Origin of the sequence: Streptomyces humi (genome assembly GCF_001005085.2) — a bacterium.
Lineage (GTDB): Bacteria > Actinomycetota > Actinomycetes > Streptomycetales > Streptomycetaceae > Streptomyces > Streptomyces humi.
On record NZ_LBMU02000037.1, the window covers coordinates 1 to 56381 of the forward strand.

Below are 56381 nucleotides of genomic sequence, written 5' to 3' on the forward strand. Positions count from 1 at the left end.
TGAGAGGCGCTTGACGGGTGCCTGGACTCGCGTGGGCCGGGGTGAAAGGCGCTCTCGGACCGCGTGGGCTCGCGGCGGGTGGGGTGGAGAGTGCTCGGGGGGTCGTTGGGCTCATGCTGGGCGGTGGCCGTGGTTGGAGCGGCCTTTTTTGGTGCGCCACTTTCGTTTCCGGGTTTTCTTCGACATGTCTTCCGTACTTAACCCAGGACGGCGGCCGCGTCGAGGGGTCACGCACGTCCGATCGGCGCCAGGATCGCGCCGGTGAGCGCGGCCAGGGACGCCGGGGCGAGTTCGACCTCCAGGCCGCGCCGGCCGGCCGAGACGCAGATCGTGGCGTGGGACGACGCCGACGCGTCCAGCACAGTCGTGAGCCTCCTGCGCTGGCCTAGCGGCGAGATACCGCCCCGGACATACCCCGTCGTGCGTTCGGCCAGCGCCGGGTCCGCCATCGCCGCGCGCTTCCCGCCCACCGCCGAGGCCAGGGCCTTGAGGTCCAGGGTGCCCGCCACCGGGACCACCGCCACCGTGAGCGTGCCGTCCACGTCCGCGACCAGCGTCTTGAAGACCCGGTCCGGGGACACCCCCATCGCCTCCGCCGCCTCCTCGCCGTAGGACGGGTGGGAGGGGTCGTGGTCGTAGGCGTGGACGGTGAAGTCCACGCCCGCCGCGGTCAGCGCCACCGTCGCCGGGGTGCCGCCCGCGGACTGCTGCTTCTTGTTCGGCTTCTTCGGCATGTCGCGGGTCCCCGGCTCAGTTCAGGCTCGTCGGCGTCCGCGTCAGCTCCGCCGCGGGCAGTGACGGCAGGTTACGGATGATCGCCGTCTCGGAGCGAAGGAGTTTCAGCTCGTCACGGAGGCGGGACGCGGTGTCGGGGGCCTGGAGGAGACGCTGCTTGGTCGGCGTGTCGTGCATCAGCGCCGCCGCCACCAGGTAGGAGACGACGGACGGTTCGTCCGGAAGCTCGATCCCCGCGGTCAGTGAGCGCTCGCGCGCCCCGGCCAGCCGCTTCTGGTACTGGCGGAAGGCCCGCAGCACCCCCTCGGCCAGCGCGCCCGCCTCGTCGCCCGGGTCCTCCGTCAGCTGCTCCAGCTCCGCCGTCAGGAACGGCCCCGAGGTGTCCACCGACAGCAACCGCACCCGGTTCGTCCCCGTCGCCAGCACCTCGAACGTGCCGTTCGCCCGCTCCCGGATCGTCGCCGCGTCGGCCACACAGCCCACCCGGTGGAAGGACTTGAGGGGGTCGGGGCCGAAGCCCGCCGCCGGGCCCCGGTCGGGCTGGGCCGTCGGGTCGGGCATGCCGGGTGCGCTGGGCGCCACCTCGTGGCCGTCGCGGATCGCCACGACGGCGAACCGGCGCGGTTCTTCCTCGGGTGTCTTCAGCAGGTCGCGCATCATGGCGCGATAGCGCTCCTCGAAGACGTTCAGCGGCAGCACGAGCCCCGGGAACAGCACCGAGTTCAGCGGGAAGAGGGGGAGACGGACGGTGGTCACGGCGCCACAGCCTAGTGGTCATCGGCGGTGACATGTCCGCCGTGCTCGGTCCGTGGGCGGCCGGTGCTCCTCGGGGAGGGGACCGATCCGGCCTCGGGGAGCGGTTCCGTCCCGGCCAGCAGGTCCGCGCGGAGCCGTACGAAGTGGCCCAGCGGGTCGTCGGACAGCCGGTCCCACGGGAAGGACGTGACGTACGGGCCGATCAGGTGCAGCTGGGTGCGGGCGGCCTCCCAGCGCTCCAGTCGGACCAGCAGGTACATCAGTTTGTTGCGGACCTCGGCCGGCCACAGGTCGGCCGCCGGGAACCGGGCGGAGAGGGCGATCGCCCGGTCGGCCGCCGCGTCCAGCCGGGTCCGGGGCACCTCGGGACCGCAGCCGTCGGTGAGGTAGGCGAAGGCCGCGCGGGCCGGCAGGGCCTGGACGAGCGAGTCGGCCGGGGCGTCCTGGGCGGCGAGGTCGGCGAAGTCGAAGCACTCGTGGTGCGAGCCGTGCCAGTAGGTGGCCAGGTAGCGCAGGGCCGCCACATGGCAGCCGTAGTGGTGCGGGGCGCGCCGGACCGCCGCCTCCCACAGCTCCTCGAAGTACCGGTGACCGGCGTTCGACCCCCTGGCGTGGTCCAGCGCGATCCGCCACGGCACCGGGTCCCGGTCATCGCCCCTGGCGGCGGCCGTGATCACGGGATTCACCGCGCGTAGCATCTCTGTTCGGGCGGGGGAGTCCCAGGCGTGGTCCACCGCCAGCTGGGCCCGCAGCACGAGCAGGTCGGGATCGTGCGGAGCGGCCGCGTGCCAGTCGTCCAGCCACTCCACGCGGGACCGGGCGAAGAGGGCCAGCCGGTGGACGTACCGGTCCCGGGCCTCCCAGTCGGCGGCCGCCCGGGTGGCGGCGAGCAGCGCCGCGGCCGGGCCGTACGCACCCTGACCGGCCGCGACCAGAGCCGGAGCGAGCCGGTCGTCGGGCGCGTCGAGGAGTACCTCGTCCTCGGCCGGGATCGGGCCGTGGGCGGGGCGCGGAGTGGGTCTTGCCGTCCGAGCGGAGCGGAACAGCGCGCGCAGCGAAGCCATGGTTCCGCCATTGAAAGTCCGCAGGTCCGGCCCGCGCCAGACCGTCACGGCAACTCCACGAAAGTTGTACGTTTCAAAGTCAAGGACGAGTAAAAGGTGACTGCTGCTCATCTGTGGGGTCGCTGTCCGTCACCGGCACGGCGTACCCGGAGCCCCGCCGCGGTGGGCGCGGCTACCCCCGGCGCAGCAGCCGCGTCGCCCCCGCCGCCACCGTCGTCGCCAGCACCCAGCCCAGCAGGATCATCGCGGCCGCCGCCCACTGCCAGCCGCCGCTGAGCCGCCACTGGCCCGCCTGCCCCAGGTCGATGACCGGCAGCAGCAGGTCGAGGACGAACAGCGCGGGGTCCCACACCGGGTGGCCGCCGGCACTCATCGGCGGATGCGGGGCGTGCGCGAAGGCGAGCGTGCCGGCCGCCCACAGCACGGCCATCCACACCGCGGCCCGGCCCGGCCGGTAGCCGTAGGCCACCGTCAGGTCCTGGGCGTACCCCCACAGCTTGGCGGCCAGCGGCAGCGTCTCGCGGCGCCTCCGCTGCTTGGCGAGCAGCACCTCGCGGGCGTCCTCGTCCTCGCCGGCCGCCCGCAGCACGGCCGCGAGCCGCTCGTAGGGCTCCGGGTTGTACTCGGCGGTCGCCGCCGCCACCCAGCCGAGCCGCCGGGTCAGCGGGAACGGCCCCTGCGGCACCAGGTTCTCGTAGGCGAACCCGCCCATGTGCAGCCGCCCCGGCCCCGGCCAGCTGGCCGCCCGGTCCACCAGGTTGACCACCCGGGCGCCGGACAGCAGCACCCCGCCGCGCTGCGGCTCCTCACCGAGGAACCGCAGCTCCGGCGCCTGCACCCGGCGCAGCGACAGCTGCTGGTCGTCCGTGAAGGCGAACCGGGCCCGCTCCAGGTCGACGGCGTCCCCGAACCGCCCGTCGTCCAGCCGGATCCCGCCCCGGCACTCGAACCGCTGGATGCGGGTCCCGCGCGCCGGGGTGGTCCCGCTCTGCCAGGGGCCGCCCACCCCGGCCGGGGTCAGGTACAGGGTGCGGCCGACGGTCAGCTGGGGCGCGTTGAGGGCGAACCGCCCGCCGGGGTTGAGCAGCCGGGCGCCCCGCAGGCTCAGCGAGACGCCCACCTTGGCGCTGCGCAGGCTCAGCTCGCCGTGCGACTCCAGCAGATCCGCCTGGAGGTCCTGGCCCACGGTCATGCCGTCCGCCGCGATCGACCGGCCGCTGCGGTCCCGGTACACCACCGCCTGGTTGAGCAGCAGATCGGTGCCGATGTGGGCGTCGGTCAGCCGGACCCCGCCGAGGAAGCGGCAGCGCGGCAGGTGCAGGTCACCCTCCGTGCGCACGCGGGCGGCCTCCAGGCGCGGTGCCGCGCAGTCCACGAACCGCGCGGTCGTGAAGTGCGCCTCCGGCAACAGCACCTCGTCGTCGAACCGGCAGCCGCGCAGCTCGACGTACGGCAGGACCGTGCCGCCCGCCAGGTCCAGCGTGCCGCTGATCCGCACACCGGTCAGCTTCAGCGCGGACACCCGGCCCGCGAGGGCCGGCGGCCCGTCGAGCAGCAGCCAGCAGACGATCCGGGCCCGCACGGTCCGCTCGGGGCCCCACGGGTGGCCGCCGTGCGGATCGTCCACCCGTGCGTCCCCGCTGCTCAGGTCGTACACGCTGCCGTTGCGGAACGCCTGCCACATACCGGCCTCGGCCGCGGTCAGATCGTCCGGCAGTTCCCCGTCCCGGACGCCGTCCCCCTCGGTCACGGCTCTTCCTTCTTCCTCAACTACTCGTGAGTCATGTGGTCGCCCAGCGGTGATGCCCGGTCCGTCACGCTTCGAACACAGGAAGTGAAGGTGATCTTCCGGGTTCAGGCCAGGCTATGTACCAGCCGTTGGCCCGCGTTCTGTATCAGCCATTGATACGCGCGCACCGTCTGTCACACCGGTCTGCGAGAATTGGTTCCGTGATCTCCCGAATCGATCTGCGCGGCGACGCCCTTCCCGAGGGACCCGCCCTGCGCGACCTGCTGCCCCGAGCCGACTTCGACGTCTCGGCCGCCCTGGAGAAGGTGCGTCCGATCTGCGAGGCCGTGCATCATCGGGGCGACGCGGCGCTGATCGACTTCGCCGAGAAGTTCGACGGGGTCACGCTGGAGCAGGTGCGGGTGCCCGCCGAGGCGCTGGAGAAGGCCCTGGCCGAGCTCGACCCGGCGGTGCGCGCGGCCCTGGAGGAGTCCATCCGGCGCGCCCGTCTCGTCCACCGCGAACAGCGTCGTACGACCCACACGACCCAGGTCGTGCCCGGCGGCTCGGTCACCGAGAAGTGGGTGCCGGTCGACCGGGTCGGGCTGTACGCGCCCGGCGGCCGCTCGGTCTACCCGTCCTCCGTGATCATGAACGCGGTGCCCGCGCAGGAGGCCGGCGTCGAGTCCATCGCGCTCGCCTCGCCGCCGCAGGCCGACTTCGGGGGCCTGCCGCACCCCACGATCCTCGCCGCCTGCGCCCTGCTCGGGGTCGACGAGGTGTACGCGGCCGGCGGCGCCACGGCCGTCGCGATGTTCGCCCACGGCACCGAGTCGTGCCCGCCCGCCAACATGGTCACCGGCCCCGGCAACATCTGGGTGGCCGCCGCCAAGCGCTACTTCACCGGAAAGATCGGCATCGACGCCGAGGCCGGACCGACCGAGATCGCCGTCCTCGCGGACTCCACCGCGGACCCGGTGCACATCGCCGCCGACCTGATCAGCCAGGCCGAGCACGACCCGCTGGCCGCGGCCGTCCTGGTCACCGACTCGGTGGAGCTCGCCGACGCGGTCGAGCGCGAGCTGACGCCCCAGGTCGCCGCGACCCGGCACGTCGACGACCGGATCGTGCCGGCCCTGAAGGGCAGGCAGTCCGCGATCGTCCTGGTCGACGGCATCGAGGAGGGCCTGCGGGTCGTCGACGCGTACGGCGCCGAGCACCTGGAGATCCAGACCGCCGACGCCGCCGCGGTCGCCGACCGGGTCAGGAACGCGGGCGCGGTCTTCATCGGCCCCTGGGCGCCGGTCTCCCTCGGGGACTACGCGGCGGGCTCCAACCACGTGCTGCCCACCGGCGGCTGCGCCTGCCACTCCTCGGGCCTGTCCGTCCAGTCCTTCCTGCGCGGCATCCACATCGTCGACTACACGAAGGACGCGCTGGCCGAGGTCGCGCACCACGTGGTCACGCTGGCGGAGGCGGAGGACCTGCCCGCGCACGGCGCGGCGATCAAGGCAAGGTTCGGGTGGAAGGTACCGGCGAGCAAGTGAACTTCGGAATCGACGATCTCCCCGTACGGGACGAGCTGCGCGGCAAGTCCCCCTACGGCGCGCCCCAGCTGGACGTCCCGGTCCGGCTGAACACGAACGAGAACCCGTACCCGCTGCCCGAGCCCCTGGTCGAGCGGATCACGGAGCGGGTCCGCGAGGCCGCCCGCGGCCTGAACCGCTACCCCGACCGGGACGCGGTGCAGCTCCGCACCGAGCTGGCCAGGTACCTGACGAAGACCGGCAACCACCCGCTCTCCCTCGAGAACGTCTGGGCGGCCAACGGCTCCAACGAGGTCATCCAGCAGCTGCTTCAGACCTTCGGCGGCCCAGGCCGCTCGGCGATCGGCTTCGAGCCGTCGTACTCGATGCACGGGCTCATCGCGCGCGGCACCGGCACGCGCTGGCTCTCCGGTCCCCGCGACGCCGACTTCACCATCGACACCGAGGCCGCCACGCGCGCGATCGCCGAGCACCGGCCCGACGTCGTGTTCATCACGACCCCCAACAACCCCACCGGCAACGCGGTACCGCCCGAGACGGTCCTCGCGCTCTACGAGGCGGCCCAGGCGGCCAGGCCGTCGATGGTCGTCGTCGACGAGGCGTACATCGAGTTCAGCCACGGCGACTCGCTGCTGCCCCTGCTCGAAGGTCGGCCGAATCTCGTCGTCTCCCGCACCATGTCGAAGGCCTTCGGCGCGGCCGGCCTGCGCCTCGGCTACCTCGCCGCGCACCCCGCGGTGGTGGACGCGGTCCAGCTCGTACGACTGCCGTACCACCTGTCGGCGATCACCCAGGCGACCGCCCTGGCCGCCCTGGAGCACACCGACACGCTGCTGAAGTACGTGGAGCAGCTGAAGGCCGAGCGCGACCGGCTGGTGACGGAGATGCGGGCGCTGGGCCTGGAGGTCACCGAGTCCGACGCCAACTTCGTGCAGTTCGGGCGGTTCGCGGACCCGCACGGCGTGTGGCAGAAGATCCTCGACCGGGGGGTCCTGGTCCGGGACAACGGTGTGCCCGGCTTCCTGCGCGTGTCCGCCGGAACCCCCGAAGAGAACGACGCGTTCCTCGACGCGGTACGTGAAGTCAAGAAGGAGCTGGACGCATGACCCGCGTAGGGCGCGTGGAGCGCACCACCAAGGAGACCTCGGTCCTGGTCGAGATCGACCTCGACGGCACCGGGAAGACCGACATCAAGACCGGCGTCGGCTTCTACGACCACATGCTCGACCAGCTCGGCCGGCACGGTCTGTTCGACCTCACCGTCAAGACCGACGGCGACCTGCACATCGACTCGCACCACACCATCGAGGACACCGCGCTCGCCCTCGGCGCCGCCTTCAAGCAGGCCCTCGGCGACAAGGTCGGCATCTACCGGTTCGGCAACTGCACGGTCCCGCTGGACGAGTCCCTCGCCCAGGTCACCGTCGACCTGTCCGGCCGCCCGTACCTCGTGCACACCGAGCCGGAGAACATGGCTCCGATGATCGGCGAGTACGACACCACGATGACCCGGCACATCCTGGAGTCCTTCGTCGCCCAGGCGCAGATCGCCCTGCACGTGCACGTGCCCTACGGGCGCAACGCCCACCACATCGTGGAGTGCCAGTTCAAGGCGCTGGCCAGGGCCCTGCGCTACGCCTCCGAGCGCGACCCGCGCGCGGCCGGCATCCTCCCCTCCACGAAGGGCGCGCTGTGAACGGCCTCTCGACCGTCCTGATCGTCGTCGGCCTGTTCCTGGTCGGCGGCATCATCTCCTTCGTCAAGCAGAAGATGCCCACCAGCCTGATCGTGCTGCTCTCGATAGGCGCCGCGATGTGCCTGGTGGCGGGTGTCATGAGGCTGGAGGTGTGGAATTGACCGCTCCCAAGAGCGTGGTGGTCTTCGACTACGGCTTCGGCAACGTCCGGTCCGCGGAGCGGGCCCTCGCCCGTACCGGGGCCGACGTCGAGATCACCCGTGACTACGACAGGGCGATGAACGCGGACGGCCTGCTGGTGCCGGGCGTCGGCGCCTTCGCCGCCTGCATGAAGGGCCTCAAGGAGGCCCGCGGGGACTGGATCATCGGCCGCCGGCTGTCCGGCGGACGGCCCGTGATGGGCATCTGCGTCGGCATGCAGGTCCTGTTCGCGCGCGGCATCGAGCACGGCGTGGAGACCGAGGGCCTCGACGAGTGGCCCGGCTCGGTCGAGCCGCTCCAGGCCGAGATCGTGCCCCACATGGGCTGGAACACCGTGGACGCACCGGCCGGCTCCGAGCTGTTCGCCGGTCTGGACGCGGACGCGCGGTTCTACTTCGTGCACTCCTACGCCGTCCACGACTGGTCGCTGGAGGTGCACAACCCGACGCTGCACGCGCCCAGGGTGACCTGGTCGACGCACGGCAAGCCGTTCGTCGCGGCCGTCGAGAACGGCGCCCTGTGGGCCACCCAGTTCCACCCCGAGAAGTCCGGCGACGCCGGCGCCCAGCTCCTCACCAACTGGATCGGAACACTGTGAGCACGCTCGAACTCCTCCCCGCCGTCGACGTCCGCGACGGCCAGGCCGTCCGCCTCGTGCACGGCGAGTCGGGCACCGAGACCTCCTACGGCTCCCCGCTGGAGGCCGCCCTCTCGTGGCAGCGGTCGGGCGCCGAGTGGCTGCACCTGGTCGACCTGGACGCCGCGTTCGGCACGGGCGACAACCGCGCCCTGGTCGCCGAGGTCACCAGGGCGATGGACATCAGGGTCGAGCTGTCCGGCGGCATCCGGGACGACGCCACGCTGGCCGCCGCGCTCGCCACCGGCTGCACCCGGGTCAACCTCGGGACGGCCGCCCTGGAGACCCCCGAGTGGGTCGCCAAGGTCATCGCCGAGCACGGCGACAAGATCGCGGTCGGTCTGGACGTACGCGGTACGACCCTCAGGGGCCGTGGCTGGACCCGCGACGGCGGCGACCTCTACGAGACGCTGGCCCGCCTCGACAAGGAGGGCTGCGCCCGGTACGTCGTCACCGACATCGCCAAGGACGGCACCCTCCAGGGCCCCAACCTGGAGCTGTTGAAGAACGTGTGCGCGGCGACGGACCGGCCGGTCGTGGCCTCCGGCGGCGTGTCGTCGCTGGACGACCTCCGCGCGCTGGCCGAACTGGTACCCCTCGGTGTCGAGGGCGCCATCGTCGGCAAGGCCCTGTACGCCAAGGCGTTCACCTTGGAAGAAGCTCTGGAGGCAGTGTCACGATGACGTCCGATGCCGTGCGGCGGGTGCAGAGCGGAAGTCCCTGGGAAGAGTCCTTCGGTTTCGCCCGCGCCGTGGCGGCGGGCGACCGTGTGCTGGTGGGCGGCACGACGTCCTTCAAGGGCACGGTGCTGTACGGCGAGGGCGACCCGTACGAACAGGCCAAGGTGGCCTTCACGAGTGCCGTCGAGGCGATCGGCGAGTTCGGGCTCGACGTCGGGTCCGTGATCCGGACCCGGATGTACCTGACCCACGTACGGGACGTGGACGCGGTGGGCCGGGCCCACAAGGAGATCTTCGACGCGGTGCGCCCGGTGTCCACCCTGCTGGTGGTGGAGGGCTTCGTCGACCCGCGCATCCTGGTCGAGGTAGAGCTAGAGGCATACAGAGGAGCCGTGGATTCATGACCCTGGCGGTCCGAGTCATCCCCTGCCTGGACGTGGACAACGGCCGGGTCGTCAAGGGCGTCAACTTCCAGAACCTGCGCGACGCGGGCGATCCGGTCGAGATGGCCAAGGTGTACGACGCGGAGGGCGCCGACGAGCTGACCTTCCTGGACATCACCGCGTCCTCCGGCAACCGCGAGACCACCTACGACGTGGTGCGCCGCACCGCCGAGCAGGTGTTCATCCCGCTGACGGTCGGCGGTGGCGTCCGTACCGCCGAGGACGTCGACAGGCTCCTGCGCGCCGGTGCCGACAAGGTGGGCGTCAACACGGCGGCCATCGCGCGCCCCGAGCTGATCCGGGAGATCGCCGAACGCTTCGGCCGCCAGGTCCTGGTGCTGTCGGTCGACGCCCGCCGCACGGAGTCGGGGTCCTTCGAGGTGACGACGCACGGCGGCCGCCGCGGCACCGGCATCGACGCGGTCGAGTGGGCGCACCGGGCGGCCGAGCTGGGCGCGGGGGAGATCCTGCTCAACTCGATGGACGCGGACGGCACCAAGGACGGCTACGACCTGGAGATGATCAGCGCGGTCCGCAAGCACGTCACGGTCCCGGTCATCGCCTCCGGCGGCGCCGGCGCCCTCGCCCACTTCCCCCCGGCCGTCTCGGCGGGCGCGGACGCGGTCCTCGCGGCCTCGGTCTTCCACTTCGGCGACCTCAGGATCGGCGAGGTCAAGCAGACGCTGCGGGAGGCGGGCCACCCCGTGCGGTGACGCGCTGCCGAACGAAGGCCCCGGCGTCGGTGCCGGGGCTTTTCACCGGGCAGATGCGAAAGGAAAGTTGCGCAAAATCCATTGCGCAACTTTTCTTTCGCATCTACGGTCGGTGACATGACGGGCAAGGAGAGAGACCTCCGCATCACCGACACCGGCACGCTCAAGGCACTGGCCCACCCGCTGCGTATGAAGCTCTACCGAGCGCTGTACGTGGCGGGCAGCGCGACCGCCTCGCAACTCGCCGACCAGGTGGACGAAGCCGTCTCGCTGGTCAGCTACCACCTGCGCAAGCTCGCCGAGCACGGCCTGATCGAGGAGGCGGAGCCGCGGAGCGCCGACGGCCGGGAGCGCTGGTGGCAGCCCGCCTCGGACGGCGTCACCATCCGGGACCGGGACTTCCGGGACGCGCCCGAGAAGGCGGCCGCTCACCTCGCCGCCACCCGGCTCTTCCACGAGCAACGGGCCGACATGTACCGCCGCTACCTCGACGAGCGCGCCACCTGGAGCGCCGAGTGGAACGCCGCCGCACCCGACAACGAGTCCCTGCTCCGCCTGACGGCCGCCGAACTGGCCGAACTGGGAGCGGAGTTGACCGCGCTGGCGCGGAAGTACGGCGACAGGGGGCGGTCCGCCGAAGCGCGGGGTGACACCGAAGGCCGCGAGAACGTCGCGCTGCACGTGTACGGCTTCCCGTTCCGGCTCTGAGGAGGGCTCGTCACCGTGACCGCGACCGGCCTGCCCACCGCACCCACGGCTCACCGCCCCGCCCATCGTGATCCAAACGTCCTGCGCTGGCTCGCCGCCTACGCCTCCTCCATGGTCGGCGACAGCGTCTACTACCTCGCCCTGTCCTGGGCCGCCGTCCAGGCCGGCTCGCCCGTGCGGGCCGGGATCGTGATGTCCGTCAGCGCGCTGCCGAGAGCGGTCCTGATGCTGTTCGGCGGGGTGGTCGCGGACCGGCTGGGGCCGCGCCGGGTCGTCATCGGCAGCGACGCGGTGCGCTGCGCGGCCGTGCTCGCCGTGGCCGCGCTGCTGTTCCTGGGCAGCCCCGGCCTGTGGCCGCTGACCCTGCTCGCCCTGGTCTTCGGCACCGTCGACGCCGTGTTCATGCCCGCCGTGGGCGCCCTCCCCGCGCGCGTGACGTCCCATGACCAGCTCGCCCGCGTCCAGGGCATGCGCGGACTCGTCATCCGCCTCTCCTACGTCGTCGGCGCTCCCCTGGGCGGCCTCGGAGTGGCCGTCGGGGGCGCGGCGGCCGCCTTCGGCCTCGCCGGACTGCTCATCGCCGTGTCCGTGCCCCTGCTGGTGTCCGTACGGGTACGGGAGCTGCCCGGCGAGGACCGCCGCGCCGCCCCCACCCCCTGGGAGGATCTGCGGGCCGGCCTCACCTACACCCGCCGCCACCGTGTCCTGGCGCCGCTGATGCTGGCCGTCGCACTCGGCGACCTCGGTTTCGTCGGGCCCCTCAACGTCGGGCTCACCCTGCTCGCCGACCGGCGCGGCTGGGGTGCCGCCGGCCTGGGCTGGGTGCTCGCCGGATGCGGGGTCGGGGCCGGGTGCGCCGCACTGCTGCTGACCGTCCGAGGCCGGCTGCCGCGCGCCGGGCTGGTCGCCGCGTGCACGATCCTCGCCGGGTCGGTCGCGATCGGTGCCCTCGCCCTGGTGCCCGGTCTCGTCGGCGCCGTGCTGGTGGCCCTGCTGGTCGGCCTGCTCGCCGGGCTGAGCGGTGCGCTGTGCCAGGCGCTGCTCCAGACCGAGACCGAGCCGGGCTACCTGGGACGCGTCAGCGCCGTCTCCGGGCTGGTCAGCCTGGGGCTCGCGCCGTTGAGCATGCCCGTGTCGGCCGCCGCCGTCGGCGCCTACGGAACCACCCCGGTGTACGTCGTCAGCGCCGCCGTCTGCGGGCTCGGCGGGGTCGTCGCCCTGGCCGCGCCGGGGGTGCGCCGGGCCGAACTGCCCCGCTGAGGCCGGTCAGCCCCTCGGCTGGGTCAGTTGGACGAGGTTGCCGACCGTGTCGTCCAGGACGGCCGCGATCACCGGACCCTGTTCCTGCGGCTCGTGCGTGAAACGGACACCGAGGGCGCGCAGCCGGTCGTACTCCGCGCGGATGTCGTCCACCGAGAAGACGATGGCCGGGAGCCCCGCCTCGTACACGGCCTTGCGGTACGGCTCCGCGACGGGGCCCCCGCCGGGCTCCAGGAGCAGCTGGAGGTCCGGCTGGGCGCCCTCGGGCGCGCCGACGGTGACGAACAGGGTGCCGCCGCCCAGGTCGAGGTGGGTGCGGGTCTCGAAGCCGAGGATGCCCGTGTAGAAGGCGTGCGCCTGCGGCACGTCGTCCACGTAGACGTTCGTCATCGCGACCTTGATCATCACGCTCTCCTCAGATGCCCAGCTGTCTGGACTCGTGCAGCTCGGCGACCGCGTTCTCGTCGCCGTCCACCGCCACCCGCGCCGCGCTCTGCCGGCCGAAGGCGAACATCAGCAGCTCGGAGGGCTCGCCGGTGACCGTGACCACGGGGGCGCCGCGATGGGCGACGGCCGTCTGCCCGTCGGGGCGGCGCAGCACGAGCCCGGTCGGCACCCCCCGGCCCAGCAGCCGGGCGGTGCGCTCCAGGCGGGACCACAGGGCGTCCTGGAAGACGGGGTCCAGAGCGCGCGGCGACCAGTCCGGCTGGGCCCGGCGGACGTCCTCCGTGTGGATGTAGAACTCCACCGTGTTGGCGGCCTCGTCGACCTGCTTGAGCTGGAAGGGTGAGAAGCGCGGCGGGCCGGTCCTGATCAGCTGGATCAGTTCCTCGTACGGCTTCGCGGCGAACTCGGCCGTGGTCTTCTCCAGCCGCGGCGCCAGCGCCTTGATCACCGTGCCCCCGGCCGCGTCCGGCCGGCGCTCGCGCACCACCACGTGCGCGGCCAGATCCCGGGTCAGCCAGCCCTCGCAGAGGGTCGGCGCCTCGGGACCGGCGGTCTCCAAGAGGTCGGCGAGCAGAAGCCGTTCACGCTTGGCGAAGGTCGACATACGATCAGCCTACGACCCCACTCACCGTCCGGACAGTGGACACGGTCCGTGACTGTCGGTGCCGCGCGGCACAATGGCAGGCATGACCAGTACGACCGGTACGACGGGCACGTCCCCGTCCCGTGGCCTCGCCCCGGAGATCGCCGCCCGCCTCAAGCGCAGTGCCGACGGCCTCCTGCCCGCCATCGCCCAGCAGTACGACACCGGCGAGGTGCTGATGCTCGGCTGGATGGACGACGAGGCACTGCACCGCACCCTCACCACGGGACGCTGCACCTACTGGTCGCGCAGCCGCCGTGAGTACTGGGTCAAGGGCGACACCTCCGGCCACTTCCAGTGGGTGAAGTCGGTCGCCCTGGACTGCGACGCCGACACCGTGCTGGTCAAGGTCGACCAGGTGGGCGCCGCCTGCCACACCGGCGACCGCACCTGCTTCGACGCCGACGTGCTGCTCGAAGGCGGCGGTGACGGCGCCGATTCCGGCCCGTCCGCCTCGGATCAGTAAGGTCTGCCGCCATGGACCTCGAGACCTTCCGCAAGCTGGCGACCGACCGGCGTGTCATCCCGGTCACCCGCACGCTCCTCGCCGACGGCGACACCCCGGTGGCGCTCTACCGCAAGCTGGCCGCCGAACGCCCCGGCACCTTCCTGCTGGAGTCCGCCGAGAACGGCCGCACCGCCTTCCGCTGGTCCCGCTACTCCTTCGTGGGCGTCCGCTCCGCCGCCACCCTCACCGCCCGCGACGGCCAGGCCCACTGGCTCGGCACCCCGCCGGTCGGCGTCCCCGTCGACGGCGACCCGCTGGCCGCCCTGCGCGCCACCATCGAGGCCCTGCACACCCCCCACACCGAGCACCTGCCACCGTTCACCGGCGGCATGGTCGGCTACCTCGGCTACGACATCGTGCGCCGCCTGGAGAAGATCGGCCCGGGGGAGCGTGACGACCTGCGGCTGCCCGAGCTGACCATGCTGCTCACCAGCGACCTCGCCGTCATGGACCACTGGGAGGGCTCGGTCCTGCTGATCGCCAACGCGATCAACCACAACGACCTCGACACGGGCGTGGACGAGGCGTACGCCGACGCGATCGCCCGTCTCGACGCGATGGAGGCCGACCTCTCCCGCCCGGTCGCCCAGCCGCCCGCCGTCCTGCCGCCGTCCGAACTCCCCGAGTACACCGCCCTGTGGGGCGGCCCCGACTTCCAGGCGGCCGTCGAGGACGTCAAGGAGCGCATCCGCGCGGGCGAGGCCTTCCAGGTCGTCCCCTCCCAGCGCTTCGAGACCCCGTGCACGGCGAGCGCGCTGGACGTCTACCGGGTGCTGCGGGCCACCAACCCCTCGCCGTACATGTACCTGTTCCGATTCCCCCTCGGGGACGGAGGCGCGTTCGACGTCGTCGGCTCGTCCCCGGAGGCCCTGGTCAAGGTGGAGGAGGGGCGGGCCATGGTCCACCCCATCGCCGGCACCCGGCCGCGCGGGGCCACCCCGCAGGAGGACCAGGCCCTCGCCGACGAGCTGATGGCCGACCCCAAGGAGCGCGCCGAGCACCTGATGCTCGTCGACCTCGGCCGCAACGACCTGGGGCGGGTCTGCGAACCGGGCTCCGTCGAGGTCGTCGACTTCATGTCGGTCGAGCGGTACTCGCACGTCATGCACATCGTCTCGACGGTCACCGGAAAGGTCGCCCAGGGCCGCACCGCCTTCGACGTGCTGACCGCCTGCTTCCCGGCCGGCACCCTCTCCGGCGCCCCCAAGCCCCGGGCGATGCAGATCATCGACGAACTGGAACCCTCCAGAAGGGGGCTGTACGGCGGCTGCGTCGGTTACCTCGACTTCGCCGGGGACTCCGACACCGCGATCGCCATCCGCACGGCCCTGCTGCGGGACGGCACGGCGTACGTCCAGGCGGGCGCCGGCATCGTCGCCGACTCCGACCCGGTCGCCGAGGACCAGGAGTGCCGCAACAAGGCGGCGGCGGTGCTGCGGGCCGTGCACACGGCCAACCGACTGGGCAAGTAGGCGCCAGGACCCGGCAAGTGGGGCGCTTCTCACCCCACCCCGGGTGACCGTTCGCACCGGGTTCAGGCGATAGTGGAGTACGTGACTGCTGTTCCTCACCCCTCATCCGAAGCCGCCGCACCCGAGCGGTCCGGCCGCCGCAGCCTCGCCGCGGCGCTGCTGCTCGGTGCGCTCGGCGCGGCCGTGGCCCTGCTGTCCACCCGGCAGCGCTGGGCGGAGGGCACCGCGACGGTGGCCGGCGGCGACTTCCCGCTGACCGCCAAGGGCAGCGACGTCACGGGCGTCCCCGCGGCCCTCGCCATAGTGGGCCTCGCCGCGCTCGTCGCCGTCTTCGCCGTCCGCAGGGCCGGCCGGTTCGTGGTCTCCGGACTGCTCGCGCTGTCCGGCGCCGGAATCACCGCCGCCGCCCTGCTGGGCGCCTCCGACGACTCCGCGCTCGACGAGAAGGCCGCGCAGGCCAGCGGCGACACCTCGGCCACGGTCGCCGCCCTCAGCCATACCGGCTGGCCCTACGTCGCCGCGGTCGGCGGTGCGCTCATCCTGGTCGCCGGGCTGCTCGCGCTGCGCTACGGCCGGCTGTGGCCCGCGATGTCCGGGCGGTACGAGCGCGGCAGCGGGGCGGAGCGGCCGCGGCGTGCGCCGAAGCCGGTGGATCCCGACCGTCCCGAGGACATCTGGAAGGCGCTGGACCGGGGAGAGGACCCCACGGGCGCCTAGCGTCGCGGGACGCGTGCGGGTACGTGGTGACCGGTCGCCCGGTTTCCCGCGCTCTGACGCGGGCGCCGTCGGCTGCCGGATGTGGTGAATCAGACGTCACCCCCGCGTCCGGCACGGGCAGGCGTACGGGACAATGGAGGACGAGCGTCCGGAAGGACACGTACGAGCTCGCACGGACGGCCCGTACGACACGCACCAGTCAAACGAGGAGCAAGTCATGGCGGGCAGCAGCCACGGTCACACCCCGGCCGCCTGGACCGGCGTCACCATCGCCTTCATCGGTTTCTGCGTCTCGGGCGCTTTCATGGTGATGGCGCAGCCGGTGGGCTTCTGGGCCGGCATGGTGATCGTGGCCCTCGGTGGCGTGGTCGGCCTGATCATGCGCTCCATGGGGCTCGGCCAGCCCAAGGAGAGCGGCGCGATCTCCTACACCACCACCCCGGCCCCGGTCGTCAAGGCCGAGCCGGCCGGCGTCGAGGGCTGATCCGCGAGTTTCCCGCGAGGGGCGCCCCGGAGACTCCGGGGCGCCCCTCGCGCGCGTGCCGACCGGTACGGGGCACAATGCGAGGCGTGAACGCCGACAGACCCAGCGCAGCCGTCCCGGCGCCCTCCGCCCTGAGCGGCCGGCTGGCCGTGCCCGCGGGGGTGATGGCCGCGGTCGTCGGGGCCTTCGCCTACGTCGGCACCGTCGACCCCAACCAGCCCGGCCACTACCCGGTCTGCCCGCTCTACCGGCTCACCGGCCTGTACTGCCCCGGCTGCGGCGGACTGCGCAGCGCGCACGCGTTCGTGCACGGCGACTTCCTGGCCGCGCTCCAGGACAACGCCGCCGGGGTCGTCGCCTATCTGGCCTTCGCCGTGGTGTGGACCGTCTGGGTGGTGCGCGCGGTGCGCGGCCGGCCGGCCCGGATCGAGCTCAGGCCGGTGCAGATGTGGAGCCTGGGAGCGTTGGTGCTGGTCTTCACCGTTGTCCGGAACCTGCCGTTCGGTGGCTGGTTGCATCCTTGATCAACTACTGAACGTCCAGGTAGTGGGACCGTCGTCAACCGGATGCGAGGCCTGCGCCGTCCTGCGGATACCATCGGATTGACCATGGGTTTTTTGCTTATGGGATTTGACCGCCTGGAAGAACCGTCCGAAAGGGGGCCGCTCGCGTGAGTGTGCTCGACGAGATCATCGACGGAGTCCGTGCCGACCTCGCGGAGCGGCAGGCGCGCGTCAGCCTCGACGAGCTCAAGGAGCGCGCGGCGAAGGCGCCCGCCGCCAAGGACGGCGTGGCCGCGCTGCGCGGTGAGGGCGTCAAGGTCATCTGCGAGGTCAAGCGCTCCAGCCCGTCCAAGGGCGCGCTGGCCGCGATCGCCGACCCGGCCGGGCTCGCCGCGGACTACGAGGCGGGCGGCGCGGCCGTCATCTCGGTCCTGACCGAGCAGCGCCGCTTCGGCGGCTCGCTGGCCGACCTGGAGGCTGTCCGGGCCCGGGTGGACATCCCGGTGCTGCGCAAGGACTTCATTGTCACGTCGTACCAGCTGTGGGAGGCCCGGGCCTACGGCGCCGACCTCGCGCTGCTGATCGTCGCCGCCCTGGAGCAGCCGGCCCTGGAGTCGCTGATCGAGCGTGCCGAGTCCATCGGCCTGACCCCGCTCGTGGAGGTCCACGACGAGGACGAGGTCGAGCGCGCGGTGGACGCGGGCGCCAAGATCATCGGCGTCAACGCGCGCAACCTGAAGACCCTGGAGGTCGACCGCACCACCTTCGAGCGCGTCGCCCCCGAGATCCCCGCCTCCGTCGTCAAGGTCGCCGAGTCCGGCGTCCGCGGCCCGCACGACCTGATCGCGTACGCCAACGCGGGCGCCGACGCGGTCCTGGTCGGCGAGTCCCTGGTGACGGGCCGCGACCCCAAGGCGGCGGTGGCCGACCTGGTGGCCGCGGGCGAACACCCCGCGCTCCGGCACGGCCGGGGCTGATCACCCGCTAGGCTGACCCCGATGACTCTCACGGTGACGACGACAGTGGACCGGTACGCCCGCCTCGCGCGCGGCTGCCGGCCCCGCGGTTGCCGTGCGCCGGCCCGCCGAGTCCACGGCCGCCGCGTCCGCTACGTCATCGGCGACGAACCGGGCCAGGTGAACGGCCGTCGATGGCAGCGCGCCCTCAGGGGCGCGGGGAACTGCGCGACAAGCCACTGACGGCCCGCAGCCACGAACACACCCCCGCCCCCACGGCGAACAGTGTTTTTTCATCGGCACTCACCGTGAGGTATCGGCATGCCCAGCGATTTCTTCTTCCCTGACCCCACCGGTCAGGTGCCCAGCGCCGAGGGCTACTTCGGCGCCTTCGGCGGCAAGTTCATCCCGGAGGCCCTGGTGGCCGCCGTGGACGAGGTCGCCGTCGAGTACGACAAGGCCAAGAGCGACCCCGAGTTCGCCCGCGAGCTCGACGACCTGCTGGTCAACTACACCGGCCGCCCCAGCTCCCTGACCGAGGTCCCCCGCTTCGCGGAGCACGCGGGCGGCGCCCGCGTCTTCCTCAAGCGCGAGGACCTCAACCACACCGGCTCCCACAAGATCAACAACGTGCTCGGCCAGGCCCTGCTCACCAAGCGCATGGGCAAGACCCGGGTGATCGCGGAGACCGGCGCCGGCCAGCACGGCGTCGCCACCGCCACCGCCTGCGCCCTGTTCGGCCTCGAGTGCACCATCTACATGGGCGAGATCGACACCCTGCGCCAGGCCCTCAACGTGGCCCGGATGCGCATGCTCGGCGCCGAGGTCATCGCCGTGAAGTCCGGCAGCCGCACCCTCAAGGACGCCATCAACGAGGCGTTCCGCGACTGGGTGGCCAACGTCGACCGCACCCACTACCTCTTCGGCACGGTCGCGGGACCCCACCCCTTCCCGGCCATGGTCCGCGACTTCCACCGGGTCATCGGCGTGGAGGCCCGCCGCCAGCTCCTGGAGCGCGCCGGCCGCCTCCCCGACGCGGCGGTCGCCTGTGTCGGCGGCGGCTCCAACGCCATCGGCCTCTTCCACGCGTTCATCCCCGACGAGACCGTCCGCCTCATCGGCTGCGAGCCGGCGGGCCACGGCATCGAGACCGGCGAGCACGCGGCCACCCTCACCGCCGGCGAGCCCGGCATCCTGCACGGCTCCCGGTCCTACGTCCTCCAGGACGACGAGGGCCAGATCACCGAGCCGTACTCGATCTCGGCCGGTCTGGACTACCCGGGCATCGGCCCGGAGCACTCCTACCTCAAGGACTCCGGCCGCGGCGAGTACCGCGCGGTCACCGACGACGCCGCGATGCAGGCCCTGCGCCTGCTCTCCCGCACCGAGGGCATCATCCCGGCCATCGAGAGCGCCCACGCACTCGCCGGTGCCCTGGAGGTCGGCAGGGAGCTCGGCAAGGACGGCCTGATCGTCGTCAACCTGTCCGGGCGCGGCGACAAGGACATGGACACCGCCGCGCGCTACTTCGGCCTGTACGACACCGACGCCGAGGTCGCCGCCGACGCCACCGCCACCGCCGAGATCGAGGGGGACGCCAAGTGAGCGGGAACATTCAGCTGCTGGACGAGACCCTCGCCGCGGCCAAGGGCGAGGGCCGTGCCGCGCTCATCGCCTACCTCCCGGCCGGGTTCCCGACCGTGGACGGCGGCATCGAGGCGATCAAGGCGGTCCTCGACGGCGGCGCGGACGTCGTCGAGGTGGGGCTGCCGCACAGCGACCCCGTCCTGGACGGCCCGGTCATCCAGACCGCCGACGACATCGCCCTGCGCGGCGGCGTCAAGATCGCGGACGTGATGCGCACGGTCAAGGAGGCCTACGAGGCCACCGGCAAGCCGATCCTCGTCATGACGTACTGGAATCCCATCGACCGCTACGGCGTCGAGCGCTTCACCGCCGAGCTGGCCGAGGCGGGCGGCGCCGGCTGCATCCTGCCCGACCTGCCGGTCCAGGAGTCGGCGCTGTGGCGGGAACACGCCGAGAAGCACGGCCTCGCGACGGTCTTCGTGGTGGCGCCGAGCAGCAAGGACGAACGGCTCGCCACGATCACCGCGGCGGGCAGCGGCTTCGTCTACGCGGCGTCGCTGATGGGTGTCACCGGTACGCGTGAATCGGTCGGCGCGCAGGCCCACGACCTGGTCGACCGGACCCGCGCCACCGGTACCGGGCTGCCCGTCTGCGTCGGCCTCGGCGTCTCCGACGCGGTCCAGGCCGCCGAGGTGGCCGGGTTCGCCGACGGTGTGATCGTCGGCTCGGCCTTCGTGAAGCGGATGCTGGAGGCCCCGGACGCCGCGGCCGGTGTGACGGCGGTCCGTGAACTCGCCGGTGACCTGGCGAAGGGCGTGCGCGGACAGGCGTGACCCTCAGGGGTACCTCCGGGCATGACAGAACATTCGGTCACTCGAACGGGTGGACCTGGGACCGGGGAGGCGCGGTGCGCCTCCCCGGTTCGTTCTGGGGGTGTGAGCGAGAAGAATCGTGACGGAAAGCGGATGGCCCGCGAACGGCTGGCGGCCGAGCGCGCGAAGCACAGGGCCGCGGACAGGCGGCGGCGCGCACTGATCGTGGGCGCGAGCGTGGTCTGCGTGCTGGGCCTGGCCGCGGTGATCGGCGTCGTCGCCGCGAACGCGGGCAAGGACAAGAAGAGCGAGAGCTCGGGGCCGGTGGTGGCGCCGTCGGGCGCGCAGGGCAAGGACAGTCTGGCGATCCCGGTCGGCCAGGACGGCGCCAAGGCGACGCTCACCGTCTGGGAGGACTTCCGCTGCCCGGCCTGCAAGGCCTTCGAGACGGCGTACCGGCCCACGCTCCACGAGCTGGTCGACGCCGGGAAACTCAGGATCGAGTACCACCTGGCCACCCTGATCGACGGCAACCTCGGCGGCAGCGGCTCCCGGCACGCGGCCAACGCGGCGGCCTGCGCCCAGGACGCCGGGAAGTTCCGCGACCTCCACGACGTGCTCTACGAGAACCAGCCCGAGGAGACCGACGACGCCTTCGCCGACAACGGCAAGCTGATCGAGCTGGCCGGCAAGGTCAAGGGCCTCGACACGCCGGCCTTCCGCAAGTGCGTCAACGACGGCACGCACAACGCCTGGGTGGTGAAGTCGAACCAGGCCTTCCAGGCGGGCGGGTTCAGCGGCACGCCGACGGTCCTGCTCGACGGAAAGAACATCTACCAGGACCAGACGATGACGCCGGCGAAGCTGAAGCAGCTGGTCGAGGACGCGAACAAGGGGTAGGCGGGGGTAAGCGATTCTCACACCCCTGTTATGGAGCCGTAGCCGGGCTGGTTGCCGTCGGCCCGGTCCGGCACGGTAGCGTCGACCCTGCCATGGAAACAATCGCCTACATTCCCAGCCCTTCGCGCGGAGTGATCCACCTCGGTCCCATTCCGCTGCGCGGCTACGCCTTCTGCATCATCATCGGTGTCTTCGTAGCCGTCTGGCTCGGAAACAAGCGCTGGATCGCCCGCGGCGGGCGGGCCGGCACGGTGGCCGACATCGCTGTCTGGGCCGTGCCGTTCGGCCTGGTCGGCGGGCGTCTCTACCACGTGATCACGGACTACGAGCTGTACTTCAGCGCCGGCCGTGACTGGGTCGACGCGTTCAAGGTGTGGCAGGGCGGCCTCGGTATCTGGGGTGCGATCGCGCTCGGCGCGGTGGGTGCGTGGATCGGCTGCCGGCGGCGTGGCATCCCGCTCCCGGCGTACGCCGACGCCATCGCCCCCGGTATCGCCCTGGCCCAGGCGATCGGCCGCTGGGGCAACTGGTTCAACCAGGAGCTGTACGGCCGCGAGACCCACGTGCCCTGGGCCCTGCACATCACCTCGTCCGAGGGCGGCCGGGTCCCGGGCTACTACCACCCGACGTTCCTGTACGAGTCGCTGTGGTGCGTCGGCGTCGCCTTCCTCGTGATGTGGGCCGACCGGCGCTTCAAGCTCGGTCACGGCCGTGCCTTCGCCCTGTACGTCGCCGCGTACTGCGTGGGCCGCGGCTGGATCGAGTACATGCGCGTCGACGACGCCCACCACATCCTCGGTCTGCGGCTCAACGACTGGACCGCGATGATCGTGTTCCTGCTCGCGGTGCTGTACATCGTGGTCTCCGTGAAGAAGCGGCCGGGCCGGGAAGCGGTGGTCGAGCCGGGGGCGGCCGACGAGGAGACCGACGGTGGTGCCGCGGCCGACGGCACCGACGGCGCCGCCGGGACCGAGGCGGCTCCCGAGGCGGAGGCCGCCGGGAGCGCGCCGGAAGCGGAGCCCGAGCCGGAAACCGGGGACGAGGCCGAAGAGGTCAAGGACGAGGCCGGATCGGCCCCGACCAAGAAGAGCTGACCTCCCGCGACACGACGAAGAGGGCGCCCGAGCTGGTCTCGGGCGCCCTCTTCGCATGCCGACGCGTCCGGGCCGCGGCACGTCCGGCACCGCCGGACACCACCGTCGTGGCCGAACGCCGTCGCGGCGGTCAGAACCCACTGACGATGAGGAATGACCGCCGGCGAGGAATCACCAGGGCCAGGAACCACCGGCGGTCGGGAATCCCCAGGGTCAGGAACCACCGGCGGCCGGGAATCTCCGCGGTCGGGAACCGCCGGTGGTCTGCAATCGACCGGCGGTGGGGAATCGCCGCGGTCGGGTACCGCCGGTGGTCTGCAATCGACCGGCGGTCGGGAGTCGCCGCGGTCGGGTACCGCCGGTGGTCTGCAATCGACCGGCGGTGGGGAGTCGCCGCGGTCGGGTACCACCGGTGGTCTGCAATCGACCGGCGGTCGGGAATCTCCGCGGTCGGGAACCGCCGGTGGTCTGCAATCGACCGGCGGTGGGGAATCGCCGCGGTCAGGGACGCCGGTGGGCGGGGATTGTCGTGGTCTGGGGTTATCTGTGGTGGGTGAGGGACAGGGTTCTGCGGGCTGCTGCCACCACCGCCGCGTCGATGAAGCTGCCGTCGGGGAGGGCCTGGGCGCCCTGTTCCGTGGTGGCCGCCTTGATGACGGTCTCCGCCTGTTCCACTTCGGCCTCCGTGGGGAGGTAGGCCCGCTCGATGATCGGGAGCTGGCGCGGGTGGATGGCGGCGCGGCCCAGGAAGCCCAGGGCACGGCCGTGGGCGCAGGACGCGGCCAGACCCTTGAGGTCGCGGGTGTCGGGGTGCACCGACTGGGGCGGCGGGGCGAGACCCGCCGCCCGGGCGGCGACCACGATCCGGGAACGGGACCAGTCCAGGCCGATGTCGTCCCGGACGCCCAGGTCGGCCCGCAGGTCCGCCTCGCCGAGGGAGATGCCCCGCAGGGCGGGATGGGCGGCGGCGATGGCATAGGCGTGCTCGATGCCGAGCGCCGACTCCAGGAGGGCGTAGAGGGGGAGGGCGGTGGTCCGGCCGGCGACGTGGTGGATGTCGGCCGGGCTCGACACCTTGGGCAGCCGCAGCCCGTCGAGGCCGGGCAGACCGAGCAGGGCCTTCAGGTCGGCCTCGGCCCACGGGGTGTCCAGGCCGTTGATCCGGACGTGCACCGGGACCGGCCGCCGGTGGGTGAGCAGCTCGGCGGTGGCGGCCCGGGCGTAGTCCTTGCGGTCGGGGGCGACCGCGTCCTCCAGGTCGACCACCACGACGTCCGTTCCGGAGGCCAGCGCCTTGGTGACGACACGCGGCCGGTCCCCGGGGACGTACAGCCAGGTCAGCGGGAACGGCACGGCGGTCATACGGCGCCCTCCTCGCGCAGTGCCCGCACCTGGGCCCCGGTCAGACCCAGTTCGGTGAGGACCTCGTCGGTGTCCGCGCCGTGCGGGCGGCCCGCCCAGCGGATCGCGCCGGGGGTCGCGGAGAGCCGGAAGAGGACGTTCTGCATGCGCAGCGGTCCCAGTTCGGGGTCGGACACGGTGGTGATCGTGTTCAGCGCCTGGTACTGGGGGTCCGCCATGACGTCCCGGACGTCCTGGATCGGGGCCACCGCCGCCTCCGCCTTCTCGAACTCGGCCAGCACCTCGGCGCGGGAGCGGGTGGCGACCCAGTCACCGACGGCCGCGTCCAGGACGTCGGCGTGCGCGGCCCGGTCGGCGCCGGTCGCGAACCACGGCTCGTCGATCAGCTCGGGGCGCCCGACCAGCCGCAGCACGCGCTCCGCGATCGACTGGGCCGAGGTGGAGACGGCGACCCAGTCCCCGTCCGCCGTGCGGTAGGTGTTGCGCGGGGCGTTGTTGGCGGACCTGTTGCCGGTGCGCTCCTGGACGTAGCCGAGCTGGTCGTACCAGGTGGGCTGGGCGCCGAGGACGGTCAGGATCGGTTCGATGATCGCCATGTCGACGACCTGGCCCTCACCGGTGCGGTCCCGGCCGGCGAGCGCGGTCATGACGGCGTACGCCGTCGCGAGCGCCGCGATGGAGTCGGCGAGACCGAACGGCGGCAGCGTGGGCGGCGCGTCCGGTTCGCCGGTGATCGCCGCGAACCCGCTCATCGCCTCGGCGAGGGTGCCGAAGCCGGGACGGTGGGCGTAGGGGCCGAACTGCCCGAAGGCGGTGACCCGGGTCAGGATCAGCCGGGGGTTCACGGCGGACAGCTCCTCCCATCCCAGGTCCCACTTCTCCAGGGTGCCGGGACGGAAGTTCTCGATGACCACGTCGGCGGTCGCGGCGAGTTTCAGCAGTGTCGCGCGGCCCCCGGGCCTGGACAGGTCGAGGGTGATGGCGCGCTTGTTGCGGCCGAGGACCTTCCACCACAGGCCGACGCCCTGTCTGGCCGGGCCGTGACCACGGGAGGGGTCGGGCTTGGCGGGGTGCTCGACCTTGACGACCTCGGCACCGAAGTCACCGAGCAGGGTGGCGGCGAGGGGACCGGCGAAGAGGGTGGCGAGGTCGAGGACGCGCAGTCCGCCGAGGGGCTGGGGCTGTGTTGTCGTACTCATGCCGTGTACTGGGCCTCGATCTCGGGGCGGTACGGCATCGACGTGGACGCCCCCTCCCGCTGGACGGCGAGCGCGGCCGCGGCGGCGGCCCAGGACAGGGCCTCGCGGACCGGTTTCTCCTCGGCGAGGGCCACCGCGAGCGCGCCGACGAAGGTGTCGCCTGCGCCGGTCGAGTCGACGGCGGTCACCCGGGGCGCGGGGATGACGAGAGGAGCGGCGTCGCGGGTCAGGTAGAGGCTGCCGGCCGCGCCGAGCGTGACGACGACCTGGGGCACGAGGCCGAGCAGCGCGGCGGCGGCATCGCGCGGGTCGGTGCGCTCGGTGAGCGCCGCCGCCTCCCGTTCATTGGCCACCAGCAGGTCGATGCTGTCGAGGAGTTCAGCCGGGAGGGGGATGACGGGGGACGGCGTGAGGATGGTGTGCACGCCGTGCCTGCGGGCGGCCTGCGCACCGGCCACGACCGCCGCGAGGGGGATCTCCAGCTGGAGGAGGAGCGTGTCGGCGGACGCGATGACACCTTCGTCGCCCGGGGCGAGATGGTCGACGGTGCCGTTCGCGCCGGGGACCACGACGATCGCGTTGCCGCCCGCGTCGTCCACGACGATGTGCGCGGTGCCGGAGGGGCACTCGATGGTGCGCAGCGAGTCGGTGTCCACTCCGGAGTGTTCCAGGGTCTCGCGCAGCCGGGCGCCGTAGGAGTCGTGGCCGACCGCGCCGATCATCGAGACGGTGGCGCCGGCGCGGGCGGCGGCGATCGCCTGGTTGGCGCCCTTGCCGCCGGGGATCGTACGGAACTCCCGTCCCGTCACGGTCTCGCCGAGACGGGGCGCCTTCTCGGCGTACGCGACGAGGTCCATGTTCGTGCTGCCGAGTACGGCGATATGGGTCATGGGCGGATCGCCTCCAGGTGGGTGAGGTGGGCGAGGGCGTCGAAGCCGGTGCCGTCGAAGCCGGCGACCGAGGTGGCGAGTCGGTTCTTGAGCGGGGTCGTCCAGCGGTCGGGGAGGGCGTCGGGGTCGCCCGCCAGCAGTCCGGCGACGGAGCCCGCGGTCGCGCCGTTGGAGTCGGTGTCCCAGCCGCCGCTCACCGCGCGGGTCACGGCGCCGGTGAAGTCCCCGTCGGCGTGGGCGAGGGCGGCGGCGATCAGGGCGGTGTTGGGGACGGCGTGCACCCAGTGGTGGGTGGGGGAGTGGGTGCGGTGGAGTTCGTCCACGACCGTGTCGAAGTCCTCGTGGGTCCCGGCGAGCCGGATCGCGTGGTCGAGCGCGGCGGCGAGGCGGGAGCGGGGCGGGACCACGGAAAGGCCGGTGCGCAGACAGGCGTGGACGTCCTGGGTCCCGGTGGCGGCGGTGGCGATGACGGCCGCCGTGAACATCGCCGCGTAGACGCCGTTGCCGGTGTGCGTGAGGGTGGCGTCGCGATGGGCCTGTTCGGCGGCGGCGGCCGGATCGCCCGGGTTGGTCCAGCCGTGCACGTCGGCACGGATCAGGGCGCCGATCCACTCCCGGAAGGGGTTGCGGTGACGGGCGGTGTACGGGGGTTCGACACCGCTGAGAAGGTTGCGGTAGGCGACGCGTTCGGCGGTGAAGGTGCGGCCCGCGGGGAGTTCGTCCAGCCAGAGCCGTGCCACGTCGGCGGTGGTGAAGTCACGGCCGTCGCGTTGGAGGAGGAGGACGTTCAGAAGGGGGTAGTTGAGGTCGTCGTCCTCGGGCATGCCGTCGATGTTCTCGGCGAGGGAGGTGGGCGCCGAGCGGCGGTTCCAGGGGTGCGCGGCGAGCAGTTCGGCCGGTACGCCCTGGGCGGTGAAGTAGTGGTTCAGCGGCCAGTTGCCGGCGGCCCGGGCGAGGTCGCGGATGGCGTGCAGGGGCAGTTTCTCCACGGGTTTCCCGAGCAGACACCCGACGGCCCGCCCGAGCCATGCGGCGTGGTAGGGCAGCGCCCCGTCAGCGGCGCGGGATGCGGGCAGCGCCCCGTCAGCGGCGCGGGGGGTGGGCAGCGCCCCGTCAGGGGCGCGGGGAACTGCGCGACCAGCCACATCGCACCCGCAGTCGCACGACGGCCCGCACCGTCCTGCCCGTGGCGTCGTCGGCCACTCAGGACACAGCGCCTTGATGTCGGCCAGCTCCGTCGGCTCGTTCAACCTGCTCGGCAGATCCGCGAGTTCGTCCAACAGGTCCTCCGCCAGCTGCCGCAGATAACGGGACGCCCGGTCCGGCGACGCCCCGGCCCGCGCGGGCGCCTCCGCACCCCCCGCCGCCCGCCATCGCGCCTCGACCGCCGCCGGCTCCCGCCCGTCCTGCCGCGCCTGGCGCAGCTCGTGGCCGAGCAGGTCCTCCGGCTGGACCCAGGTCAGGCGGAGCAACTCGGGCCTCCGAGCCGGACGAAGGACTCCTCGTGGGCGCGCCGGCGTTCGAGGTCGCGGGCGAAGACCTGCCGGGCCACGCCGGTCAGGACGCGCGGCGGCTCCCAGAGGTCGAGGCGGCTCGCCTCCGCCACCGTCTTCGACCACTCCTCCGGCACCGGCGAACCCAGTGCCCCGGCGACCGCGCCCGCCATCGTCGCGATGGAGTCGCAGTCCCGGCCGTAGTTGACGGAACCGAGCACGGCCCGCCGGTAGTCGCCGTCGGCCACCAGCAACATGCCCAACGCGACCGGGAGTTCCTCGATGGCGTGCAGACGGGAGGGGCGGCGGGCGCCGAGCGAGGGGGAGCGGTAGTCGGGCCCCACCGTGTCGTAGGGGGCGACCGCCTCGCGGAGCGGAACGAGCGCCGACTCGAAGTCGGAGTGGCGCACGGCCTCTTCGCAGACGCGCTCGATCGCCTCGCGGGTGCCGTCCTTGGCCAGGGACAGGCAGGCGGTGACGACGGAGTCCGGGGTGGCCCCGGGCGCGGCCCCCGCCGCCACCGCCGCCGCGAAGACGCCCGCCGCCTCCCTGCCGTAGGACGACTGGTGGGCGCCCGCGACGTCCAGCGCCTCGGCATAGGCGGCGCCCGGGTTCGCCGCGTTGACCAGGCCGACCGGCGCCATGTACATCGCCGCACCGCAGTTGACGATGTTGCCGGCACCGGCCTCCCGCGGGTCGATGTGGCCGTAGTGGAGGCGCGCCGCCAGCCATTTCTCCGCGAGGAAGATCCGGTGCAGCGGGATGGTCTCCGCCTCCAGCTCGGGGATCCAGCGCGGGTTGGTCATCAGGTCGGGGACCAGGTGGTCGGCGATCGCGTACGCGTCGAGGTGATCGCGGACGCGGTCGTACACCCGTACCAGCGCATGGGTCATCAAGGTGTCGTCGGTGACGTGCCCGTCGCCCTTGTGGTACGGCGCGACAGGGCGGGCGGTGCGCCAGGCGTCGCCGTTCCAGGGGCCGACGACGCCGTGCACGCGGCCGCCGTGGCGTTCGAGGATCTGGTCGGGGGAGTAGCCCTCGACCGGGCCGCCGAGGGCGTCGCCGACGGCGGCCCCGACGAGGGCCCCGGTGATCCGCTCGTCGAGCGAAGCACCGGTGCTTTCTTCTCCTTTGGGCGTCATGCACCGAATCATCCACCTGGACGGGCCGGTTGTGCGGCTTCCAGGAGTCCGGCGAGTTCCACGAGGTCGGTGCCGGTGAGCCGGGGGAGGGCGCAGCCGGAGAGGGTCCGGCAGGCGTCCCGCCAGGACGGCGGGATCGACTCGGCGCCGCCGAGGGCGCCGGTGAGCGCGCCGGCCAGCGCGGGGGCGGAGTCGGCGACCCGCGACAGACAGGCGGCGGCCGGTACCGCCTCGGCGATCCGGCCGCGCGCGGCGGTGGCCAGGGCGAGGGCGACCGGGACGGTCTCGGCGGCCGCGATGCCGTAGCTGTAGACGTGGTCGACGATCTGGTGTTCGAGGAGGGGGACGGCGGCGAACGCGGTGTCCGTCGCGCCGGTGAGGGTCAGGGCGTGGCGGGCGTTGCGGCCGATCTCGGTGGACTCGGGGAGTTCGGCGAGGGCGGCGGCCACGCAGGTCTCGACCTCGGCGCCGGCCAGGGCGAGGGCGAGGGCGGCGGCCATGGCGCGGGCGCCGTGCACGCCGTCGCCGTCCTGGGTGTAGCGGGCGTCGAACTCGGCGAGGTCGGCGGCGCGTCGCGGGTCGCCCGGGTGGGCGACGGCGAGCGCGCAGGCGCGGACGCAGGCGGCGTCGTCGAAGTAGTGCGGGTTGTCGTGACCGGATGCCGGCGGGCGCAGACCGGTGGCGAGGTTGCCGAGACCGGCGCGGACGGAGATGCGGGCGCGCAGCGGGAGCACGGCGGACTCGACCTCGGGGGCGCGTTCCGCGGCGGCGGCGACCTCGGAGGCCACGGCGGTCCAGGTGAGGTCGATGGCGGCGCGGGTGCGGAGCTCGCGGCTGAGGTCGCCGAGGAGGGTGTCGTCGCCGGCGCGGAGGACGGCCTCGGCGGCGAAGGCGGCCCACTCGGCGTCGTCGGAGGGGCCGAGGCGGAGCGGCTCGGGGGGCTGGTTGAGGGCGATGGGGACGGGGAGGGTGGTGGTCGCGTTCTGCTCGGCGAAGGTGTCCAGTTCGCGGGTGAGGCGGCGGGTCCACTCCGGCATGCGGGCGGCGCGGTGCCGGGCGGCGGGCCAGCCGGCGGCGTCCCCGGCGGCGAGGCCGAGCAGCAGCCCCTCGATCCGACGCCGGTTCACCGCCGGCCCTCGCTGCCGCTGACGCCCAGGGGGCTCCGCCCTCTGGACCCGCGAAGCCTCGCCCGCCGACCCCCCGACTCACTCGGGAGAAAGGGGGACGCCGAGGGGGGTGGTTCGGCTGCTGGAGAGGCAGGTGTCTCGGCCGGCAGGACGGCCGGCAGGGCGGCCGGTGCGGTGGCCGGCAGGGTGGTCGGTGCGGTGGCTGGCAGGGTGGTCGGCAGGGTGGTCGGTGCGGTGGCTGGCAGGGTGGTCGGCAGGGTGGTCGGTGCGGTGGCCGGCAGGGCGGTCGGTGGGGTGGTCGGTGGGGTGGTCGGTGTCGTCGGCCGGGGTGCGGCCGACGGTGGCGAGGGACGGTGCTCGGTCTCCGCCGGTGCCGCCCCCGTCAGCCGTTCCGCCACCTCCAGCACATGCTGTCCCGCCATCGACGGCAGACAGCTCCCGCGAGCCGGGCCGATCGCCGCTCCCCATTCCGGCGGGATCGCGGCCTCGCCCCGGGTCGCCCCCGCCAGCGCGCCCGCCACCGCCGCCGTGGTGTCCGCGTCGCGGCCCATGTTGACGGCGGTCAGCACCGCGTCCCGGAAGTCGCCGTCGGCCGCCGCGTACGCGCCGAAGGCCAGGGCCACCGCCTCGGGGGCCAGGTCGGTCCACGGATAGCCGCCGATGACCACCGCCGAGCGGACCGCCCGCTCCCCGCGGTGGGCCACCGACACCGCCCGGCGCAGCGAACGCGCCGTCCAGGAGTCGTCCGGGATCACCGCGAGCGCGGCCGCGACCACCGCCGTGGGGGGAGCTCCCGCCATGGCCGCCGCCACGCCCGCCGCCACCGCCTGGCCGCCGTAGATGCCCTCGCCCTCGTGGCTCACGGAGCCGTCGATGGCGACGAGACGGGCCGCTTCGGCGGGGCGGCCGGCCGCGAAGACCCCGAAGGGTGCCGCCCGCATGGCCAGGCCGTCGCTCCAGGCGTGCCGGTGCTGGGCGGAGATCGGCGCGGCGAGGCCCCGGCGCAGGTTCTCCAGCGTGCCGCGTTCGCTGAAGCCCGCGCCCCGGAAGGGGCCCTCGGCGCGGCTGGCGATCCACTCGTGCCAGGCCGCCTCGACATGGCCGGGGGTGAGCGCCGAGCCGTGCCGGGCGAGGAGCAGACCGGAGAAGATCGCGTACTCCGTGTCGTCGGTCCCCGCGGGGTTGTCGGTGACGTACCCCGTGATGCGGCCCCAACGGGCGCGGATCTCGGAGGGCTTCATGTTCTCCGCCGGCGCTCCGAGCGCGTCCCCGACGGCCAGCCCGAGCAGCGCGCCCCGGGCCCGCTCGCGCGGGGCGGGGGCGGGCTCGTCGGGGAAGGGGACCGAGGTGGCGCGGACGACAGATGGCATGGGCGGGCCTCTCCGGGAGGGGCTTCGCGCGCGGGCGCGGAACCGTTTGCGGATGTGTCCCACCAACGGCGGTTGACCGCAGCCTCCGACGTCTCTGCATCACCCGGTCGACAGCTGTGCAGACCTTCGCACACCTGAGCGGAGAAGGGTAAAACCGCAGGTTAGCCCAGCCTTTCCTTGCTGGCGGCACGGAATGCGGCGACGTACTGTGGCGTTGTCAAAAGATAGAACTTGTCCAAAGTTAGCTTTGCCTCAGCTTATGCGAGGCCGCCTGCCGAGACTTCTGGGGGACCCCTCATGGCCATCATCGAAACCGAAGCGACGCTCCACGAAGCCCACCGCGACAACCACACCCACCGGGACGTCAACGGCGGCTGGCTGCGGCCCGCGGTCTTCGGTGCCATGGACGGCCTGGTCTCCAACCTCGCGCTGATGACCGGCGTGGCGGGCGGCGCCGTCGGTCACCAGACCATCGTCATCACCGGCCTCGCGGGGCTCGCCGCCGGTGCCTTCTCCATGGCGGCGGGCGAGTACACGTCCGTCGCCTCGCAGCGCGAACTCGTCGAGGCCGAGCTGGACGTCGAGCGCCGGGAGCTGCGCCGTCATCCGCAGGACGAGGAGGCCGAGCTGGCCGCGCTGTACGAGGCGAGGGGTGTGGAGCCGGCGCTCGCGCGGGAGGTCGCCCGGCAGCTGTCGGCCGATCCCGAGCAGGCGCTGGAGATACATGCGCGCGAGGAGCTGGGGATCGACCCCGGTGATCTGCCGTCGCCGCTGGTCGCCGCGGTGTCGTCCTTCGGGTCGTTCGCGCTGGGCGCCCTCCTCCCCGTACTGCCGTTCCTGCTCGGTGCCACCGCTCTCTGGCCCGCTCTGCTGCTGGCCCTCGCCGGGCTGTTCGGCTGCGGTGCCGTGGTGGCCAAGGTGACCGCGCGGAGCTGGTGGTTCAGCGGGCTGCGGCAGCTCGCCCTCGGTGGCGCGGCGGCCGGTGTGACGTACGCCCTGGGCACGCTGTTCGGAACGGCCGTAGGATAGGTCTACCGCTACTTATGCGTTGGGCCGCATAAGTAGCCGTTACTCGCTGGTTTCGAATGCTTAACCACTGGGCATGAGCCGTAAGCGCCGCAGGCAATGACGCCTGTCGTGCACCTTCGGGGTGACACGACGCTCATCCCCACCCCCTTGGACCGATGGACACAGATCTGTCCTGATCGGTCCCCCACCGCCTTCACCGCCTGGTGCGGTACCCCGCCGTACACCCCTGCGGCGTCCGCATGTTGGAACGGTGTATCCGGTTCCCGAGAACCGCTCCATCATGTAACCTGCGTGAAATTTCGCAACAAAAACGCAGAGGGCCAGCGTCGTCCCTCGGCACCTGCTATATGCCACTGACGACGACGGGAGAGCCGATGCGTACGCCGCGCCAGCCGTCCCAGCACTCCGCGAATGGCCAGAACTGGTCGTTCATGGATGCTCGCCCTGCTGCGCAGGGTATGTACGACCCCCGCAACGAACGCGACGCCTGTGGCGTCGGCTTCGTGGCCACCCTCACCGGCGAGGCGAGCCATGCGCTGGTCGAGCAGGCGCTCACGGTGCTGCGCAACCTGGAGCACCGCGGCGCCACCGGTTCCGAGCCGGACTCCGGCGACGGCGCGGGCCTGCTCTCCCAGGTGCCCGACACCTTCTTCCGTGAGGTGGCCGGATTCGACCTGCCGGCGGCCGGTTCGTACGCCGTCGGTATCGCCTTCCTCCCGGAGGACGGCACCGAGGACGCCGTCTCGCGGATCGAGACGATCGCGGACGAGGAGGGCCTCACCGTCCTCGGCTGGCGCGAGGTCCCGGTCGCCCCGGAACTGCTCGGCGCCACCGCCCGCTCCACCATGCCGGTCTTCCGGCAGGTCTTCGTGACCGACCACGCCAGCGAGGGCATCGCGCTGGACCGCAAGGCGTTCGTGCTGCGCAAGCGCGCCGAGCGCGAGGTGGGCGTCTACTTCCCGTCGCTGTCCGCGCGGACCATCGTCTACAAGGGCATGCTGACCACCGGCCAGCTGGAGCCCTTCTTCCCGGACCTGTCCGACCGCCGCTTCTCGTCCGCGATCGCGCTCGTGCACTCCCGGTTCTCCACCAACACCTTCCCCTCGTGGCCGCTCGCCCACCCGTACCGGTTCGTCGCCCACAACGGTGAGATCAACACCGTCAAGGGCAACCGCAACTGGATGGTCGCCCGCGAGTCCCAGCTGGTCTCCGACCTGTTCGGCCCGCAGGAGAAGCTCGACCGGGTCTTCCCGATCTGTACGCCCGACGCCTCCGACTCGGCGTCCTTCGACGAGGTGCTCGAACTCCTGCACCTGGGCGGGCGTTCCCTGCCGCACTCCGTGCTGATGATGATCCCGGAGGCGTGGGAGAACCACGACTCCATGGACGCGGCCCGCCGCGCCTTCTACGGCTACCACTCCACGATGATGGAGCCCTGGGACGGTCCCGCCTGCGTCACCTTCACCGACGGCTCCCAGGTCGGTGCCGTGCTCGACCGCAACGGCCTGCGCCCCGGCCGCTACTGGGTCACCGACGACGGCCTGGTCGTCCTCGGCTCCGAGGTCGGCGTCCTCGACATCGACCCGTCGAAGGTCGTCCGCAAGGGCCGCCTTCAGCCCGGCCGGATGTTCCTCGTCGACACCGTCGAGCACCGCATCATCGAGGACGACGAGATCAAGGCGTCCCTCGCCGCCGAGCAGCCGTACGCGGAGTGGCTGGAGGCCGGCGAGATCGAACTCGGCGACCTGCCCGAGCGCGAGCACATCGTGCACACCCACGCCTCGGTCACCCGCCGCCAGCAGACCTTCGGCTACACCGAGGAGGAGCTGCGCGTCATCCTGGCGCCGATGGCCAAGGCCGGCGCCGAGCCGATCGGCTCCATGGGCACCGACTCGCCGATCGCCGCGCTGTCCGCCCGGCCGCGGCTGCTCTTCGACTACTTCACCCAGCTGTTCGCGCAGGTCACCAACCCGCCGCTGGACGCCATCCGGGAGGAGCTCGTCACCTCCCTGCGCTCGTCCCTCGGCCCCGCCGGCAACCTGCTGGAGCCGACCGCCGCGTCCTGCCGCAGCGTCGTGCTGCCCTTCCCGGTGATCGACAACGACGAGCTCGCCAAGCTCATCCACATCAACGCCGACGGCGACATGCCCGGCTTCAAGGCCGCGACCCTGTCCGGCCTGTACCGGGTCTCCGGCGGCGGCGACTCCCTCGCCGCGCGCATCGAGGAGATCTGCGCCGAGGCCGACGCCGCCATCGAGAACGGCGCCCGGCTGATCGTCCTGTCGGACCGCCACTCGGACGCCGAGCACGCGCCGATCCCCTCGCTGCTGCTCACCGCCGCCGTGCACCACCACCTCATCCGCACCAAGCAGCGCACCCACGTGGGCCTGCTCGTCGAGGCCGGTGACGTCCGCGAGGTCCACCACGTCGCCCTGCTGATCGGCTTCGGCGCGGCCGCCGTCAACCCGTACCTGGCCATGGAGTCCGTCGAGGACCTGGTCCGCGCGGGCACCTTCCTGCCGGGCATGGAGGCGGAGCAGGCCATCCGCAACCTGATCTACGCCCTCGGCAAGGGCGTCCTGAAGGTCATGTCCAAGATGGGCATCTCGACGGTCGCCTCCTACCGCGGCGCCCAGGTCTTCGAGGCCGTCGGTCTCGAAGCGGGCTTCGTGGAGAAGTACTTCAACGGCACCGCCTCCAAGATCGGTGGCGTCGGCATCGACGTCGTCGCCAAGGAGGTCGCCGCCCGGCACGCCAAGGCCTACCCGGCCTCCGGCATCGCCCCGGCGCACCGTGCCCTCGACATAGGCGGCGAGTACCAGTGGCGCCGTGAGGGCGAGCCGCACCTGTTCGACCCGGAGACGGTCTTCCGCCTCCAGCACTCGACGCGCTCGAACCGCTACGACATCTTCAAGAAGTACACGGACCGCGTGAACGAGCAGTCCGAGCGCCTGATGACGCTGCGCGGGCTCTTCGGTTTCAAGAGCGACCGCCCGTCGATCTCCATCGACGAGGTCGAGCCGGTCTCCGAGATCGTCAAGCGCTTCTCCACCGGCGCCATGTCGTACGGCTCCATCTCGCGCGAGGCCCACGAGACCCTCGCCATCGCCATGAACCAGCTGGGCGGCAAGTCCAACACCGGTGAGGGCGGCGAGGACCCGGACCGCCTGTACGACCCGGCGCGGCGCAGCGCGATCAAGCAGGTCGCCTCCGGCCGCTTCGGCGTCACCTCCGAGTACCTGGTCAACGCGGACGACATCCAGATCAAGATGGCCCAGGGCGCCAAGCCCGGCGAGGGCGGCCAGCTGCCCGGCCACAAGGTCTACCCGTGGGTCGCCAAGACCCGGCACTCCACCCCGGGTGTCGGTCTGATCTCGCCGCCGCCGCACCACGACATCTACTCCATCGAGGACCTGGCTCAGCTGATCCACGACCTCAAGAACGCGAACCCGAAGGCCCGGATCCACGTCAAGCTGGTCTCCGAGGTCGGCGTCGGCACGGTCGCGGCGGGTGTGTCCAAGGCGCACGCGGACGTGGTGCTGATCTCCGGTCACGACGGTGGTACGGGTGCCTCCCCGCTGACCTCGCTGAAGCACGCGGGCGGTCCCTGGGAGCTCGGCCTCGCCGAGACCCAGCAGACCCTGCTGCTCAACGGCCTGCGCGACCGCATCGTCGTGCAGACCGACGGCCAGCTGAAGACCGGCCGTGACGTGGTGATCGCCGCGCTGCTCGGCGCCGAGGAGTTCGGTTTCGCGACCGCGCCGCTCGTCGTCTCGGGCTGCATCATGATGCGCGTCTGCCACCTCGACACCTGCCCGGTCGGCGTCGCCACCCAGAACCCGGTGCTGCGCGACCGCTTCAACGGCAAGGCCGAGTACGTGGTGAACTTCTTCCAGTTCATCGCCGAGGAGGTCCGCGAGATCCTCGCCGAGCTGGGCTTCCGCACCATCGAGGAGGCCGTCGGCCACGCGGAGGCGCTGGACGTCACCCGTGCCGTCGACCACTGGAAGGCGCAGGGCCTGGACCTGGCCCCGCTCTTCTACGTGCCCGAGCTGCCCGAGGGCGCGGCCCTGCACCAGACGATCGCGCAGGACCACGGCCTGGAGAAGGCCCTGGACAACGAGCTGATCAAGCTCGCCGCGGACGCCCTGGCCGCCTCCAGCGCCACCGACGCCCACCCGGTGCGCGCCCAGGTCAAGGTGCGCAACATCAACCGCACGGTCGGCACCATGCTCGGCCACGAGGTGACGAAGAAGTTCGGCGGCGCGGGCCTGCCCGACGACACCATCGACATCACCTTCACCGGCTCGGCCGGCCAGTCCTTCGGCGCCTTCCTGCCGCGCGGTGTCACGCTCCGCCTGGAGGGCGACGCCAACGACTACGTCGGCAAGGGCCTGTCGGGCGGCCGGGTGATCGTCCGTCCGGACCGGAACGCAGACCACCTCGCGGAGTACTCCACCATCGCGGGCAACACCATCGCCTACGGTGCGACCGGCGGCGAGCTGTTCCTGCGCGGCCGGACGGGCGAGCGGTTCTGCGTCCGCAACTCCGGCGCGACCGTCGTCTCGGAAGGCGTGGGCGACCACGGCTGCGAGTACATGACCGGTGGTCACGCGGTGGTCCTCGGGGAGACGGGCCGCAACTTCGCGGCCGGTATGTCCGGCGGCATCGCGTACGTGATCGACCTGAACGTCGACAACGTCAACGCCGGCAACCTGGAGGCCGTCGAGGCGCTCGACGACACCGACAAGCAGTGGCTGCACGACGTGGTGCGCCGGCACGCCGAGGAGACCGGCTCCACGGTCGCCGAGAAGCTGCTCGCCGACTGGGACACGGCCGTGCAGCGGTTCAGCAAGATCATTCCCGGTACTTTCAAGGCAGTGCTCGCCGCCAAGGACGCCGCCGAGCGAGCGGGTCTCTCCGAGACGGAGACCCACGAGAAGATGATGGAGGCGGCGATCAATGGCTGACCCGAAGGGCTTCCTGAACCACGGCCGTGAGGTCGCCGAGACCCGCCCCGTCGCCGACCGTGTCCGGGACTGGAACGAGGTCTACGTCCCCGGCTCGCTGCTGCCGATCATCAGCAAGCAGGCCAGCCGGTGCATGGACTGCGGCATCCCGTTCTGCCACAACGGCTGTCCGCTCGGGAACCTGATCCCCGAGTGGAACGACTTCGCCTACCGCGAGGACTGGACGGCCGCGTCGGAGCGGCTGCACGCGACCAACAACTTCCCGGAGTTCACCGGTCGCCTCTGCCCGGCCCCCTGCGAGTCGGCCTGCGTGCTCGGCATCAACCAGCCGGCCGTCACCATCAAGAACGTCGAGGTCTCCATCATCGACAAGGCGTGGGACGCGGGCACCGTCGCCCCGCAGGCCCCCGAGCGCCTGTCGGGCAAGACCGTCGCCGTCATCGGCTCCGGCCCGGCGGGCCTGGCCGCCGCCCAGCAGCTGACCCGGGCCGGCCACACGGTCGCCGTCTACGAGCGCGCCGACCGCATCGGCGGCCTGCTCCGGTACGGCATCCCCGAGTTCAAGATGGAGAAGCGGCACATCAACCGCCGTATCGAGCAGATGCGCGCGGAGGGCACCCGCTTCCGTACCGGGATCGAGATCGGCGTCGACCTCAAGGCGACCGACCTCAAGAAGCGGTACGACGCGGTCGTCATCGCCGCCGGCGCCACCACCGCCCGTGACCTCCCGGTCCCCGGCCGTGAACTCAAGGGCGTCCACCAGGCGATGGAGTACCTGCCGCTGTCCAACAAGGTCCAGGAGGGCGACTACGTCACCTCCCCGATCACGGCCGAGGGCAAGCACGTCGTCGTGATCGGCGGCGGTGACACGGGCGCGGACTGCGTGGGCACCGCCCACCGCCAGGGCGCGGCCTCCGTCACCCAGCTGGAGATCATGCCCCGGCCGGGCGAGGACCGCGCGCCGAACCAGCCGTGGCCGACCTTCCCGATGCTCTACAAGGTCACCTCGGCGCACGAGGAGGGCGGCGAGCGGGTCTACTCCGTCTCCACCACCCACTTCGAGGGCGACGAGGACGGCAACGTCCAGTGGCTGCACCTCACCGAGGTGGAGTTCGTCGACGGCAAGCTGACCTCGAAGCCGGGCACCGAGCGGAAGATCCCGGCCCAGCTGGTCACCCTGGCCATGGGCTTCACCGGCACCGACCGGGTCAACGGCCTGGTCGAGCAGTTCGGCGTCGACCTCGACGAGCGTGGCAACGTCGCCCGCGACGCGGACTTCCAGACCAGCGTCCCCGGTGTCTTCGTCGCCGGTGACGCGGGCCGCGGCCAGTCCCTGATCGTCTGGGCGATCGCCGAGGGCCGCTCGGCCGCCAAGGGCGTCGACCGCTTCCTCACCGGAGCGAGCGACCTCCCGGCCCCGATCCGCCCGACGGACCGCTCGCTGATGGTCTGACACCCCCCGAAGAACGTCCCGTACAAAGGCGTACGGAACACTGACGGCGCCTGCCCCACAGTCCCCGACCGGACGACCGGGCAGGCGCCGCCGCATGTCCGCTGATCAAGTAACCTCGGCCTCCTGACCACGGGGCGAGGGGAAGCAGACGATGGCCGCGATCAGTCTCAGCAAGGTGGAGCGGACAGCGCCCGCCCTCGTCGGTGCCTACCGCTCCGCCGGGATCTCCCTCACCAAGCACGGACTCGACGGCCTGCGTGCCGCCGTCTACCTGGTCGTCGACTACTCCGGCTCGATGAAGCCGTACTACGCGGACGGCAGTGTGCAGGCGCTCGCCGACCGGGTGCTCGGTCTCTCCGCGCACCTGGACGACGACGGCCGGGTGCCCGTCGTCTTCTTCTCCACCGACATCGACGCGGTCACCGACATCGAACTCGCCGGGCACGAGGGCCGGATCGAGAAGATCGCGGCCGGGCTCGGGCACATGGGGAAGACCAGCTACCACCTGGCCATGGACGCCGTGATCGACCACTACCTGGACAGCGGGTCCACCGCGCCCGCCCTGGTCGTCTTCCAGACCGACGGCGGCCCGATCAACAAGCTCGCCGCGGAACGCTACCTGTGCAAGGCGGCGAAGCTGCCGCTGTTCTGGCAGTTCGTCGGCTTCGGCGACCCGCGCAGCAAGCAGTTCGACTTCCTGCGCAGGCTCGACGAGCTGGCGGTGCCGGGGAAGCGGGTGGTGGACAACGCGGGCTTCTTCCACGCCGGTTCGGACCCGCGGAAGGTCCCGGACGGGGAGCTGTACGACCGGGTCGTCGGCGAGTTCCCGCAGTGGCTGGCGGCGGCGCGGGCGGCGGGCATCGTCGGGCCGGGCGGCGGAGCGGGCGTCGGGCCGGGCGTCGGAGCGGCCTGAGTTTACGTCGCCCCGTTGGCTGTAGCGCTCCGGCGTGCCACCCTGAGGGGTGATCCGGCGGGGAGGCGGGCGACGTATGGACGACGGCGCGCGAACGGTGAACGGACAGGTACGGCTGGGGAGTTCCGCGGACCGGGCGGCTCCGCCCGGCAAGGGCGAGAAACTCGCGGACTGGGCGGACGGGCGGCTCGGGATCTACAGCCTGGCCAAGGCCAACATGCGCAAGGTGTTCCCGGACCACTGGTCCTTCATGCTGGGCGAGGTCTGCCTCTACAGCTTCCTCATCCTGATCCTCACGGGCATCTACCTCACCCTGTTCTTCGAGCCCAGCGGCGCCGAGGTCGTCTACCACGGCACCTACGAGCCGCTGAACGGCATCATCATGACCAAGGCGTACGAGTCGACGCTGCACATCAGCTTCGACGTGCGCGGCGGCCTGCTGATCCGGCAGATCCACCACTGGGCGGCGCTGGTCTTCGTGGCCGGCATGGTCGTCCACATGATGCGGGTGTTCTTCACCGGCGCCTTCCGCAAGCCCCGCGAGGTCAACTGGCTGTTCGGCTGGACGCTGCTGTTCCTCGCCATCCTCACCGGCCTGACCGGCTACTCGCTCCCCGACGACCTGCTCTCCGGCACCGGCGTCCGGTTCGCCGACGGCGCGATCCTGTCGATCCCGATCGTCGGCTCGTACATCTCGATGTTCCTGTTCGGCGGGGAGTTCCCCGGCCACGACATCATCTCGCGGTTCTTCCCGATCCACGTGCTGCTGCTGCCCGGGATCATGCTGGGCCTGGTCGTCGCCCACCTGATCCTGGTCTTCTACCACAAGCACACCCAGTACCCGGCGCCCGGACGCGACCAGAAGAGCGTGGTCGGCATGCCCTTCCTGCCGGTCTACATGGCCAAGGCCGGCGGTTTCTTCTTCCTCGTCTTCGGCGTCCTCGCGTTCATCGGTGCCATCGCCACCATCAACCCGGTGTGGGCCTTCGGCCCCTACCGCCCCGACCTGGTGACCACCGGCGCCCAGCCCGACTGGTACCTCGGCTTCTCCGAGGGCCTGATCCGGGTGATGCCCGGCTGGGAGATCAACGCCTGGGGCCACACCCTGGAACTGGGTGTCTTCATCCCCTTCTCGCTCTTCCCGCTCTTCCTCCTCGCCATCGGCGTCTACCCGTTCATCGAGGCGTGGATCACCGGCGACAGACGCGAGCACCACATCCTCGACCGGCCGCGCAACGCCCCTGTCCGCACCGCCCTCGGCGTCGCCTGGCTCACCGTCTACTTCGTGCTGCTGATCGGCGGCGGCAACGACATCGTGGCCACCCACCTGCATCTCTCCATCAACACGATCACCTGGTTCGTACGGATCTCCGTCTTCGTCGCCCCCGTCCTCGCCTTCGTCGTCACCAAGCGAGTCTGTCTCGGACTGCAACGCCGGGACCGCGACAAGGTGCTGCACGGCAGGGAGACCGGCCTCATCAAGATGCTTCCGCACGGCGAGTACATCGAGGTCCACGAACCCCTCAGCCAGGCCCAGCTGTTCACCCTCACCCAGCACGAACAGAACCCGCCCTACGAACTGGGCCCGCTGGAGGACGCCAACGGGGTACGGCGGAAGGTCACGCTCTCGCAGCGGGTACGGGCAAGCCTGGCCAGAGGGATGTACGGCCCGGACACCCACATCCCCAAGCCGACCCAGGAGGAGTACCGGGAGCTGACAAGAGGCGATCACTGACGCGCCCCGCAGGGGCGCGGGGAACTGCGCGACCAGCCCCCACCGGCCCGCAGCCTAAGGACGACCGAGGACCACCCGTCTGCACTCCTCCGGCGCACCCCAAGCCCCCCGCAACGCCCGCGCTTTGGTCAGCCAGAGCGACAGGTCGTACTCCGCCGTGTACCCGATCGCCCCATGCAGTTGCAGTGCCGCCCGCGCCGCCGCGTACCCCGCCTCGCACGCGCTGAGCTTCGCCGCGGCCACGTCCGCCGGACTCATCGTCACCGCCGCTCCGAAGACCAGCGGCCGGGCGAACTCCAGCGCGATCCGCACATCGGCCAGCCGATGCCGGACCGCCTGGAACGACCCGATGGGCACGCCGAACTGGGTGCGCTGCTTGACGTACGCCACCGTCCGGTCGAGCAGCGCCAGCCCCACGCCCAGCGCCTGGGCCGCCGTCGCCAGCCGGGCCCAGAGCAGTGCCTCCGCCCATGCCGGTTCCGCGCCGACCAGCTCGCCGACCGGGGGGAGCGGGGTGAGCCTGCGCGCCGGATCCAGGGACCGGCGCACCGCACCGGCACCGGGCGACAACCGCAGTCCCTCCGGCGTGGCGGCCAGCCGTACCTGCGCCGCGTCCCCGTCCAGCGCGAGTCCGTACCCGTGCCGGGCGAAGGACATCGTCACGGTCGCCATCGCACTGCCCGACGCCAGTTCCGGCAGGAACCGCTTCGCCAGGTCGGCCCGCTCGCCGAGCAGCACGGCGGCCGCCACCGTCTCGACCGACGGCCCGGGCACCGCGTACCGTCCCAGCTCGACGAAGGCGACGGCGAGTTCGACCGGCCGGCGGCCCGCCCCGCCGTACTCCTCCGGCACCGCAAGACCGAACACCCCCGCCTCGGCGATACGACCCCACAGCGCCCGTCCGCTCGCGTGCTCACCGCGGCTCCAGTCCCGTACCACCCGCGGGGTGTCCGCCGCCGCCAGCAGTGCCCGCAGGGCGGACGCGAAGTCGCGCTGCCCGGTGTCGAGGAGGAAACGCATGTCAGCGGCGTCCCTTCGGCAGGCCGAGCAGGCGCTCGGCGATGATGTCGCGCTGGATCTCGTTGGTGCCCGCGTAGACGGGACCGGCGAGCGCGAAGACATACCCCTCGGACCACGGTGAGCCGGCCTCCTCACCCGCCGGGCCGAGCAGGTCGAGCGCCGTCTCGTGCAGCGCGAGGTCCAGCTCGGACCAGAACACCTTGTTGAGGCTGGACTCCGGACCCAGCGCCTCGCCGTCCAGGTGGCGCGAGGCGGCCGCGTAGGTGAACAGCTGATAGGCGCGGGCGCGGACGACGGCGTCGGCCACCCCGGCCGCGGCGGACTCCGGGGCACCCTGTTCCTGCCAGAGGCTCAGCAGCCGGTCGGCGCAGGCCAGGAACCGGCCCGGCGACCGCAGGGTCAGTCCCCGCTCGTTGCCCGCCGTCGACATCGCGATCCGCCAGCCCTGCCCCGGTTCGCCGATCACGTCCTCGTCCGGCACGAACACCTGGTCCAGGAAGAGTTCGGCGAAGGCGGGCTTCCCGTCGAGGCGGCCGATGGGCCGGACGGTCACGCCCGGCGCGCGCAGGTCGAACATCAGGTACGTGAGCCCCTGGTGCGGTCCGGGGGTGTCCGGATCGCTGCGGAACAGGCCGAAGGCACGGTCGGCGAAGGCCGCCCGTGACGACCAGGTCTTCTGGCCGGTCAGCAGCCAGCCGCCGGCCGTCCGCACCGCCCTGGACCTCAGGGCGGCCAGGTCGGAACCGGCCTCCGGTTCGGACCAGGCCTGCGCCCAGACCACCTCCCCGGTGGCCATCGGCGGCAGCACCCGGGCGCGCTGCTCCTCGGTGCCGTGGTCGAAGAGGGTCGGGGCGAGCAGGCTGACGCCGTTCTGGCCGACCCGGCCCGGCGCACCCGCCGCGTAGTACTCCTCCTCGAAGACCAGCCAGCGGACCAGCCCCGCGTCCCGGCCGCCGTACCGCTCCGGCCAGGACACCACCGACCAGCGGTCCGCGGCCAGTTCGGCCTCCCAGGCGCGGTGCGCCGCGAAGCCCTCCGCGGTCTCCAGGGAGGGGAGCGGGCGGGGTGGCACATGCGCCGTCAGCCAGGCGCGGGCCTCGGCGCGGAACTCCTCGTCCGCCGGGGTGTGGGTCAGGTCCACTGCCTCCGTCACCGTCCTTCCCTAACAAGTGTTTGGTAGGTTAGCGTGGCCCTATGACAGGCGTCGAGACTCCGGAGTACGTGCCCGGGCACGGGCTGCTCGAGGGCCGCACCGCCGTCATCACCGCCGCGGCCGGGGCGGGGATCGGCGGGGCGACCGCGCGGCGCTTCCTGGAGGAGGGTGCGCGCGTACTCATCAGCGACGCGCATGCCCGGCGGCTCAAGGAGCACGAGGCCGAACTCGCCCGGGAGTTCCCCGGCGCCGTCGGCGCCGTCGCGTGCGACGTGACCGACGAGGCGCAGGTGGGGGCCCTGTTCGACACCGCCGTCCGGGACCACGGACGGCTGGACATCGTCGTCAACAACGCCGGTCTCGGCGGGACTTCGCCGATCGCCGACATGAGTGACGACCAGTGGTCGCGGGTCCTCGACGTCACCTTGGGAGGCACCTTCCGCTGCCTGCGGGCCGCCCTGCGGCGGTTCCGGGAGGGCGGGCACGGCGGGGTGGTCGTCAACAACTCCTCCGTCCTCGGCTGGCGGGCCCAGGCCGGGCAGGCGCACTACGCCGCCGCCAAGGCCGGGGTGATGGCGCTGACCCGCTGCGCGGCGATGGAGGCCGCCGAGTACGGGGTCCGGGTCAACGCCGTGGCGCCGAGCCTCGCCATGCACCCCCACCTGGTGAAGGTGACCTCGGCCGACCTGCTGGCGGAACTCACCGCCCGTGAGGCCTTCGGCCGCCACGCCGAACCCTGGGAGGTGGCCAACGCCATCGTCTTCCTGGCGTCCGGCTACTCCTCGTACCTCACCGGCGAGGTCGTCTCCGTCAGCGGCCAGCATCCCTGACCCCCGGAGCGATCACAATGGACCCGTGCCGACCAAGAAGAAGCCCCAGGTGACCGCCGCCCCCGCCCGGCGCCGTGAACTCCTCGAGACCGCCGCCGAGGTCTTCGCCGAACAGGGCTACAACGCCACCACCGTACGCAAGATCGCCGATCACGCGGGCATGCTCGCGGGCAGCCTCTACTACCACTTCGACTCCAAGGAATCGATGCTGGAGGAGATCCTGCGGACCTTCCTCGACGAGCTCTGGGACGGTTACGACACCGTCCTGGACGCCGCACTCGGCCCCCGCGAGACCCTCGAAGCCCTCGTCACCGAGTCCTTCCGGGAGATCGACCGGCACCGCGCCGCCGTCGCGATCTACCAGAAGGAGAGCAGGCAACTGGTGGCGCAGGACAGGTTCGCCTTTCTCGCCGAGTCGCAGCGCAGGTTCGAGAAGGCGTGGCTGGCCACGCTGGAACGCGGGGTCGCCGCGCGCGTCTTCCGCGCCGACCTCGACGTCCGTCTCACCTACCGGTTCGTGCGCGACACGGTATGGGTCGCCGCCTCCTGGTACCGGCCGGGCGGACAGCACAGCCCGGAGGAGATCGCCCGGCAGTACCTGTCGATGGTGCTGGACGGGATCGCCGTCCGCGAGTAGCTCACCCATTCGTTGAAAACCCCTTTCTGGGCAGGGAGTCGATGACATGGCCGAGGCCTACATAGTCGAAGCGGTGCGCACGCCGGTCGGGCGGCGCGGGGGCGGACTCAGCGGGGTCCACCCGGCCGACCTGGGCGCCCATGTGCTGACCGCCCTCATCGAACGGTCCGGCGTGGACCCGGCCGCCGTCGAGGACGTCGTCTTCGGCTGCCTGGACGCGGTCGGACCGCAGGCCGGTGACATCGCACGCACCAGCTGGCTGGCGGCCGGTCTGCCCGAGGAGGTGCCGGGCGTCACCGTCGACCGGCAGTGCGGCTCCTCGCAGCAGGCCGTGCACTTCGCCGCGCAGGCCGTCCTGTCGGGCACCCAGGACCTGGTGGTCGCCGGCGGCGTCCAGAACATGTCCCAGATCCCCATCGCGTTCGCCTCCCGCCAGGCCGCCGAGCCGCTGGGCCTGACCGAGGGGCCCTTCCTGGGCAGCGAGGGCTGGCGCGCCCGGTACGGACGGCAGCCCGTCAACCAGTTCGCCGGCGCCGAGATGATCGCCGCCAAGTGGGGCATCAGCCGCCAGGACCAGGAGGAGTTCGCCCTGCGCTCCCACCGGCGGGCACTGAGCGCCATCGACGAGGGCCGCTTCGAACGCGAGACGGTCCCCTACGGTCACGTCCCGGTGGACGAGGGCCCGCGCCGGGACACCTCCCTGGAGAAGATGGCCGCCCTCAGACCGGTCGTCGACGGCGGCACCATCACCGCCGCCTGCTCCTCCCAGGTCTCCGACGGCGCCGCCGCGATGCTCCTCGCCTCCGAACGGGCCGTCCGCGAACACGGACTGCGTCCCCGCGCCCGCGTCCACCACCTCTCCGTCCGCGGCGAGGACCCGATCCGGATGCTCTCCGCCCCGATCCCCGCCACCGCCCACGCGCTGAAGAAGACCGGCCTGACCATCGACGCCATCGACCTCGTCGAGATCAACGAGGCGTTCGCCCCGGTCGTCCTCGCCTGGCTCAAGGAGACCGGCGCCGACCCCGCCAGGGTCAACGTCAACGGCGGCGCCATCGCCCTCGGCCACCCCCTCGGCGCGACCGGCGTCAAGCTCATGACGACCCTCCTCCACGAACTGGAACGCACCGACGGCCGGTTCGGCCTCCAGACGATGTGCGAGGGCGGCGGCCAGGCGAACGTGACGATCATCGAACGGCTGTGAAGGCCATGTTCATCGAGCGGTTGTGAGCCGGGTTCTGACCTCCTCGGCCTCCTTCATGATCCGTTCCACCAGTTCCGCGCACGACGGCAGGTCGTCGATCACCCCGGCGACCTGCCCGGCCGCCATCACCCCCAGGTCCGTCCGGCCGTCCACCATCGCCGACCTGAGCAGCATCGGCGTGTTCGCGGCCAGCAGCACCTGACTCCACGACAGCTCCTTGCCGTGCCGCAGGGCCAGGCCGTCCCGGACCAGCTGCCGCCAGGTGAGCCCGGACAGCTTCCGGAACCCCGCCGCCCGCCGTATCGCATGCAGCAGACTCCGGGCCCGGCCCGAACGCTCCAGCGAGGCCACCAGATCGGACCGCAGCATCCGGTGCGGCAGCCCGTCCACCGCCCGGGTGACGGTGACGTCCTTCACCGTCGCCGCCAGATATCTCGCCTTGACCGCGTCCGGCACCGCCGAGTCGGAGGTGAGCAGGAACCGGGTGCCCATCGCCACGCCCGCCGCGCCGTACGCCAGCGCCGCCATCAGTCCCCGCCCGTCGAAGAACCCGCCGGCGGCCACCACCGGTATCCGCACCGCGTCCACCACCTGCGGCAGCAGCACGCTGGTCGCCACCTCGCCGGTGTGCCCGCCGCCCTCGCCGCCCTGCACGATCACCGCGTCCGCGCCCCAGGCCGCCACCTTCTCGGCGTGCCGCCGGGCCCCCACGGACGGGATCACCACCACGCCCGCCGCCTTCAGCTCGGTGATCAGCTCGGGGGAGGGAGCCAGCGCGAAGGACGCCACCCGCACACCCCCGTCGACGATCAGCCGCACCCGGTCACCGGCGTCGGCCGCGTCCGCCCGCAGGTTCACCCCGAACGGGGCGTCCGTGCGGCACCGCACCTCCGCTATCGCGGCCCGCAACTGGTCCAGGGTCATCGTGGCGGAGGCCAGGATGCCGAGGGCCCCGGCGTTGGCCGTCGCCGAGACCAGCCGGGGGCCGGCCACCCAGCCCATCCCCGTCTGCACCACCGGATGCCGGATCCCCACCAGCCGGGTCAGCGCCGTCTCCATCAGCCGGCGACCTCCCTCGTCCGCGCGCCACCGGGATCGAGCACTTCGCGGATCAGCCGCAGCTCCTCCGCGTCCGGCTCGCGGGTGCGAGGCACCTCGTCCGGCACCACGAGCTCGAAGTCCGTCGCCTCCCGGACCTCGTCGACGCGCACCCCCGGATGCAGCGCCGCCAGCCGCATCGAGTGGTCCGGGGTCTCGAAGTCGAGGACCCCGAGGTCGGTGACCACCCGGTGGATCCGGTGGAAGCGTTCCGTGCCCGGATGCCGGGCCACCCGGTCGTAGCCCACCCCGCACACCATGTCGACCCGCTCCACGAACACCCGCCGTGAGTGCTTCGGCACCCAGTAACTCGTCGGGTTGTTCAGCGTGTTCAGGGTCGCCCCGCGCACCCCGAGCAACTGCCGCCGGGGCCGGGCCCAGTCGCCGATGCACGAGATGTTCTGGTTGCCGTACCGGTCGAGCTGGCTCGCGCCCATCATCACGTGCCGCCGTCCGCCGGCCACCAGCGCGAGATGCTGACGGTAGGGCAGCCAGCCCTCCGGCGTCCCGTCCGGCCGGACCAGGGTCGCCTCGCCGTCGGTGAGCAGCAGGTCCGGGGCGAAAGTGAGCCGGGCCAGCCGGGCGCCCAGGGAGGGGATCAGACCCATCGGGCTCGCCAGGATCTCACCGGAGCCGCGCCAGGCCTCGGCACAGGCCAGCACGCAGTACTCGGAGCGGAGAACGTTCATCGGGCCTGCTCCTCCTGCCAGTCACGCACCGCCGACCGGTAGGCCTGTTCGTCACCGGCCAGGAAGCGTGTCGAGAAGTCCTCCCACGGAGTGCTCGCGTACAAGCGCTGGAACTCCTCGTCCCGGCCGTAGTCCGGAGCGCAGGACGTGAAGTGGGCGCCGCCCGGCGCCTCCACCACCCCCGTCACGTCGAGCCGTTTGACCAGCAGCGACTGCGGGGCCGCCGCCTTCGTCAACTCGGCCGTGTCCACCAGCCGTTCACAGGAGACGTAGGCCGTGTCCGCCGCCGCGCAGAACAGGTCGTCGAAGTACGGGTCCGGGCCCAGGTACTGTCCGTTGCCCAGCCGGTCGGCGCGGTTGACGTGGACCAGGGCCGCGTCCAGCCGGAGGGCGGGCATCGCCACGAACGTCTCTGCGTCGTCGTACGGCGAGGTGACCGTACGCAGGCCCGGGTTGACCCGCATGACGTCCGAGCCGAGGCCGGCCCGCACCGGGAGGAACGGCAGCCGGTTCGCCGCCGCGTGCAGGCCCCACATGAACATGCCCTCGTCCACCTCGGTCAGTTCGAGCGCGCCGCGTTCGCGGGCCGCGCGGTAGTGCGGTTCGAGGGGGACGGAGTCGAGCGTGACGAAGGCCGTCACCAGCCTGCGCACCCGGCCGGCCGCGACCAGCATCCCGACGTCGGGACCGCCGTACGAGACCAGGGTGAGATCGTCGATGCCGGTCCGAAGCAACGCTCTGACCAGGGACATCGGTTTGCGTCGGGAGCCCCAGCCACCGATGCCGAGGGTCATGCCGCTCGTCAGCCGGGCGACGACCTCGTCGGCGGTCATCGTCTTGTCAGTCGTTTTCGGCACTTCCGGCACCCTCCCTTCCGAAGGTGTCACGAACCCGGTCGGCCACCCCGCTGAGGGCGGCCTCGAAGGTGAAGCCCTGTTCGAAGCGGTAGCTCCGCCGTACGTCGACGGGGTCGACGCCGTTGATGGCGGACTTGGCCAGCCGCAGCAGGCTGCCGTCCTTCGCGGCGATCTCCCGCGCCAGCTCCAGGGCGGCCGCGTCCAGATCCGCGCGCGGGACGACCCGCCACACCGAGCCGTGCGCGTGCAGTTCGGCCGCGGTCGCCGTGCGCGAGGTGTAGTACAGCGTCCGCATCAGGTGCGGCGGCACCAGCCGGGCCAGGTGCGTGGCGGCGCCCAGCGCGCCCCGGTCCAGCTCGGGCAGGCCGAACACGGCGTCCTCGCTCGCCACGATCGCGTCCGCGTTGCCCACCAGGCCTATCCCGCCGCCCAGACAGAAGCCGTGCACCGCGGCCACCACCGGGGTCTCGCACTCGTACACCGCCGCGAAGGCCTCCGCGCACCCGCGGTTCACGCCGATCAGCGCCTCGTTCCCGGCGGCCTGCAACTCCTTGATGTCCACGCCCGCGTTGAAGCCCCGGCCCTCGGCGGCCAGCACCACGCACCGCACCGAGGAGTCACGGCCTGCGGCGCGCACGGCGTCGGCCAGCTCGCACCAGCCGCGCACCGGCAGCGCGTTCACCGGCGGGAAGTCGACCGTGACGAGCGAGATTCCCTTTTCCGGGGACGAGGTGGAGACACCCATGGACGCATCAGCTACCTTCGCACTCAGCTGCCTTTCCACCAAACATTTGTTAGGTGAGGCTTCGAAGCTAGCAGCCGGTGCGGACGAGCGGGAGGGCCTGTGGACAACTCGCCGAGCGGCAGGACCGTGGTCGTCACGGGCGGCACCAGAGGCGTGGGCGCCGGGATCGCCCGCGCCTTCGCCGAGACCGGCGCCCGGGTCCTGGCCTGCGCCCGCCGACCGCCCGAACGCCCCCTGGAAGGTGTCGAGTTCGCCCCGCTCGACCTGCGCGACCCGCCCGCCGTCCGCGCCTTCTTCGACGCCCTGCCGCGGGTCGACGTACTCGTCAACAACGCGGGCGGCACCCCCTACCGGAAGCTCGCCGACGCCGAAGCGGAGCGGCACGCCCGGGTGATCGAGCTCAACCTCGTCACTCCGCTGACCGCCTCCCTCGCCGCGTACCAGCGGCTCAGCCAGGCCGCGGGAGCGGTGGTGATGGTCGGCAGCGTCAGCGGCGGCCGGCCCTCGCCGGGCTCTGCCGCCTACGGCGCGGCCAAGGCCGGACTGGAGAGCCTCGCCCGGTCCATGGCGGTGGAGTGGGCGCCGCGGGTCCGGGTCAACACGCTGGTCGTCGGCATGGTCCGCACCGAGCTGGCCGGCCTCCACTACGGCGGTCCGGACGGCATCGACGCCGTCTCCCGGACCGTTCCGCTCGGCCGTCTCGCCGCCCCGTCCGACGTCGGGGCCGCCGCCGTCTTCCTCGCCTCCGACGCGGCCGCCTACATCACCGGGGCCAGTCTGCTCGTGCACGGGGGCGGGGAGCGGCCGGCCTTCCTCGACGCCGCGACCGCCCATGAGGACCGCGGACAGGAACCGTCCGCGGGAAGCGCCGACGGGCACCGCCGGCAGGAACCGCCGATGGGAACCGCCGACATGACCGTGGACAAGGAGGACTGAGATGAGCGGAATCTGCGCGGGCCGGGTCGTGGCCGTCACCGGCGCCGGGCGCGGGCTCGGCCGGGCCCACGCGCTCGCCTTCGCCGCCGAGGGCGCCCGGGTCGTCGTGAACGACCTCGGCGTCGGCCTCGACGGCGTGCCCGGCCCGGACAGTCCCGCCCGGGGCGTCGTGGACGAGATCCGGGCGGCCGGCGGCGAGGCGGTGGCGCACGGCGCAGACATCGCGACCGACGCCGGAGCCGCGTCCCTGGTGGCGACGGCCCTGGACGCGTACGGCCGCCTCGACACCCTCGTCAACAACGCCGGGTTCCTGCGCGACCGGATGCTCGTCAACCTCGGCGAGGACGACTGGGACGCGGTGATGAGGGTGCACCTCAAGGGTCACTTCCTGCCCCTCCGGCACGCGGCGGCGCACTGGCGGGCCGAGGCCAAGGCGGGCCGGACCCCGGTGGCCCGGATCGTCAACACCAGCAGCGGGGCCGGTCTGCTGGGCTCGGTCGGACAGGGCAACTACAGCGCCGCGAAGGCCGGCATCGTGGGCCTCACCCTGGTCGCGGCGGCCGAACTGGCCCGCTACGGCGTCCAGGTCAACGCCGTCGCCCCGGCCGCCCGAACCCGGATGACCGAGCGCACGTTCGCCACCACCATGGCCGCCCCCGGCTCCGGTTTCGACGCCATGGCCCCCGAGAACGTCTCCCCGCTCGTGGTCTGGCTGGGCTCCGCCGCGAGCACCGGAGTCACCGGGCGGGTGTTCGAGACGGAGGGCGGCCGGATCACCGTCATGGAGGGCTGGCGGCCCGGTCCGACCGCCGACAAGGGGGCGCGGTGGACTCCGGCCGAGGCGGGCGGGACGACACTGAAGCTGCTGGCCGAAGCGGAGCCGCCGGGGGCGGCGTACGGGGCGTGACCGGCGCACCGCCCGCTCGGGACGGCCCTGGCGGTCCGCTCGGTGGCGGCCTTGGCGGTGCGCCCGGTGGCGGCCTTGGCGGTGCGCTCGGTCGCGGCCTTGGCGGTGCGCTCGGTGGCGGCCCTCAGGTGTCGCACTCCAGTACCGTCCGGCACAGGGAGCAGCGCGCCCGGACCCGGCCCCGTACCGGCACCCTGATCCGCTGGTGGCAGGTCGGGCACGGGAACGAGACCCGCAGTCGCCCGCCGCTGTCGGGGGTGAAGGCGTAGGGGGCGCCGGGCTGCGGGGCGGGCGCGCCGGGGGCGTGGCGGCGGTCGCGCGCGTAGCGGCGGCGGCCCGCCCAGCCGGCCGCGGTCAGCGGCGGCTGCTCCTCGTCCTGGCGGGCCTTGGCCATGCCCTTCTGGTAAGCCGTGTACGCCTGCGGGCTGGTGAACCACACGGACGGGTCCTCGCCGAACACGAGGGACCGCTTGGCCAGGACGTAACCGAACTCCTCGGGCGTCAGGTAGCCGAGCTTCTGGGAGGCCTCCCCGTGCTCCCGGTACGCGTCCAGCAGCAGCCAGCCCGCGCCGAGGTAGGTGGTCACCGTGTCCGTCAGGATCTCGTTCTCCCGGGTGCTCGGGAAGGACAGGTCCAGACGGTGCAGGTAGACGTGCGTCACCTCGTGGGCGAGGGCCGCGCCGATGTCCCTGCGGTGGGTGCGGAAACGGTCGTTCAGTTCGACGAAGTACTCGGGACCCGCGGTGAGTTCGACGTTCGCCGCGTGGGTCATGTCCTTGAAGCCGACGATCATCCGGGCGTCCGGCAGGCGGAAGTGCCGCACGATCTCGCGGGCGACGCGCTGCGAGCCGAGGTGGAGGTCGTCGGTGTCGCAGAACGCCACGTCGGCGGGGGCGACGCTGGTGGCGAAGGTCTGGACGGTGTCGTAGGACAGGCGGCGGTACAACGCCGTGACGGCGGCCCGCACCGTGTCCAGGTGCGGGTAGCCGTGTTCCACCGGGCCGCCGTTCGCCACGTCAGTCACCCCCACGGACGCCGCTGGAGCTGTCTTTCACAGTATGCGGGGGATGGGCGAAGACGGGGCAGACGGCTGTTCGGACACCGCGGGCCGGTGGGGGCTGATCGCGCGGTTCCTCCCCCGGCCGAAGGCCGGGGGAGGAACCGGCGCCCCTAGAGGGGCGCTACCTGAACCGTTCGTCGCTCGGTCCCCTGGAGCTCCAGGATCCACACCTCGTTCTCGCCTTCCCTCAGGACCGGGCCCGGTACGTAGAGCGACTGCTGCGGGCCCGTCGACCAGTAGCGGCCCAGGTTGAAGCCGTTGATCCAGACGAAGCCGCGGGTCCAGCCCGGCAGGTGCAGGCGGGCGTCGCCGGCCCCGCGCACCGCCAGCGTGCCCCGGTACAGGCCCGGGGCGCCGTCCTCCGGAGGGGAACCGAACGGCACCGCGGCCACACCGCCGTCGAAGGCGTCGAGATCCAGGCCACGCGCGCGTACCCCGTGCAGGAACTGGCGTTCGTGCAGGACGCCGCCGGTGATGCCCTTCGTCTCGCCCGAGCGGGGGCCGTAGTTGACGCGGCCGAGCGACTCCACCCAGAGCTCCACGCGCGCGGGTCCCGCGACCGGCTTCTTGAGCTGGGGTTCCTCCTCGGTGAGCACCCCGGCCCGCTCCCCGTCGACGTAGACCACCGCGAGGTCGCGCAGGCCCCGCGCGGTGAGGGGGTACGGCCCGCGCGGGCCGGGGACGTCCACCTCGTAGCGGATCAGGCCCCGGGCGATGCCCAGCTCCTCGAAGGTCGGCGGGACGGCGTGGACCCGCTCCGGGGTGCCCAGGGTCTCCAGGACGGCGGTCAGGGGCGCCCAGCCCGTCACCGTCACGTCCGCCGGCGCGTCCGACGCGGCCGGTGCGGGCGGCGGTTCGGGCAGAGGGCCGTCGTGGTACTCGGCCAGGACCTCGCGGAAACGCCAGAACTTCTCGGTGGGGCGTCCGTACTCGTCGATCGGGGCGTCGTAGTCGTACGAGGTCACGTCCGCCTCCAGGGGACCCTCGTGCAGTTCGCCGCCGGGCCGGTTGGCGCCCGCCCAGCCGGCGAAGTTGGTGCCGCCGTGCGCCATGTAGACGTTGACCGACGCCCCGCACTCCAGGATCTCCCGCAGGGCCGCCGCCGCGTCCTGCGCGTCCCGTACGACGTGCTCGCCGCCCCAGTGGTCGAACCAGCCGCACCAGAACTCCATGCACATCAGCGGGCCCTGCGGCTGGTGGCGGCGCAGCACCTCGAAGGCCTCGCGCGCGTGCGAGCCGAAGTTCGCCGTGGCGAGCAGGCCGGGCACCGAGCCGCCGGTGAGCATGTGGTCCTCGGGGCCGTCCGAGGTGACCAGCGGCACCGTGACGCCCTCCGCGCGCAGCAGGTCGGTGAGGTGGGCCAGGTAGGCGGCGTCGGATCCGTAGCTGCCGTACTCGTTCTCGACCTGCACCATGATCACCGGGCCGCCGCGGTCCAGCTGCCGGGACACCACCTCGGGCAGCAGCCGGCGGAACCACGCGTCCACGTACCGGAGGAAACGCTCGTCCCGCGTGCGCGCGCGTGCGCCCAGCTCGCCGGTCACCCAGTGCGGCAGACCGCCGTTCTCCCACTCCGCGCAGATGTACGGTCCCGGCCGCACGATCGCCCACAGACCGGCCTCCCGTGCCGCGTCCAGGAACCGGCCGAGGGCCTCGACGTCCCGGAAGCCGCCCGGCCGCGGCTCGTGCAGGTTCCACGGCACGTACGTCTCCACGCAGTTCAGCCCCATGGCGCGCAGCAGCGCGAGCCGGTGGCGCCACTGCTCCTCGTGCACCCGGAAGTAGTGCAGCGCGCCGGACAGCAGCCGCACCGGCCGCCCGTCCAGCAGGAAATCGGTTTCGCCCACCGTGAAGTCACTCATAGGCTCAGCCTGACCTGTCGGCGGGCGCCCGGACCATGGACAAAGATCGGCAGCACTTGGACGAAAGAGCCGACAGCAAGGAGCGCGCAGTGCCGGGCGGCCCGCCGATCTTCCGTACCTGGATGCGGTTCTTCACACCCGGCGCCGTCCACCGCCGGCTCGGCCTGGTCTGCTGGGGCGTCGGACTCCAGTACGGCGCGGTGCCCGCCGTCGGCCCGCGCGTGCTGGACCATCACGTCGCCGTGGTGATCAGCGCGGGCCGGGGCTGGTACCGCACGCCCGACGGGCGCGGTACCGCCGTCGTGGCGCCCGCGCTGGTGTGGCTCACGCCCGGCGTACCGCACCACTACGGGCCCGACCCGGACAGCGGCTGGGACGAGGCGTTCGTGACCTTCACCGGGCCCGACACCGCGACCTACACGGAACTCGGCTACATCGAGCCCGAGCGGCCCGTGGTGCCCCTCGCGGACGCCACCGGCCCCCGCGACGTCATCGCCCGCATCGCGCGCGCCGCCCGCCGGGGCAACCCCCTCCTGGAGGTCGAGACCGGCGCCGCCGTGCACGAGCTCCTCGTGGCCCTGCGGCACGCCCGCGCCGACCTCGCCCCCGACGGCGACCCGGTGCTGCACGCGCTCGCCCGGGACGCCTGCACCGGCATGACCGTCGCCGACCACGCGGCCCGGCACGGCATGAGCCCCGCCGAGCTGCGCACCGCCGTCCGCCGGGTCGCCGGGTGCAGCCCCAAGGACTACCTGATCGGCATCCGGCTCGGCCGCGCCCAGGAACTCCTCGCCACCACCGAACTGTCCGTCGCCGCCGTCGCCCGCCGCGTCGGCTACGACGATCCCGCCTACTTCTCCCGCCTGTTCACCCGCCGCGTCGGCACGGCCCCCGTGCGCTTCCGCGCCCAGCAGAGCCGGGCCGTGCCCGAGGACTGGAACGACGACCTCCGGGAGCCCGGCGAATCCGGTCCGCCGGCGCCCGGCCCCGCCGAAGGCCCTTAGGGACCACGCGGCCGCCCCCCGTAGGGTTGACGTCCATGACCACCAGCAACACCGGTACCGGTGACGTCGACCCCGCCGTCCGCGCGGAGCTCGGCCGGCTGCGCGACAGCATCGACAACATCGACGCGGCCGTCGTCCACATGCTCGCCGAGCGTTTCAAGGCCACCCAGCAGGTCGGGCACCTCAAGGCCGTCCACCGGCTGCCCCCGGCCGACCCGGCCCGCGAGGCCCGGCAGATCGCCCGGCTGCGCGCCCTCGCCGAGAACGCGAAACTCGACCCGGCCTTCGCCGAGAAGTTCCTGAACTTCATCATCGCCGAGGTGATCCGGCACCACGAGTCCATCGCCGAGGACACCGTCAACAGCGAGGGGGCGGCGGCGGACCCGCACTGACCGAAGTGCGCGTCGTACGCCTGGGAGAGCGCCCCGGCGCCGCCGGGCGACCCCCGCGGGCCGAGGCGCTCGAACGGGCGCGCGGGCGCGGGCCGCGCACGGCGCCGGACGGCGCGTCCACCAGCGCCGACGCGTCCCGCACCGTGGCCGCACGGCGGACATAAGCCGCGTAGCGCACCCACCCCTGTGCGTTGTCGGTGTCATCGGGCAGCATGGCCCGCATGTCCGTACTGACTCGCGACGAAGCGCAGAGCCGCGCCGAGCTCCTCGACGTCCACCGCTACACGATCGACCTCGACCTGACCACCGGGGACGAGACCTTCGACTCCCGCACCGTGATCCGGTTCTCGGCCCGGTCCGACGGCGACACCTTCGTCGAGATGAAGCCCGCCGAACTGCGCGCCGTCACTCTCGACGGACAGTCCCTCGACCCCGAGACGCTGGACCAGGACCGGCTGCCCCTGAGGAACCTCACCGCGGGCGAGCACGAGCTGCGCGTCGAGGCCACCATGCGCTACTCGCGCACCGGTGAGGGCATGCACCGCTTCACCGACCCCACGGACGACCTGACCTACGTCTACACGCAGATGTTCATGGACGACGTGCAGCGCGTCTTCGCCGCCTTCGACCAGCCCGACCTGAAGGCCGTCTTCGAGCTGACCGTCACCGCTCCCGAAGGCTGGAGCGTCCTCGCCAACGGCGTCACCGAGGACCTCGGCGAGGGCCGCTGGCGGGCCGCCGCCACCCCGCTGATCTCCACCTACCTGGTCGCCGTCGCCGCCGGCCCCTGGCACTCGGTGCGCACCGAGCACCGCGGACTGCCCTTCGGCATCCACTGCCGCCGCTCGCTGGCACCGCACCTCGACGCCGACGCCGAGGAGATCCTCGACATCACGCGCGCGTGCTACGACCGCTACCACGAGAAGTTCGAGGAGCCCTACCCCTTCGACTCCTACGACCAGGCGTTCGTCCCCGAGTTCAACGCCGGCGCCATGGAGAACCCGGGCCTGGT

The 56381-nt window shown here is 72.4% G+C and carries 55 protein-coding genes (1 of these 55 running past the window's edge); 34 read left to right on the forward strand and 21 right to left on the reverse strand.

Annotation, left to right across the window (positions count from 1 at the left end):
* Nucleotides 1-227: 227 nt before the first annotated feature.
* The 4 genes from ybaK to AAW13_RS15985 all read right to left on the reverse strand — a co-directional run bounded on the left by ybaK (nt 228) and on the right by AAW13_RS15985 (nt 4305).
* Nucleotides 228-734 carry a Cys-tRNA(Pro) deacylase gene (gene ybaK / locus AAW13_RS15970; RefSeq protein WP_046729556.1) on the reverse strand — a complete coding sequence of 169 codons (507 nt, stop codon included), beginning with the start codon at nt 732-734 and terminating at the stop codon, nt 228-230.
* Between the two features lie 16 nt (nt 735-750).
* A complete protein-coding gene (locus AAW13_RS15975) occupies nt 751-1491 on the reverse strand; it encodes an LON peptidase substrate-binding domain-containing protein (protein ID WP_046729557.1) in 741 nt (246 codons plus the stop codon).
* Nucleotides 1492-1502: 11 nt separating this feature from the next.
* Nucleotides 1503-2555, reverse strand: a complete 1053-nt coding sequence (locus tag AAW13_RS15980) for a hypothetical protein (RefSeq protein ID WP_046729558.1) — start codon at nt 2553-2555, stop codon at nt 1503-1505.
* Between the two features lie 172 nt (nt 2556-2727).
* On the reverse strand, nt 2728-4305 hold the full coding sequence (locus AAW13_RS15985; protein WP_046729559.1) for an oxidoreductase: 1578 nt from the start codon (nt 4303-4305) through the stop codon (nt 2728-2730).
* A gap of 200 nt (nt 4306-4505) precedes the next feature.
* Between AAW13_RS15985 and hisD the strand changes: the two genes are divergently transcribed.
* The 10 genes from hisD (at nt 4506) to AAW13_RS16030 (ending at nt 12169) form a co-directional block, all read left to right on the forward strand.
* Nucleotides 4506-5831, forward strand: coding sequence for a histidinol dehydrogenase (hisD, locus tag AAW13_RS15990; RefSeq protein WP_046729560.1), 1326 nt, complete (start codon nt 4506-4508; stop codon nt 5829-5831).
* On the forward strand, nt 5828-6937 hold the full coding sequence (locus tag AAW13_RS15995; RefSeq protein WP_046729561.1) for a histidinol-phosphate transaminase: 1110 nt from the start codon (nt 5828-5830) through the stop codon (nt 6935-6937). The genes hisD and AAW13_RS15995 overlap by 4 nt, the downstream gene beginning before the upstream one ends.
* Nucleotides 6934-7527 carry an imidazoleglycerol-phosphate dehydratase HisB gene (gene hisB, locus AAW13_RS16000; RefSeq protein ID WP_046729562.1) on the forward strand — a complete coding sequence of 198 codons (594 nt, stop codon included), beginning with the start codon at nt 6934-6936 and terminating at the stop codon, nt 7525-7527. Before AAW13_RS15995 ends, hisB begins: the two co-directional genes overlap by 4 nt.
* A complete protein-coding gene (locus AAW13_RS45940) occupies nt 7524-7688 on the forward strand; it encodes a hypothetical protein (protein ID WP_046729563.1) in 165 nt (54 codons plus the stop codon). Before hisB ends, AAW13_RS45940 begins: the two co-directional genes overlap by 4 nt.
* Nucleotides 7685-8326 (forward strand): imidazole glycerol phosphate synthase subunit HisH, encoded by a 642-nt coding sequence (hisH, locus tag AAW13_RS16005; RefSeq protein WP_046729564.1) that lies wholly within the window; start codon nt 7685-7687, stop codon nt 8324-8326. Before AAW13_RS45940 ends, hisH begins: the two co-directional genes overlap by 4 nt.
* Entirely contained in the window at nt 8323-9048 is a 726-nt protein-coding gene (priA, locus tag AAW13_RS16010; protein ID WP_046729565.1) for a bifunctional 1-(5-phosphoribosyl)-5-((5-phosphoribosylamino)methylideneamino)imidazole-4-carboxamide isomerase/phosphoribosylanthranilate isomerase PriA, read from the forward strand. The genes hisH and priA overlap by 4 nt, the downstream gene beginning before the upstream one ends.
* The gene (locus AAW13_RS16015; protein ID WP_046729566.1) at nt 9045-9449 is read left to right on the forward strand and encodes a RidA family protein; all 405 of its coding nucleotides are present in this window, start codon (nt 9045-9047) and stop codon (nt 9447-9449) included. The genes priA and AAW13_RS16015 overlap by 4 nt, the downstream gene beginning before the upstream one ends.
* Entirely contained in the window at nt 9446-10201 is a 756-nt protein-coding gene (gene hisF, locus AAW13_RS16020) for an imidazole glycerol phosphate synthase subunit HisF (protein WP_046729567.1), read from the forward strand. The genes AAW13_RS16015 and hisF overlap by 4 nt, the downstream gene beginning before the upstream one ends.
* 117 nt (nt 10202-10318) lie before the next feature.
* Nucleotides 10319-10909 carry an ArsR/SmtB family transcription factor gene (locus AAW13_RS16025; protein ID WP_046729568.1) on the forward strand — a complete coding sequence of 197 codons (591 nt, stop codon included), beginning with the start codon at nt 10319-10321 and terminating at the stop codon, nt 10907-10909.
* 15 nt (nt 10910-10924) lie between these two features.
* The gene (locus AAW13_RS16030; RefSeq protein ID WP_046729569.1) at nt 10925-12169 is read left to right on the forward strand and encodes an MFS transporter; all 1245 of its coding nucleotides are present in this window, start codon (nt 10925-10927) and stop codon (nt 12167-12169) included.
* Between the two features lie 6 nt (nt 12170-12175).
* On the opposite strand, the gene AAW13_RS16035 is transcribed toward AAW13_RS16030, so the two are convergent.
* Both AAW13_RS16035 and AAW13_RS16040 read right to left on the reverse strand, forming a co-directional pair.
* Entirely contained in the window at nt 12176-12574 is a 399-nt protein-coding gene (locus tag AAW13_RS16035) for a VOC family protein (RefSeq protein WP_046729570.1), read from the reverse strand.
* Between the two features lie 10 nt (nt 12575-12584).
* The gene (locus AAW13_RS16040; RefSeq protein WP_046729571.1) at nt 12585-13220 is read right to left on the reverse strand and encodes a TIGR03085 family metal-binding protein; all 636 of its coding nucleotides are present in this window, start codon (nt 13218-13220) and stop codon (nt 12585-12587) included.
* Nucleotides 13221-13293: 73 nt separating this feature from the next.
* Here AAW13_RS16040 and hisI point away from each other — a divergent pair, with 73 nt between their 5' ends.
* From hisI to lgt, 11 genes are all read left to right on the forward strand, one after another.
* Nucleotides 13294-13725, forward strand: a complete 432-nt coding sequence (gene hisI / locus AAW13_RS16045; protein WP_420855466.1) for a phosphoribosyl-AMP cyclohydrolase — start codon at nt 13294-13296, stop codon at nt 13723-13725.
* A gap of 11 nt (nt 13726-13736) precedes the next feature.
* Nucleotides 13737-15239 (forward strand): anthranilate synthase component I, encoded by a 1503-nt coding sequence (locus tag AAW13_RS16050; RefSeq protein ID WP_046729573.1) that lies wholly within the window; start codon nt 13737-13739, stop codon nt 15237-15239.
* A 72-nt stretch (nt 15240-15311) separates the two neighbouring features.
* Nucleotides 15312-15956, forward strand: a complete 645-nt coding sequence (locus AAW13_RS16055) for a TIGR02234 family membrane protein (protein WP_046729574.1) — start codon at nt 15312-15314, stop codon at nt 15954-15956.
* A gap of 217 nt (nt 15957-16173) precedes the next feature.
* A complete protein-coding gene (locus tag AAW13_RS16060) occupies nt 16174-16440 on the forward strand; it encodes an HGxxPAAW family protein (protein ID WP_046729575.1) in 267 nt (88 codons plus the stop codon).
* A gap of 77 nt (nt 16441-16517) precedes the next feature.
* A complete protein-coding gene (locus AAW13_RS16065; RefSeq protein WP_046729576.1) occupies nt 16518-16964 on the forward strand; it encodes a DUF2752 domain-containing protein in 447 nt (148 codons plus the stop codon).
* A gap of 146 nt (nt 16965-17110) precedes the next feature.
* A complete protein-coding gene (gene trpC / locus AAW13_RS16070) occupies nt 17111-17920 on the forward strand; it encodes an indole-3-glycerol phosphate synthase TrpC (RefSeq protein WP_046729577.1) in 810 nt (269 codons plus the stop codon).
* Nucleotides 17921-17941: 21 nt separating this feature from the next.
* The gene (gene trpM / locus AAW13_RS47775) at nt 17942-18142 is read left to right on the forward strand and encodes a tryptophan biosynthesis modulator TrpM (protein WP_071659569.1); all 201 of its coding nucleotides are present in this window, start codon (nt 17942-17944) and stop codon (nt 18140-18142) included.
* Nucleotides 18143-18220: 78 nt separating this feature from the next.
* A complete protein-coding gene (gene trpB / locus AAW13_RS16080; RefSeq protein WP_046729578.1) occupies nt 18221-19504 on the forward strand; it encodes a tryptophan synthase subunit beta in 1284 nt (427 codons plus the stop codon).
* The gene (trpA, locus tag AAW13_RS16085; protein WP_046729579.1) at nt 19501-20319 is read left to right on the forward strand and encodes a tryptophan synthase subunit alpha; all 819 of its coding nucleotides are present in this window, start codon (nt 19501-19503) and stop codon (nt 20317-20319) included. The genes trpB and trpA overlap by 4 nt, the downstream gene beginning before the upstream one ends.
* A gap of 102 nt (nt 20320-20421) precedes the next feature.
* The gene (locus tag AAW13_RS16090; protein ID WP_046729580.1) at nt 20422-21198 is read left to right on the forward strand and encodes a DsbA family protein; all 777 of its coding nucleotides are present in this window, start codon (nt 20422-20424) and stop codon (nt 21196-21198) included.
* Nucleotides 21199-21290: 92 nt separating this feature from the next.
* A complete protein-coding gene (gene lgt, locus AAW13_RS16095) occupies nt 21291-22292 on the forward strand; it encodes a prolipoprotein diacylglyceryl transferase (protein ID WP_063777064.1) in 1002 nt (333 codons plus the stop codon).
* Nucleotides 22293-22832: 540 nt separating this feature from the next.
* On the opposite strand, the gene AAW13_RS16100 is transcribed toward lgt, so the two are convergent.
* From AAW13_RS16100 to AAW13_RS16130, 7 genes are read right to left on the reverse strand one after another with little or no spacing between them, the layout of a single operon-like run.
* The gene (locus tag AAW13_RS16100) at nt 22833-23654 is read right to left on the reverse strand and encodes an HpcH/HpaI aldolase/citrate lyase family protein (protein ID WP_046729582.1); all 822 of its coding nucleotides are present in this window, start codon (nt 23652-23654) and stop codon (nt 22833-22835) included.
* On the reverse strand, nt 23651-24853 hold the full coding sequence (locus tag AAW13_RS16105; RefSeq protein ID WP_046729583.1) for a CaiB/BaiF CoA transferase family protein: 1203 nt from the start codon (nt 24851-24853) through the stop codon (nt 23651-23653). The genes AAW13_RS16100 and AAW13_RS16105 overlap by 4 nt, the downstream gene beginning before the upstream one ends.
* Nucleotides 24850-25743 carry a ribokinase gene (gene rbsK / locus AAW13_RS16110; RefSeq protein ID WP_046729584.1) on the reverse strand — a complete coding sequence of 298 codons (894 nt, stop codon included), beginning with the start codon at nt 25741-25743 and terminating at the stop codon, nt 24850-24852. Before rbsK ends, AAW13_RS16105 begins: the two co-directional genes overlap by 4 nt.
* Nucleotides 25740-27215 carry an ADP-ribosylglycohydrolase family protein gene (locus AAW13_RS16115; protein WP_046729585.1) on the reverse strand — a complete coding sequence of 492 codons (1476 nt, stop codon included), beginning with the start codon at nt 27213-27215 and terminating at the stop codon, nt 25740-25742. The genes rbsK and AAW13_RS16115 overlap by 4 nt, the downstream gene beginning before the upstream one ends.
* Nucleotides 27203-28378, reverse strand: coding sequence for an ADP-ribosylglycohydrolase family protein (locus tag AAW13_RS16120; RefSeq protein WP_046729586.1), 1176 nt, complete (start codon nt 28376-28378; stop codon nt 27203-27205). The genes AAW13_RS16115 and AAW13_RS16120 overlap by 13 nt, the downstream gene beginning before the upstream one ends.
* Nucleotides 28379-28386: 8 nt before the next feature.
* The gene (locus tag AAW13_RS16125; protein ID WP_046729587.1) at nt 28387-29505 is read right to left on the reverse strand and encodes an ADP-ribosylglycohydrolase family protein; all 1119 of its coding nucleotides are present in this window, start codon (nt 29503-29505) and stop codon (nt 28387-28389) included.
* A complete protein-coding gene (locus tag AAW13_RS16130) occupies nt 29502-30875 on the reverse strand; it encodes an ADP-ribosylglycohydrolase family protein (protein WP_420855467.1) in 1374 nt (457 codons plus the stop codon). The genes AAW13_RS16125 and AAW13_RS16130 overlap by 4 nt, the downstream gene beginning before the upstream one ends.
* Nucleotides 30876-31172: 297 nt before the next feature.
* On the opposite strand from AAW13_RS16130, the gene AAW13_RS16135 reads away from it, so the two are divergent.
* The 5 genes from AAW13_RS16135 to qcrB all read left to right on the forward strand — a co-directional run bounded on the left by AAW13_RS16135 (nt 31173) and on the right by qcrB (nt 40975).
* Nucleotides 31173-31904, forward strand: coding sequence for a VIT1/CCC1 transporter family protein (locus AAW13_RS16135; RefSeq protein WP_046729588.1), 732 nt, complete (start codon nt 31173-31175; stop codon nt 31902-31904).
* 374 nt (nt 31905-32278) lie between these two features.
* Entirely contained in the window at nt 32279-36874 is a 4596-nt protein-coding gene (gene gltB, locus AAW13_RS16140) for a glutamate synthase large subunit (RefSeq protein WP_071659570.1), read from the forward strand.
* On the forward strand, nt 36867-38327 hold the full coding sequence (locus tag AAW13_RS16145; protein ID WP_046729590.1) for a glutamate synthase subunit beta: 1461 nt from the start codon (nt 36867-36869) through the stop codon (nt 38325-38327). Before gltB ends, AAW13_RS16145 begins: the two co-directional genes overlap by 8 nt.
* Before the next feature lie 151 nt (nt 38328-38478).
* Complete coding sequence (locus tag AAW13_RS16150) at nt 38479-39240, forward strand: VWA domain-containing protein (RefSeq protein ID WP_046729591.1); 762 nt, start codon at nt 38479-38481, stop codon at nt 39238-39240.
* 76 nt (nt 39241-39316) lie between these two features.
* On the forward strand, nt 39317-40975 hold the full coding sequence (gene qcrB / locus AAW13_RS16155) for a cytochrome bc1 complex cytochrome b subunit (RefSeq protein ID WP_046729592.1): 1659 nt from the start codon (nt 39317-39319) through the stop codon (nt 40973-40975).
* 54 nt (nt 40976-41029) lie between these two features.
* Here the strand turns inward: qcrB and AAW13_RS16160 are convergent, their stop codons facing one another.
* Both AAW13_RS16160 and AAW13_RS16165 read right to left on the reverse strand, forming a co-directional pair.
* The gene (locus AAW13_RS16160) at nt 41030-41995 is read right to left on the reverse strand and encodes an acyl-CoA dehydrogenase family protein (RefSeq protein WP_046729593.1); all 966 of its coding nucleotides are present in this window, start codon (nt 41993-41995) and stop codon (nt 41030-41032) included.
* A 1-nt stretch (nt 41996) separates the two neighbouring features.
* The gene (locus AAW13_RS16165; RefSeq protein WP_046729594.1) at nt 41997-43136 is read right to left on the reverse strand and encodes an acyl-CoA dehydrogenase family protein; all 1140 of its coding nucleotides are present in this window, start codon (nt 43134-43136) and stop codon (nt 41997-41999) included.
* 53 nt (nt 43137-43189) lie between these two features.
* Between AAW13_RS16165 and AAW13_RS16170 the strand changes: the two genes are divergently transcribed.
* From AAW13_RS16170 to AAW13_RS16180, 3 genes are read left to right on the forward strand one after another with little or no spacing between them, the layout of a single operon-like run.
* A complete protein-coding gene (locus AAW13_RS16170; RefSeq protein ID WP_046729595.1) occupies nt 43190-43978 on the forward strand; it encodes an SDR family oxidoreductase in 789 nt (262 codons plus the stop codon).
* A gap of 25 nt (nt 43979-44003) precedes the next feature.
* The gene (locus AAW13_RS16175; protein ID WP_046729596.1) at nt 44004-44615 is read left to right on the forward strand and encodes a TetR/AcrR family transcriptional regulator; all 612 of its coding nucleotides are present in this window, start codon (nt 44004-44006) and stop codon (nt 44613-44615) included.
* Between the two features lie 46 nt (nt 44616-44661).
* Complete coding sequence (locus AAW13_RS16180) at nt 44662-45819, forward strand: acetyl-CoA C-acetyltransferase (RefSeq protein WP_046729597.1); 1158 nt, start codon at nt 44662-44664, stop codon at nt 45817-45819.
* A 9-nt stretch (nt 45820-45828) separates the two neighbouring features.
* On the opposite strand, the gene AAW13_RS16185 is transcribed toward AAW13_RS16180, so the two are convergent.
* From AAW13_RS16185 to AAW13_RS16200, 4 genes are read right to left on the reverse strand one after another with little or no spacing between them, the layout of a single operon-like run.
* Nucleotides 45829-46878 (reverse strand): NAD(P)H-dependent flavin oxidoreductase, encoded by a 1050-nt coding sequence (locus AAW13_RS16185; RefSeq protein ID WP_046729598.1) that lies wholly within the window; start codon nt 46876-46878, stop codon nt 45829-45831.
* Nucleotides 46878-47606: a CoA-transferase subunit beta gene (locus AAW13_RS16190; protein WP_046729599.1), complete on the reverse strand. Its 729-nt coding sequence runs from the start codon at nt 47604-47606 to the stop codon at nt 46878-46880. The genes AAW13_RS16185 and AAW13_RS16190 overlap by 1 nt, the downstream gene beginning before the upstream one ends.
* Nucleotides 47603-48439 (reverse strand): CoA transferase subunit A, encoded by an 837-nt coding sequence (locus AAW13_RS16195; RefSeq protein ID WP_046729600.1) that lies wholly within the window; start codon nt 48437-48439, stop codon nt 47603-47605. Before AAW13_RS16195 ends, AAW13_RS16190 begins: the two co-directional genes overlap by 4 nt.
* 7 nt (nt 48440-48446) lie before the next feature.
* A complete protein-coding gene (locus AAW13_RS16200; RefSeq protein ID WP_046729601.1) occupies nt 48447-49208 on the reverse strand; it encodes an enoyl-CoA hydratase family protein in 762 nt (253 codons plus the stop codon).
* Nucleotides 49209-49307: 99 nt separating this feature from the next.
* Between AAW13_RS16200 and AAW13_RS16205 the strand changes: the two genes are divergently transcribed.
* Both AAW13_RS16205 and AAW13_RS16210 read left to right on the forward strand, forming a co-directional pair.
* Nucleotides 49308-50144, forward strand: a complete 837-nt coding sequence (locus AAW13_RS16205; protein ID WP_046729602.1) for an SDR family oxidoreductase — start codon at nt 49308-49310, stop codon at nt 50142-50144.
* A 1-nt stretch (nt 50145) separates the two neighbouring features.
* Nucleotides 50146-51051 (forward strand): SDR family oxidoreductase, encoded by a 906-nt coding sequence (locus AAW13_RS16210; RefSeq protein WP_046729603.1) that lies wholly within the window; start codon nt 50146-50148, stop codon nt 51049-51051.
* Between the two features lie 124 nt (nt 51052-51175).
* Here AAW13_RS16210 and AAW13_RS16215 read toward each other — a convergent pair whose 3' ends face one another.
* Both AAW13_RS16215 and AAW13_RS16220 read right to left on the reverse strand, forming a co-directional pair.
* On the reverse strand, nt 51176-52066 hold the full coding sequence (locus tag AAW13_RS16215; protein WP_046729604.1) for a hypothetical protein: 891 nt from the start codon (nt 52064-52066) through the stop codon (nt 51176-51178).
* A gap of 155 nt (nt 52067-52221) precedes the next feature.
* Nucleotides 52222-53973, reverse strand: a complete 1752-nt coding sequence (locus AAW13_RS16220) for a glycoside hydrolase family 35 protein (protein WP_046729605.1) — start codon at nt 53971-53973, stop codon at nt 52222-52224.
* A gap of 107 nt (nt 53974-54080) precedes the next feature.
* Between AAW13_RS16220 and AAW13_RS16225 the strand changes: the two genes are divergently transcribed.
* From AAW13_RS16225 to pepN, 3 genes are all read left to right on the forward strand, one after another.
* Entirely contained in the window at nt 54081-54977 is an 897-nt protein-coding gene (locus AAW13_RS16225; RefSeq protein ID WP_046729673.1) for a helix-turn-helix domain-containing protein, read from the forward strand.
* A 35-nt stretch (nt 54978-55012) separates the two neighbouring features.
* Nucleotides 55013-55369 carry a chorismate mutase gene (locus tag AAW13_RS16230; protein WP_046729606.1) on the forward strand — a complete coding sequence of 119 codons (357 nt, stop codon included), beginning with the start codon at nt 55013-55015 and terminating at the stop codon, nt 55367-55369.
* Nucleotides 55370-55590: 221 nt separating this feature from the next.
* Nucleotides 55591-56381, forward strand: partial view of an aminopeptidase N gene (gene pepN / locus AAW13_RS16235; RefSeq protein ID WP_046729674.1) — the 5' portion only. The gene runs 1693 nt beyond the window's last position; only the first 791 of its 2484 coding nucleotides appear in the window; the start codon lies at nt 55591-55593; the stop codon falls past the right edge of the window.

What these genes read in the sequence shown, in the direction of transcription:
- ybaK (WP_046729556.1), bottom strand. Translation starts at nt 734, where the DNA reads ATGCCGAAGAAGCCGAACAAGAAGCAGCAGTCCGCGGGCGGCACCCCG.
- AAW13_RS15980 (WP_046729558.1), bottom strand. Translation starts at nt 2,555, where the DNA reads ATGGCTTCGCTGCGCGCGCTGTTCCGCTCCGCTCGGACGGCAAGACCC.
- hisB (WP_046729562.1), top strand. Translation starts at nt 6,934, where the DNA reads ATGACCCGCGTAGGGCGCGTGGAGCGCACCACCAAGGAGACCTCGGTC.
- AAW13_RS16015 (WP_046729566.1), top strand. Translation starts at nt 9,045, where the DNA reads ATGACGTCCGATGCCGTGCGGCGGGTGCAGAGCGGAAGTCCCTGGGAA.
- hisF (WP_046729567.1), top strand. Translation starts at nt 9,446, where the DNA reads ATGACCCTGGCGGTCCGAGTCATCCCCTGCCTGGACGTGGACAACGGC.
- AAW13_RS16025 (WP_046729568.1), top strand. Translation starts at nt 10,319, where the DNA reads ATGACGGGCAAGGAGAGAGACCTCCGCATCACCGACACCGGCACGCTC.
- AAW13_RS16035 (WP_046729570.1), bottom strand. Translation starts at nt 12,574, where the DNA reads ATGATCAAGGTCGCGATGACGAACGTCTACGTGGACGACGTGCCGCAG.
- AAW13_RS16040 (WP_046729571.1), bottom strand. Translation starts at nt 13,220, where the DNA reads ATGTCGACCTTCGCCAAGCGTGAACGGCTTCTGCTCGCCGACCTCTTG.
- hisI (WP_420855466.1), top strand. Translation starts at nt 13,294, where the DNA reads ATGGCAGGCATGACCAGTACGACCGGTACGACGGGCACGTCCCCGTCC.
- AAW13_RS16050 (WP_046729573.1), top strand. Translation starts at nt 13,737, where the DNA reads ATGGACCTCGAGACCTTCCGCAAGCTGGCGACCGACCGGCGTGTCATC.
- AAW13_RS16060 (WP_046729575.1), top strand. Translation starts at nt 16,174, where the DNA reads ATGGCGGGCAGCAGCCACGGTCACACCCCGGCCGCCTGGACCGGCGTC.
- AAW13_RS16065 (WP_046729576.1), top strand. Translation starts at nt 16,518, where the DNA reads ATGCGAGGCGTGAACGCCGACAGACCCAGCGCAGCCGTCCCGGCGCCC.
- trpM (WP_071659569.1), top strand. Translation starts at nt 17,942, where the DNA reads ATGACTCTCACGGTGACGACGACAGTGGACCGGTACGCCCGCCTCGCG.
- trpB (WP_046729578.1), top strand. Translation starts at nt 18,221, where the DNA reads ATGCCCAGCGATTTCTTCTTCCCTGACCCCACCGGTCAGGTGCCCAGC.
- lgt (WP_063777064.1), top strand. Translation starts at nt 21,291, where the DNA reads ATGGAAACAATCGCCTACATTCCCAGCCCTTCGCGCGGAGTGATCCAC.
- AAW13_RS16100 (WP_046729582.1), bottom strand. Translation starts at nt 23,654, where the DNA reads ATGACCGCCGTGCCGTTCCCGCTGACCTGGCTGTACGTCCCCGGGGAC.
- AAW13_RS16105 (WP_046729583.1), bottom strand. Translation starts at nt 24,853, where the DNA reads ATGAGTACGACAACACAGCCCCAGCCCCTCGGCGGACTGCGCGTCCTC.
- rbsK (WP_046729584.1), bottom strand. Translation starts at nt 25,743, where the DNA reads ATGACCCATATCGCCGTACTCGGCAGCACGAACATGGACCTCGTCGCG.
- AAW13_RS16120 (WP_046729586.1), bottom strand. Translation starts at nt 28,378, where the DNA reads ATGACGCCCAAAGGAGAAGAAAGCACCGGTGCTTCGCTCGACGAGCGG.
- AAW13_RS16130 (WP_420855467.1), bottom strand. Translation starts at nt 30,875, where the DNA reads ATGCCATCTGTCGTCCGCGCCACCTCGGTCCCCTTCCCCGACGAGCCC.
- AAW13_RS16135 (WP_046729588.1), top strand. Translation starts at nt 31,173, where the DNA reads ATGGCCATCATCGAAACCGAAGCGACGCTCCACGAAGCCCACCGCGAC.
- gltB (WP_071659570.1), top strand. Translation starts at nt 32,279, where the DNA reads ATGCGTACGCCGCGCCAGCCGTCCCAGCACTCCGCGAATGGCCAGAAC.
- AAW13_RS16145 (WP_046729590.1), top strand. Translation starts at nt 36,867, where the DNA reads ATGGCTGACCCGAAGGGCTTCCTGAACCACGGCCGTGAGGTCGCCGAG.
- AAW13_RS16150 (WP_046729591.1), top strand. Translation starts at nt 38,479, where the DNA reads ATGGCCGCGATCAGTCTCAGCAAGGTGGAGCGGACAGCGCCCGCCCTC.
- qcrB (WP_046729592.1), top strand. Translation starts at nt 39,317, where the DNA reads ATGGACGACGGCGCGCGAACGGTGAACGGACAGGTACGGCTGGGGAGT.
- AAW13_RS16160 (WP_046729593.1), bottom strand. Translation starts at nt 41,995, where the DNA reads ATGCGTTTCCTCCTCGACACCGGGCAGCGCGACTTCGCGTCCGCCCTG.
- AAW13_RS16170 (WP_046729595.1), top strand. Translation starts at nt 43,190, where the DNA reads ATGACAGGCGTCGAGACTCCGGAGTACGTGCCCGGGCACGGGCTGCTC.
- AAW13_RS16180 (WP_046729597.1), top strand. Translation starts at nt 44,662, where the DNA reads ATGGCCGAGGCCTACATAGTCGAAGCGGTGCGCACGCCGGTCGGGCGG.
- AAW13_RS16185 (WP_046729598.1), bottom strand. Translation starts at nt 46,878, where the DNA reads ATGGAGACGGCGCTGACCCGGCTGGTGGGGATCCGGCATCCGGTGGTG.
- AAW13_RS16190 (WP_046729599.1), bottom strand. Translation starts at nt 47,606, where the DNA reads ATGAACGTTCTCCGCTCCGAGTACTGCGTGCTGGCCTGTGCCGAGGCC.
- AAW13_RS16195 (WP_046729600.1), bottom strand. Translation starts at nt 48,439, where the DNA reads ATGACCGCCGACGAGGTCGTCGCCCGGCTGACGAGCGGCATGACCCTC.
- AAW13_RS16200 (WP_046729601.1), bottom strand. Translation starts at nt 49,208, where the DNA reads ATGGGTGTCTCCACCTCGTCCCCGGAAAAGGGAATCTCGCTCGTCACG.
- AAW13_RS16210 (WP_046729603.1), top strand. Translation starts at nt 50,146, where the DNA reads ATGAGCGGAATCTGCGCGGGCCGGGTCGTGGCCGTCACCGGCGCCGGG.
- AAW13_RS16220 (WP_046729605.1), bottom strand. Translation starts at nt 53,973, where the DNA reads ATGAGTGACTTCACGGTGGGCGAAACCGATTTCCTGCTGGACGGGCGG.
- AAW13_RS16230 (WP_046729606.1), top strand. Translation starts at nt 55,013, where the DNA reads ATGACCACCAGCAACACCGGTACCGGTGACGTCGACCCCGCCGTCCGC.